We start from the raw sequence: 56,992 nt of genomic DNA, 5'->3' as shown, positions 1-56,992 counted from the left end.
GACAAAACCGACTTTCCCGTCAACGATGACGATCTTGCGGTGATTTCTGAAATTGAATTTTTGGTTGAAAAAACCGTATTTCAGCGGCAGAAACGGGACGATGTTCACACCCGCGCGTTTCAGTTTTTTAATATCTTTTCCGGCCAGCTTCAGACTGCCGGCCGCGTCGAACAAAAACCGCACTTCCACACCTTGACGCGCCTTTTCCATCATAATGTCCATCATCTTGTGCCCGAGCATGTCTGATTTGAACATGTAATACTCAATATGTATAAATGACGCGGCCTCCCGGAGCGCCTCAAACAGCTCCGGAAATGTTTCTTCCCCGTTTTTGAGCACCTTCAGCCTGCTTTTTGTATTGATATTCATATGGGACGCCTTGATTGAATATTGAAAGAAACGCTTCTGATTTCCTTTCAGCCCGGACAGATCGGGAGTTTGTTCCATATCAAATATCGTTCTCAGCTTTTCCCGATTGTATGTCCGTTTCGACCTGAACAGCTTGCCTTTTTCATAAAGCTGGCCGGAAAAAAGGTAAAATAAGTACCCGGCGATCGGAAAAAACACAAGAATATGAATCCATAACAGCGTGTGCTGCGAGGTGCGGTTTTCAAGAATTAACGAATAAATGCTGAACAAAATAATGCTTGCATAGCAAAGCACCCCTCCGTAAAACTCAAGCCTGGAAACCGGAAAAAACCATATGACATATGCTCCGATAAGCATCATATATAAAAAGCAAAATTCCAGTCTCCTTTTCAGCATCCCGACTCTCTCCCATCTGATCCGATATCTCTGTATACCCTCTGTTTTCCGGCTTGTAAACATATGAAAAAGCCTCTCCGCACGAGCGGAAAGGCTTATGATGACGCTTCCTGTGATTGGCCGGGTGTGATGTTTTGAAGCAATGCCGGATTGAGCGAGCAGCTGCCTTTGATTTTATTTTTGAAGATGCCGATGATCAGACCGGTGACCGCTATCGACACTAAGGAGAAGAGCCCTTTCAGCAACCCGACGGAAAAAATGCCGGCCAGCACGACGCCAAAATCGAAGAGAAAATTAACGGCACCCGGATTCCATCCGCAGCGCTTTTGCAGAAATAAAGCGAGGATATTGGCGCCGCCGAGCGATGCCTGATGATAAAACATGAGCGACAGGCCGAACCCGATCAGCGCCCCGCCGCAAATCGCCCCGGCAAGCGGTGAAACAGAGACCGGCGGCAGCCAGTGATCCGCGCCCGTAAACAGAGTCAGCACTGTGACTGCAAAAACGGTGGATAGAGTGAATTTGATTCCCATTCTGATGAGAGAAAATATATAAAACGGGATATTGATCAGAAAGAAGATCATCGCAAACGAGGAATGAAACACGTATGACAGGCTTAGTGACAGTCCCGCTGTACCGCCGGTTAATACATGAGAATGTCTGAGTGTCAGGACGCCGGCGCTTGTCATCAGACAGGCGGCTAAAATGAGGAAAATCCGCTTCATTCTTCACTCTCCTTTTGTTGATGTTATTTCCAAATAAAACATAACAGGAATTCCCGCCGCCCAGCCATTACCTTGGCAGAAAATATCTTATGTTTTTATTTTTTCACCATAAAAAATCCCCCTCTTCCAGGGGGGATTTTTACGTGCGTTTCCGATAGACAACATAGCTGCGGGTCAAATACTTGAGCGGCAGGCTGAACACATGAACCAATCTCGTAAACGGCCAGAGGATAAAAACGACGTAGCCTATCACAATATGAAACTTAAACCATAGCGGGACACTCTCCATCAAAGAGGCGTCAGGCCGGAACAAAACGATTTCCCTGAACCACGGCCCGACTGTTGCCCTGTAATCAAATCCTTTCGAGTCAATGTTGAGGAACGTGGCCGCAACGCCCGACAGCATCATGAACAGCAGCAGAATAAGCGTCAGGATATCGGATGGCGAGCTGGTTTTGCGGATCCTTTTGTCAAACAGCCTTCTGTACGTCAGGATGACAAGTCCGGTACATGCCGCAATCCCCGCCGGCAAGCCAGCGCCAATCGCCATTTTGTGATACATATGCTCTGAAATGCCAAGGGAAGCATACACGCCTTCCGGGATCAGAATCCCCATGACATGCCCGCCGACAACGCACAGCAGTCCCCAGTGAAAAAGTGTGCTGCCCGCGGCGAGTTTTTTCTTTTCTAACATCTCGCTTGATTTCGCCGTCCAGCCAAATTGGTCATGCTGATAGCGGTAAATATGGCCGCCGATAAAGATTGTCAATACAATGTATGGCATAATACCCCAGAGGATCTGCCCGCTCATGCCTGAACAGCCCCTTCTTCAATGCTTTCACGTACACCGATGTTTTCCAGTACGGCCTGCAGCACGTGCAGCAGCTCAGCATAGATGCTGTCATTTTTTTCGAGGCGGGAAGCCAGCTCTCTCACATTGGACAGGTATTTTTCAAACACGCTTCTCACCGCTTCAATCTCCGCAACTGCGGCGAATTCCAGCATCAGCGGCAGGTAATCAGGCAGTTCTTTCTCTGTCGGCAGGAAACCGGATTGCTGGTAGGTGTTTTTTAAATGCAGCAATTCGATGCCGCGCTCTCTCTGCTCGCCTGAGTTAAAGTAGGTGACGTACATATTCGTTTTTTTCCCGAAATCGAACGTATACACATAGTGTTCAATCAGCGCTTCCGGAGAAAAGCCGGCTGCCGCCTCTAAAAAGTGCAGCAATTTCTCCCGGATTTGCTGATTGGTGATGTCATGGATAAGAGCCTTCCAATCGGGAATCTCGGCTCTCCACTCTTCATCCGGATAAGAGAGAAGAGAGGAAAGAGCGGAGAACGTCATTTGCCGGTCTGTGGTGTTCATGTTATTACACCTCATTTATGAAAAATTAGAAACAAGAGCCCGGGCCGCCTGAAAATGATAAGCCGCAGCTCCCTTGTTCAGCATATAAATCAGACACTTCTTCACGATGGCTGCTCGGGATCACAAAGCGGTCATCATATTTGGCGATCGCCAGCAGCCGATACATGTGTTCAATTTGCTGTTCTGTTAAGCCGACACTGGAGACCAATGCCGGGTCGATGGATTTATTCGTCTGAACCGCCCTCATATACTGGCGCATGACAGACATTTTCTTTAACGTTGACCGAATATGATCCGTATCACCGGCCGTTAATAACTGCGCCAAATAGTCAATCGGAATTCTCATTTGGTCGATAGCCGGAAAAATCGCTTCCGCCGTTTGCCGGCTGCCTTTTCCTTCAAAGAGATTCATAATCGGGCTGAGCGGCGGAATGTACCACACCATCGGCAGCGTGCGGTACTCAGGATGAAGCGGCAGCGCAATCTTCCAGTCAATGATCATTTTATAGATCGGCGATTGCTGCGCAGCCTCTATCCATTCAGCCGGGATGCCTTGTTCTTTTGCCAGTTTGGCAATCTCAGGATCATTCGGATCAAGAAAAACGTCCAGTTGGGAATGATAGAGATCCTTTTCGTTTTCAACGGAAGCCGCTTCCTCCACTTTGTCCGCGTCATACAGCATGACGCCGAGATAGCGGATTCTGCCCACACACGTTTCAGAGCAAATAGTCGGCAGCCCCGCCTCCAAACGCGGAAAGCAGAGTGTGCATTTTTCCGCTTTGTTCGTTTGCCAGTTAAAATAGACTTTTTTATAAGGACAGGATGAGACGCAATATCTCCATGAACGGCATGCGTTTTGATCCACAAGCACAATGCCGTCCTCCTCGCGTTTGTACATAGCGCCGGACGGGCAGGAGGACACGCACGCCGGATTGATGCAGTGCTCGCAAATACGCGGCAGATACATCATAAAGACCTCATCGAATTCTGTTTTGATCGATTCCTCCATCTTTTGCACGTTTGGGTCCTCAAGCCCCGTAATGTGGCCGCCCGCGAGATCATCCTCCCAGTTCGGGCCCCATTCGATATTCATGAAATCCCCCGTTAAGGACGATTTCGGGCGCGCCACCGGCTGGTGTTTTTTCTGCGGGCTGTTTGTTAATGTTTCATAATCATAGTTCCAAGGTTCATAGTAGTCATCAATCGTCGGCTGGTTCGGGTTATAGAAAAGGCCTGCAAGCCGGTTTGTTTTCGGGCCTGATTTCAGTTCAAGCTTTCCTTTTTTCAACGTCCAGCCGCCTTTATATTTGTCCTGGTCCTCCCATTGCTTCGGGTAGCCGATGCCAGGCTTTGTTTCTACATTATTGAAGTACATATATTCCGCACCGGAACGGTTTGTCCATGTGTTTTTACAGGTGACGCTGCACGTGTGGCAGCCGATGCATTTATCCAAGTTCATGACCATCCCGATTTGCGCTTTAATCTTCAAGCCAATCGACCTCCTTCAGCTTGCGGATGACGACATTCAGATCGCGCTGATTCCCCGTCGGACCGTAATAGTTAAAGCCGTAGCTGAGCTGGGCATAGCCTCCGATCATCTGTGTCGGCTTGACGTGAATCCTTGTCGGGCTGTTATGGGTGCCTCCGCGGTTATTCGTCAGTTTTGTGCCGGGCACGTTGATGTGGCGGTCCTGGGCATGGTGCATAAACGCCATTCCTTTAGGAATCCGGTGAGACAAAACCGCTCTCGCGACGACAACGCCGTTTCGGTTGAAGCATTCAATCCAATCGTTGTCTTTGATATCCGTGTCCTCTGCGTCATCTTTATTCATCCACACGGTCGGCCCGCCGCGGAACAGCGTCAGCATCGGCAGAGAATCAAAATACATGCTGTGGACGGACCATTTATTATGCGGCGTCAAATAATTAAGGACGATTTCTTTGCCCTCTTGATCAGGCCGTTTGCTTAGGAACGGACGATGCTGAAGGATCGGTTTAAATGTCGCCATCGTTTCACCGAATTCCATCATCAGTTCATGATCGACATAATAGGATTGTCTGCCGGTCAGCGTCCGCCACGGAATTAATTTTTCCACATTCGTCGTAAACGGCGAATACCTGCGCCCTCCTTTTTCTGAACCGGTAAAAGCCGGAGAGGTGATGACCGTTTTCGGCTGGGCTGTAATTTGCTCGAACGTAAAGCATTCTTCCTCGCGCTCTTCCGCCAGGTCTTTCAGCTTCAGGTTTGTGATGTTTTCAAGTGATTCCCATGCTTTCACGGCGACTTTTCCATTTGAGGTGGACGACAGGGTTAAAATCGCTTCCGCCGCCTGCTTCGCTTCACTTATATTCGGGCATCCTTTGGCAACGCTGTTTGAATCGGTTTCTCCCAGTCTCTGTTTGAGTGATTCATATTCATCCGCAATCGACCAGCTCATCCCTTTTGTTCCGCTCGGTTTTAAAGCCGTATGAGGGCCGAGCGCGGTCATTTTATGAAAAATGTGTTTGTAATCCCGTTCAACGACTTGGATGTTCGGCATCGTTTTTCCCGGAATGGCTTCACATTCGCCTTTGCTCCAGTCATTGATTTTGCCGAACGGCTGGGCCAATTCCTGCATCGTGTCATGGAGGAGCGGCGTCGCAACCACTTCTTTCACCGGCTCCATCTCGACTTCTTCCGCCAGATCGGAAACGGCTTTTGACAGTGCCTTAAAAATATCCCAGTCTGACCTCGATTCCCACGGCGCCGAGATGGCCGGAGCGAAAGGATGAATGAACGGGTGCATATCCGTGCTGCTGAGATCGTGTTTTTCATACCATGTCGCCGCCGGCAGCACGATATCGGAATACAGCGCCGTACCCGCCATTCGAAAGTCGAGATTGATTAACAAGTCGAGCTTGCCTTCCGGTGCCTGCTCCCGCCATTTGATTTCTTCAGGGCGGATGCTGTCGCTGTCGTCATTCATCAAACCGTTCGTCGTCCCCAGCAGATGCTTGAGAAAGTATTCATGCCCTTTTCCTGAGCTTGAGATCAGATTTGCCCGCCATACGAAGAGATTTCTTGGGAAATTCACTTCATTGTCAGGGTCTTCAATCGCGAATTTCAGTTTTTTCTCTTGAAGCCGTGAGGCCACGTACGCACCTACGTCTTCAGGTGTCGCCGCCCCCGCCTTCTCAGCTTCTTTGTACAGATCAATGCCGTTTTGATTGAATGTCGGGTAAGACGGAAGCCACCCTAATCGCGCCGCCAGCACATTGTAATCGGCGTGATGCTTGTAGCGGGATGACACAGCAATCGGTGATGCCAAATCACTGATCGGCTGGTCCTCATAACGCCACTGATCTGTCGCAAAGTAGAAAAATGAGGTGCCGTTTTGCAGTTTAGGCACGCCTTCCCAGTCCTTTGCGGTTGCAATCGTCTGCCACCCTTCAGCCGGACGGAGCTTTTCCTGCCCCACGTAATGGGCCCAGCCTCCGCCGTTTACGCCTTGGGCGCCTACAAGTAAAACAAGATTTAACACCGCACGGTAAATCGTGTCGGAGTTGAACCAGTGGTTGATCCCCGCCCCTACGATAATCATGGATCTGCCGTCTGTATCGATCGCATTTTGGGCAAACTCCCTGGCAATCTGTATAACGGCTTCTCTTTTAATTCCCGTGATCTGTTCCTGCCAGGCAGGTGTGAACGGACGGGGATCATCGTAGGATGCGGCTGATTGTCTGCCGATGCCCCGGTTCACGCCGTAGTTGGCCAATATCAAGTCAAACACGGTCGTGACGTACGTTTCTTCACCATTCAGATCCAATTTTTTAATAGGAAGATTCCGCTCAAGCACTTTGTTTCCGTCATTTGAAAAATACGGAATGCGCACCATGCCGATTTCGTCCTCTATTCCGAGCACGGAGAGACGCGGTTCAATCGGTTCCCCGGTGTCTTCGTCGATCATATGCAGATTCCATTTCTGCTGCCCGTCCCAGCGGGAGCCCATTGTGCCTTGCGGTATGGCAAACGCACCTGTCTGTTCATTCCAGACCGCCGGCTTCCACTGATCATTTTTTGTCTGCCGCCCGATGTCTTTCGCATGCAGAAACCGCCCGGCTGTATACACGCCGTTCTCTTTTGACAGAGTGACGAAGAATGGAAAATCGGTGTATTGCTTCGCGTACTCAATAAAACGTTCAGTTTCTTGGTTCACGTAAAATTCCTGCAAAATGACGTGACCCATCGCCATCGCAAGCGCCCCGTCAGTCCCTTGGCGGATACTCAGCCAGTCATCTGCGAACTTTGAGGATTCCGCAAAATCCGGGCTGATTGAAATGACCTTGGCGCCTTTATAGCGGGCTTCCGCCAGAAAATGCGCATCAGGCGTTCTCGTTAACGGAACGTTGGAGCCCCATGTGATGATATAGCCTGAATTGTACCAATCACTGCTCTCCGGAACGTCCGTCTGGTCGCCCCAAATTTGCGGGGACGCCGGCGGAAGATCCGCATACCAGTCATAAAAACTGAGCATTGGGCCGCCGATTAAAGACATGAATCGCGAGCCTGACGCATGGCTGATCATGGACATCGCCGGGATCGGGGAAAAACCGACATTCCGGTCAGGCCCGTATTTCATCACCGTATACAGCAGAGAGGCTGAAATCAGCTTCAGCACCTCCGGCCATTCCGCGCGGACAAAACCGCCTTTCCCTCTTGCCTGTTTATAGGACTTCGCTTTTTCAGGGTTTTCAACGATCGATTTCCAGGCATCCAGCGGATTTTGATGCGCCTGCAATGCTTCCCGCCACAAATTGATCAGCACACCGCGCACATATGGATATTTCACACGGAGCGGGCTGTAGATGTACCAAGAAAAACTGGCCCCCCGCGGACAGCCTCTCGGTTCGAAATCAGGCATATCAGGGCCTGTTGATGGATAATTCAAGTTTTGTCCTTCCCACGTGACAATTCCGTTTTTCACATAAATATTCCAGCTGCAAGAACCCGTACAGTTGACGCCGTGGGTGGAGCGAACGACTTTGTCGTACTGCCATCTGTTTCTATATACATTCTCCCAATCACGATCTTCGCTTGTCGTTTGGCTATGGTTATTTGAATGATGTTCGATAGGAGAAAAATAGTTTAATCTCCTGAGCAACGGACTCATTTTCTTTTTCTTCATGATCGTTCACTCCTTCCGAGTCAGGTGATGCTATGTACACTATAAACAGAGACGGCGCATCACCTTGTGAACTATGTCACACACTCTGCTTTTTTCACAAAACGTTCACACAGAGCAGCAGGAAGGATTTTCAAACGATATGGGGACGCCCGGCGTCATCAAAAAAACCGGTTCTGTTTAAGAACCGGGTTCGGCGTTTTCATCCCGTGATGTATGCAGATACCGCAAAAACAACTGATAGGAACAGAAGACATTTTGCTGAAGCATCGCCAAAAAGTTCATTTGCAGCCGCGGATGGTAAGACATCATTTGCTTAAATACGGAATATGGAATATGGAGTACCAGAATATCCGGTGAGGCATTGACTGAGATAAAAGGCGATAAAGAGAGCCCGCCTTTTTCATCAATCGGAAACACATCGCCTTTTTCCCACAGCGCAACGGTTTGCGACCCTTCAGGGAGCCTGCTGTCCGTAAAACGGATATTGCCTTTTAATACAATATAAACGGATTGTGAATGAAGAAAGGATGGAGATTGGTCAGATGAGCCGCGGATAAACGTCCCGTTTTTCAGCAAGGTTTCGACAATGGACAGAGGCACTTCATTAAACATAGGAAGTTGTTTCAGAAATAATAAATAGTCACACTGATTCATAGGAAAGCCTCCTGTGCTAAGGATAGCTTTAGTGTAGCCCGATTGAGCCTGCACGGCAGTGATGTATTTCACAGCTTGTATGATAAAAGTCACTTATCAGGAGAGTGTTTGCACTTATAATGAAATAAAAAGGGGGGGTTCGATGAAGGCGATGATTCCGAAGCAGCACGGCGCATGGGCGATGCTGCTGATTCCATTTTTACTCGGCATGGTCAAGGGAGGCCCGGTTTTCTGGCATATTCCGCTTTTTTTGGGCTGGCTGTTCCTTTACTTGACGGTTTATCCCGTTTCGCTCGCTTTGAAAAAGAAACAGCTTCAGCCCTATCAAAAGTGGATATGGTATTACGGTTTTCCGGCCTGCTGCTTTTTGATCATTTCTGTCTTTCATAAGCCGCAGCTCGTCTGGATCGGCGTTTTTTTATTGCCGCTGTTTCTCATACATACGCATTATGCCCGCCGAAAAAACGAACGGGCGCTCACGAATGATATTGCGGGTGTTCTGTTCTTTTGTTCAGGCGGGCTTGCGAGCTGCTGGCTGGGAACGGGAACCCTTGACGGCTGGGCTTGGTTTCTATTCTTGCAGTCTGCTTTATTTTTTATCGGGAGTTCTTTTTATGTGAAATCGGTCATACGGGAGAGAAAAAACAGAACCTTTGCATACTGGTCGTGGGGATATCACCTCTTGCTCCCCTTTTTATCGGCTCTTCTCGGGGCAGGCTGGGCGTTTCTCGCTTTTATCCCAAGCAGTCTGCGGGCCTGGTTTTTTCACGGAAGAGACTGGCCCGTGAAAACGATCGGCATTCTGGAAATCGTAAATGCCGGCTTCTTTTTCGCCGTCATGTGTGTATGTATCACAAGCTGAAAAACAAGGACACCGGCTGCCCTTGTTTTTTCAGTCAATATTGCAGATCTCAAGCGGACAATTTTCACACTCGATCTCGCATCGTAAATAGTCCCGCTTGTGCAAAATAATTTTTCCGGTTTCGTCTATCGATATAACCCCTTGTTTGCGGAGGTCTCCCAGCATGCGGTTGACGCTCTCCCTTGCCGCCGCGCAAAACTTAGCCAAATCCTGATTTGTCAGCACAATGTTAATCAGAATCCCGTCGCTTCGTTCCACCCCGTAGCTGTTTGATAAGCGGATAAGGGTGGAATAGAGCGCCCCCTTTTTGCCGTGAAGAAGCAGGTCCCTGATCTTGGACTGGATTTTTCGAAGATGGGTGCTCATCCATTTCATAAATTCAAACGTCAAAACACCGTTTTGGATCAATTCCTTTTCCAGCTTGTTTTTATTAATGACGAGCACCTCGCCATCCTCTAACACTTTCGCACTTAGCATATATCTCGGCTCATCTGTGAATAGCGTCAATTCCCCGACAATATCGTGTTTTTGGCAGATTCTAAGCGTCAGGTCTTTTCCGTCAGACGTCAGCTTGCCGATTTCAATGAGTCCTGATTGAATCAGATAAAGCTCTTTTGCATCCATTCCTTCTTGAAACAAATAAGTGTGTTTTTTCATTTTCCTTTTCGTACTGATCGATTCCAGCAATTCATGCAGTTCGCGGGAAAGAAGTTCTTTATCAGATTTTCGGACAGAGAGAATATTCATGAGCTCACCTCGAAGAAAGTCACGTTGCGTATGTATATTGTAACGTGACTTGATTTGCACTCACCCAGAAAAAACTAACAATCTTGTGAATGGATCATTATGAATTGAGGCTCTGACTGTTTCTCTCCGTATGTGTTTTCATTCTTTCCTGCCAATACATCCAGATCACAAGAACAAAGCTGGCTAACGCGACCTCTGAAAGCGCCATAAACCCGATCGCGTATTGGCCTGTTGCCTGAAATACACTTGCCAGAATCAGCGGAGGGAAAAAACCGCCCAGTCCGCCCATAGCTGACACAATACCGTTGGCAATCCCCGCTTGCTTCGAAAAGTAGAAAGGCACCAGTTTAAATACCGTCCCGTTTCCAATCCCTGAGCAGACTGCCACTGTCAGCGATCCAAACGCATAAAGGCCGATCGTCGGGGAGAATGACAGCATGACGCCTGACAGCGTAAGCCCTGCGAAAACGAACATCAGAATACGGAGCGGACTCAATTTATCTGCAAGAAACCCTCCCACAGGCCTGAGCAGTGTAGAGACCGCAATAAAGCCGGCCGTCCGTAAACCGGCGTCCGCAGGGCTCAGCCCAAAATGCTCAACCAAAAAATTCGGAAGATAGATGGTAAAGGCGACAAAGGCGCCGAACGTAATAAAATAAAACAGGCTCAACATCCACAGCACATGATTTCGGTAAACGGCTTTCATTTGTGTCTTTATGGAAACTTTGACTTTCTTCTCATGCCGGTCGCCGAACAAAACGTGCAGTAATGCGAAAACAGCGAGCAAAACAAGATACATCTGCACGGTTGCTTTCCATCCCGCGGCTTGAGCGATAACCGGCGCCGCAAAGGTAGTAACGGCGGTCCCGATGTTTCCGGCACCGTAAATCCCATTGACGACACCGTGCTTTTCTTTCGGATAATATTTCGGGAGGGACGTCACTCCGATGGAGAATACCGCTCCTCCGATCCCTAAGAAAAAGCCGCCCGCGATTAAATCAAATAAAGAATCCGCGATACTGATCCAAAATACAGGAAACAAAAGCAGGATGAAGCTGATCATAAACATCAGCCGCGCGCCATACCTGTTCGTTAAATATCCTAAAGGAATACGGAGAAGCGATCCGAGAATAACGGGAATCGCCGTCACCAATGAAATCTCGCCTTTGCTTAAATGAATATCTGATGTCATTTGAGAAATGAGCGATGAAATCAGCACCCACACCATAAACCCTGCCACTAAGCTTAATGACTGCAACGATAATTGAATATGTTGACGATTGATCATTCGGCTTGCCCCTTTCACTGATTCAATATCAGTCTTATCATACAAAAACTCAGTGTGCAGGATTGTGAATTACATCACAGGCTTTATATACAAAAAAAAGAACAAAGCCCGAAGACTTTGTCCTTTGATCATCATTACATTTTTTCCGGAGCGGATACGCCGATCAGCTGAAGCGCATTGTTCAGCGTAATTTGCGTGGCCTTCATTAAAGCGAGACGCGCGCGGCTCTTCTCTTTATTTTCCGGATCGATGACTTTCTCCGCATTGTAGAAGCTGTGCAGAGCGGAAGCCAGATCATAAATATAGTTTGTGACACGGTGAGGAATGCGTTTTTCCGCCGCTTCTGCCACTGCCTCAGGGAAGCCGCCGATCGTTTTCAGCAGGTCATATTCTTTTTCTGATTGAATATGGCTGAAATCAAGATCTGCCGCCGGTTTAAGTCCCTGCTCTTCCCCTTGGCGAAGCATGCTGCAAATACGTGCATGTGCGTATTGCGCATAATACACAGGGTTTTCGTTAGATGTGGATACGGCAAGATCCAAGTCAAAATCCATGTGCGTATCAGCACTGCGCATCGCGAAGAAATAACGGACCGCGTCAAGGCCGACCTCTTCAATCAGATCGCGCATCGTTACGGCTTTCCCCGTACGTTTGCTCATCTTCATTTTTTCGCCGTTTTTGTATAAATGAACGAGCTGAATGATCTCAACTTCCAATGTGCCTTTCTTGTAACCGAGCGCTTCAATTGCCGCTTTCATACGCGGAATATACCCGTGGTGATCCGCGCCCCATACATTGATGAGCTTGTCGAATCCGCGGTCAAGTTTGTCTTTATGGTATGCGATATCCGGCAGCAAATAAGTGTATGAGCCGTCTTTTTTGATCAGCACACGGTCTTTATCGTCGCCGAACGTTGTGGAGCGGAACCATGTCGCGCCGTCCTCTTCGTATACATGGCCCTTTTCGCGAAGCGCCTCGAGCGCCTGATCAATTTTTCCGTTTTCGTACAGTGACGTTTCAGAATACCATACGTCAAACGGCACGCGGAAATTTTCCAGGTCGGAGCGAAGTTTATCAAGCTCGTACTTTAAGCCGTATTCACGGAAAAACGCCTGACGTTCGCTCTCCTCTTCATGTACGAAACGGTCTCCGAAATCTTCGGCAAGCTTTTTCCCGATGGCGATAATATCCTCGCCGCGGTAGCCGTCTTCCGGCATCGGTTTCTCGAGACCGAGCGCTTCAAAATAACGGACTTCAACGGAAAGCGCCAGGTTGTTAATCTGATTGCCCGCATCATTAATATAGTATTCGCGGCTCACATCATAGCCCGCTTTAGAAAGCACGCTGCACAGCGCGTCACCTACCGCCGCGCCGCGCGCATGGCCTAAGTGAAGATCTCCCGTCGGGTTGGCTGATACGAATTCGACCTGAATCTTTTCGCCTTGCCCGATGTTTGTCTCTCCGTAATGTTCACCCGCTTCAAGCACGGACGGAATCAGTTTTGTTAAGTAGCTGTTGTTCATGTAAAAGTTGATAAAGCCGGGCCCCGCAATATCCATCTTTTCAATGGAAGCTTTGCCTTTATCAAATGACGCCACGATCTCCTCAGCGATTTGTCGCGGCGCTTTTTTTGCGATTCTCGCCAGCTGCATCGCCATATTTGTGGAATAATCACCGTGTGTTTTTTCTTTCGGCGTTTCTAACAGTACGCTTGGAATCTGGCTTTCTTCCGCCAGGCCCGCTTTCAGAACGGCCGCTTTGATCTCTTCCTTCAGCACGTCCTTCATCTGTTCCGCAATATTCATGCCTTTGTTTCCTCCTTATATTGGATCGTCATGTTATGTACATGTTCTTGGTTTTCGCCTACAGTCATGTTATATGTCATTTTGACGGAGCCTTCCGAACCGCCGACATCAGCTTGTATGTTTTTTGTTTCCGTACGGAGCTCCATTTGTCCGAACGGCAGTTTATATTGAGTGAGTGTCGATGCCCCCGGAATGAACCGCTGTTTCATTTGGATGGCGCCCGATCTCATCACGAGAATCTCTTTTTCTGTAATCTTGACGACCGTTTTAATCTTGCCCAAATCATGCTCTTCGTGATAGGAAAGATACGTTTTGCCGTTTCTCACGTAATAGAATCCACTCGATGTAAATTCAACCGACTCTTCTTCTGAGCCGTTGTGTATGAATGATTGCACATGAATGGCTACTGGTGTCTCCTGTCTCATGCTGACACTTCCTTTTCATCATCCCGCTTAACCTGAATAGTATAAGTTTTCAAGGGAAAAAGTTCAACCGCTTCCTCCTATCTTACCATCTTTGCTGATTGGTTTTGAAGATAAACATGATTTTTAAGGAAAATGAAAAAACCGGAAATCCCGGGCTGCGGGAAAAATGCGGTTCCTTCGGCGGACGGCTTTGTCAAAGGGGAAAAGTTTGCGGTATTTTTGCGCTATCCTTCCGAATGAAAATGATAAAATATGTCATATACATAACGTGGAAGGGAGGGATTCGGAATAGTGGCGAGTGTTTTATCGTCTTCAGCGGTTGGAGAAAAAATCAACGAATGGTATATGTACATTCGAAGGTTCAGCATCCCGGACGCCGAGTACTTGCGGAGAGAAATCAAAGAAGAACTTGCAGGTCTGGAAGATGATCAGGATCTTCATCTATACTATTCTCTCATGGAATTCCGCCACAATCTGATGCTCGAATACCTCGAACCGCTGGAATCGCAGCGGATAGAAGAACAGCCAAGACTATCGGAGCTGCTCGCGGATATTGATAAAAAGCAGGCCCGGCTGACCGGACGTCTTGATTATTATTTTAATTTTTTCCGGGGGATGTATGAGCTGGAATGCCGTGAATATCTTTCAGCGATTCAGTTTTTTAAGAAAGCTGAATATAAGCTTGATTTTGTCAAAGATTGTATCGAGAAAGCTGAATTTTATTTTAAGATGTCAGAGTCCTACTATTATATGAAACAGACTTATTTTTCTATGGATTATGCCCGGCAGGCTTATAAAATTTATCATAAGCAGGAGGCATATAATATAAGGGTGCTTCAGTGCCATTCATTGTTCGCTACCAACTTTCTTGACTTAAAGCAATATGATGAAGCAATTCAGCATTTTAAAAAAGCTTATGCCATGGCAGAGGCAGAACAGCAGCCTCAATTAATGGGCCGGACTCTATATAATATCGGACTTTGTTTTAACAGCCAAGAAAATTACAAACCAGCCATTGACTACATAAAACGGGCAATAGCTGTTTTTGAAGATGGGAACATCATCACTTCTCTCCCGCAAGCCTATTTCTTAATCACACAAATACATTATAAAATCGGAAATACGGCCATAGCCAGACAATATCATGACAAAGGGGTATCTTATGCAGAGGAGGCAGAAGATTCCCTATATATAGTCGAGTATGAATTTTTAGAATCTTTATATGTCGGTGAGCCTGATGAAGAAGCAATCATGGAATGTTTTGACTTTCTCAGAGATAAATTGATGTATGCTGATCTTGAAGATTTTGCCTTAGATGTGGCAAAATATTATCATGAAAGAGAAAATTTCGAGAAGGCTTCCGCATATTTTTTAAAGGTGGAAGAAACAAGACAGCAGATTCAAGGAGGTGTGAAGTTGTATGAAATTGAAGTATAAATTAGCACTTACTTGCTTAGCGATAGGCACTATTTTTGTTTCAGCCGACATTGCAAGTGCACCGGAACATCAATTTGAAGTTGCTCAGCGCGGAATGATTTAAATAATGATTACTTTTAGGCTTGCAGGTTAAACTGCAAGCCGTTTTTTATATAAACAACTAATTTGCAAAAACAAAAAGTATCCCTTAAAATTCAAATGTGTAAAAAGTATTTGACACATATACATATATTATTTAAAATAAATATATATAAATTTGAAAATTTAAAATAAAGATAAAAATATTTAAGGAGGGTTTTAGTGGATAACAATATAAAAAAACTTAGAACAGCAGCTGATATTTCACAAAATGATCTGGCTAAGCTCTGCAATGTGACCAGACAAACCATCAATGCAATTGAAAATAATAAATATGACCCAACTTTAAGTCTGGCATTTTCGATAGCCCACGCATTAAATACGGGAATAGATAAAGTATTCAACTATAACGCCAAAAAAAATTAAGGGAGCGGTTCTTATGAAGAAAATGGATGAGATGCAAAAACACCAATCGGGTATAGCCGCCAGAATAGCATTTAGTTTTTATACTGTCGCTTTACTGATATGGTCATTAATAGATTATTTTAAAAACGGAAATACAGGATGGCAATTTCCAATACTTTTAATAGGCTGCGCACTCTATTTATGGATTCAAGTTTATCATAATCGAAAAACAAGGTAACAATTCCAATACACTTCCGGAGGATTATACAGCAATGTACGAATATAAGTTCATAAAAGTAGAAGTAAACCGATGGAAAGGAAAACCTAAAGAAGACTATAAAGAAATTATTGAAAAGTATTCGCAGCAAGGATGGAAGCTGGTTCAAATTTTTGCTCCTGCTATTTCAGGCTATGGGGCAGCCGATTATTTTGATATTATTTTTGAAAAAAAAGTATAATGTTTCAGTACCAAAGAAAGCCGGATCATACATATGGTCCGGCTTTCTTTGTACGAAATAAGTCAGCAGATACTTTTACGGATTTCACCTCTTAACTATAATTTTTCGGAAATCCGCAATTCAAATAGCTTCCAATATAATTTATTATTTAACTTGCTGGGGATATTGAAAAAATTGGAGGAAAAAATGAATCTACTTTTAAAATCACAAAATAGTAAAGCAATTTTTACATTAGTAGCATCAGGAATCATTGTTCTCGCACTTTTCAGTATGAAACATAATCATTTAAGCATGGATGTTATCGATATTTTAAACAGAGCTGGAATTATCGCTCCTAGTTGGCTTGTCAGTGCTATCACCGCAACGGGTTCAGTTCTGGCTATCATTACTGTTTTAGGATCTCTTGGTGCGGGCTTGCCATTGGCCGTTTTAGAACAATTGGCTGGAGCAAGTACAGCAGCAGCATAATATAAAACATTAAATTCAATATCCCTGGCAGTCCCTTTAACGAATGGATGAAAATACATTGTTTAAAAAGAATGTTTTAGTCAAATTGTACATACTCTGTCTGATCTTATTTTTAATTGCTTTATTTACAGCATATTTTTATACAGATCCCGCTTCAAATGTAAATAATCTAAATCGAAATATCCGTCCGGATTTTTTTCAGATTTTCTTTAATAATATTAAAGTAGCGAGTCTGCTTGTTTTTTTAGGACCGTTGACGCTGTCACTTGGCACGGTTGCTGTTTTAATTATAAATGGATTAATTTTAGGGAATGCCATAGGAAACATCAAAGACAATTTAAACCTTTTACTGCTTGTTATTCCCCATGGAATAATTGAAGTGCCGGTATTGCTTCTTGCAGCCTCTGTAGGAATGAAATTAACTTTAGATTTATTACTCCTCAAAATAAATTTGAAATTCACTTTTAAATATATTGGTATTATATTTATCGGTTTAATAATAGCAGCTATGTTAGAAACATTTATTACACCTATCTTTATAAAAGGAGTCTCTTAGGATTATGCAAATTGAATTATCTTCATTTAAGGAACGAAACATTAATTTTTTGTCCTCGTTTTTGTTTTATATTATCGGGTTAGCCTTTTATTTAAGTTCCCTTTTACCTTTTATGAAAAGTTTAATTCCCAAAAACATATCTATACAAGTTATTGATCACATAAAACATTTAGATTATATCATAGCAATTGTTGCTCTGTTTCTTTTAATGTTCGGGGTGATTTTTGAAGGATTCGTATTATTTCTCATTATAAATTTTCTTGGCGCTCAAATTAAGATCAAAACTTTTTATTCCCTATTTATGTTTTCTAACATCCCGGTCGCAATTAAGTTTTTTCTTATATCATTCAAAAACATTTTCGCAGAACATCCAAACACTAGTTTATTTTTCACAAGTAATCATTTGATTTTTTCTATCTTTGATTTGTTCAATATTGCATACTTATTTCTTTTGTTTATTCTTCTGAAATGGAGAACAAATTTGAACTACCTGACAATCTCAGTTTTTATTTTTACGGCATTCCTGTATAGAATGTTTTTTTAGCATATATAAATAAACCCCCTCAATAGGGGTTTTTCTTTCATTTCGTTCACTGTATACAATTCCTTTTATATGCTTCCGAAACAATACCCACTCTAGTACTCACATTCCACTTTTTACAGAGACCGGCTATGATATATTCGACATTACGCTGCGAGTAGTTTAATGACTTAGCGATCTCTTTATTAGGTTTTTCAGCAATTATCAGTTTAATTACAGAAATTTCAATCTTTTTTAATTCCAATTCATTTTCTACTGCTGTTTTCATTCTAACTTCCTTTCTAAAGATGTATTTACTAAATAATACCCTATTATATAATTTTTATCAATAACATCAATTATTAATGGTAAAATAATATGTTGCTTTTACTAACTTCTAAGTAGTTTATATACAATATAAAAATCCCCCGCCATGTTTCAAGCGGGGGAAATTCTTTTATTTCACAAACCCAAGCAGCATTTCACGAATCATCTTGCTTGCCGTGTTTGCGGTTTGTTCTGAGTGGTCATAGACCGGCGCGACTTCTACGAGGTCGGCGCCTTTTACGTTGACTTCTGAGCGTGCGATTTCATGGATGGACGCGAGCAATTCTTTAGACGTGATGCCTCCTGCGTCAACCGTGCCCGTTCCCGGCGCATGAGCGGGGTCAAGCACGTCGATATCGATCGTGACATAAACAGGGCGTCCCGCAAGCTGCGGCAGCACTTTTTTCAGCGGCTCAAGCACTTCAAACTTAGAAATGTGCATGCCGTTTTCTTTCGCCCATTCAAATTCTTCCTTCATTCCGGAACGGATGCCGAATGAAAATACGTTTTGCGGCCCGATGAGCTCGGCCGCTTTGCGGATCGGAGTAGAGTGGGAAAGCGGTTCGCCTTCATAATCCGTGCGCAGGTCGGTGTGCGCGTCAAAATGAATGATGGCAAGGTCCGGAAATTTCTTATACATGGCTTTTATGACAGGCCATGATACAAGGTGCTCCCCTCCCATGCCGAGCGGGAACTTTCCTTTTTCTAAAATGCTGTCCACGTATTCTTCAATCATATCAAGGCTTCTTTGCGGATTGCCGAACGGAAGCGGAATATCGCCGGCGTCAAAGAAATTCAAATCAGCCAAGTCACGGTCGAGATACGGGCTGTATTCTTCAAGACCGATAGACACCTCGCGGATTCTCCCCGGGCCGAAACGCGAACCCGGACGGTAGCTGACCGTCCAATCCATCGGCATGCCGTAAAGGATGGCGTCCGCCTCTTTCCAGTCGGGGCGGCTTGCGATAAATACTTTTCCTGAATATGCTTCATCAAACCTCATGATAAAACCCTCGCTTTCCTGTAAAAAAGCGCAAGATTCGCTCCTGCGCCGTACGTTTTTATTTGATTAAGTCGCTCACAAATTTCGGAAGAACAAATGCCGCTTTGTGAAGCTCTTTCGTGTAATATTTCGTGTCGATGTCAAAGAAACGGCTGTCCTCCACTTCAAGCGGATCGTACTTTTTAGAACCGATCGTAAATGTCCACAGGCCGCTCGGGTACGTCGGGATATTAGCCGTATACAGACGGGTGATCGGGAAGATTTCTTTCACGTCACGCTGTACGTTTGTAATCAGTTCCGGTGTAAACCACGGGTTGTCCGTCTGCGCGACGAAGATGCCGTCTTCTTTTAATGCCTTGGAAATTCCGGCATAGAAGCCTTTTGAGAACAGATTGACGGCCGGTCCGACCGGTTCTGTTGAATCAACCATGATGACGTCATACTCATTCTCTGATTTCGCGATGTGCATGAAACCGTCATCGACTCTCACGTCGACGCGCGGATCATCAAGCTTGCCCGCAATGGACGGAAGGAATTTTTTAGAGTATTCAATAACCTTGCCGTCAATGTCGACAAGCGTCGCTTTTTTTACGCTTGGGTGCTTCAGAATCTCTCTGATGACACCGCCGTCTCCGCCGCCGACAACGAGGACGTTTTCCGGATTCGGGTGCGTAAATAACGGGACGTGCGCAACCATTTCATGATAGACGAATTCGTCTTTTTCAGAAGTCATGACCATTCCGTCTAAGAACAGCATGTTGCCGAATTCTTCTGTCTCCACCATTTCCAGATGCTGAAATTCCGTCTGTTCCGTATGTAATGTTTGTTTCACCTTTAATGTAATGCCGAAATTCTTCGTCTGCTTCTCCGTATACCAAAGCTCGCTCAATTGTCATCTCCCTTTCAAGGCTTATTTCATTTATTGTAAGCGTCTGTATCGCTTTTATTCCGGTTAAAATCTCATTTTCACCTAAGGAAAAAGTATAGAGGATGGAGGGGAAAAAGTAAAGAAGTGTCCGGTTTGATATGTTTAAAAAACCCCCTTTTTTCACATAATAATAGAATCATGAAAAAGGGGGTTCCCAAAAGTGGATAAAGTATCTGGAAAACAGCTCAGAATCACGTTCAAAATCATCCGCGCCTGCATCTTTCTGACACTGATCGGCGGAATGCTGGCCGGCGTCTGCTTCACATCCGTTCTTCTTGCAGCGAAATGGCAGGGGGCCCCCTCCGTCCGGGTTCCTCAGTCTACGATTCTTTATGCAAATGACGGCTCAAAGCTAGGTGAGACCGATTTCGGGGAAAAGCGCTACTGGGTCCGGTTAAAAGATATCAATCCGATAGCGGTGCAGGCCGCCATTGCGGTGGAGGATCAAAACTTTTACAATCACCACGGTTTTGATTACCGGCGGATGGCTGCCGCCGCGCTGGCTGACATAAAGGCAATGGCCAAGGTTCAGGGCGCAAGCACCATCACCCAGCAATACGCGAGAAATCTCTACCTTGAGCATGATAAGACATGGAAACGAAAATGGAACGAAGCATTTTACACGATCCGCCTTGAACAGAACTATTCTAAAAACGAGATTTTAGAAGGTTATGTAAATACGATATATTACGGCCACGGCGCATACGGAATTGAAGCCGCCTCGCGCCTGTATTTCGGCAAACACGCCAAAGATCTGAACGATGCGGAAGCCGTGCTTTTGGCGGGCATACCGAAAGGCCCGTCCGGCTATTCGCCATATGTCAGCGAAAAGAAGGCCAAACAGCGCCAGGAAACCATTCTCCGACTGATGATCGGCCAAAAAATGATCTCAAAAGAAAAGGCGGAAAGGCTTAAGAAAACGCCGCTTGCCTATCAGCCGCTGAAAAACAGAACCGCGGCGAAAACGGCGCCTTATTTTTACGATGATGCGATGAAAGAACTCGGGAAAAAGCTCGGCATGACGCGCGAACAGCTGGCAACGAGCGGATTGCGTGTTTATACGACGCTTGATAAGCGCATGCAGCGGATTGCGGAAAACACTGTGGCACATACGATCCGTACCGGCTCTGACATTCAGGTCGGCTTTTCCGCGATTGATCCGGCAACAGGGCGCGTGCTTGCGCTTCTCGGCGGACGTGACTACGAAAAAAGCCCGTTTGACCGGGCGACACAGGCGAAACGGCAGCCGGCTTCCACGATCAAGCCGCTTTTGTACTACAAAGCGATTCAAAGCGGCTTTACACCGGTCACGCTGATGAAAAGCGAAGCCACAGAGTTCCAGATTGACGACAACGGAGATACCTATTCTCCAAGCAATTACAACGGCTACTACGCCAATAAACCGATTACGCTGCTTCAGGCGCTTGCGTTATCAGACAACATTTATGCCGTGAAGACCCACCTCTTTCTCGGCATGAATAAGCTCGTGTCGGCGGCAAAGGAATTCGGCATCAGCGAACATTTAAAGCCCCTTCCGTCTCTGGCGCTCGGAACTGAACCCGTGCGCCCGATTGAGATGGTTAATGCCTACGCGATGCTCGCAAACGGGGGAAAACAAATCACCCCTTCCTTTATCACAAAAGTGACGGATACCGCCGGCAACGTCTTGTATGAACAGCCGCGCGGACATCAGCAGACGCTTGATAAAAAAGCCGCTTTTGTGACGGCGAGCATGATGACGGGCATGTTTGATCAGGATTTAAACGGCTATACTTCCGTCACGGGACGCACCATTTCTGACCGGCTGACCCGAACCTATGGCGGTAAATCAGGCACGACGAGCGCAGACAGCTGGATGATCGGCTTTAACCCGGCTCTTGCCGCCGGTGTATGGACAGGCTATGACAAAAGCAGCACGATTGATTCAGTAGAAGAAAAAAGCTATGCGAAGACGATTTGGGCGGACTTTATGGAGAAGGCGCTCGAAGGAGAACCGGAAATAGCGCTTAAACCGCCGAAGGGCGTGACGGGCGTCTATATCGACCCCGCTTCCGGCTACACTTCGGGACCCGGCTGCGCCGCAAAGCATTATACGTATTTCATCGCAGGCACTGAGCCCGCGGATGTATGCTACGGACCGGAACCGTCTAAAAAAGAAAAGGAACACGCCCCCGCCCGCAAAGAAGCTCCGCGCAAAAAATGGTGGGATAAGTGGCTCGGCAAAAAAGACTGAGCCCGGTGCATTGCGCGCCGGGCTTTAATCCGCGTCTTCCTCAAGCACCCACGGGAGCAAGAGTGAAAAGTCGAGATGGATAATGGGGTCAGGAAAACCCTTCGGTATAAAAAATGTTGTACTCGCCAATGAAAACGAAAAGCGGATATCTCCCGCCCTCTCGATATGAAACTTCGGCCAGCCTTCCCTAAACCTGCCGACAATCGGATAGCTGCCCGCATAATGATGCAGGCCGTTTTCCTTTCCATGCTCCCCCAAATCGTGACAGACAGCCGGACGAATCCCAAACTGCGTAAACAGCCTTGTTTTCTCGGCGGGAAGGAGATTCACCGCCTCGGAAAAGTTCCGGCAGTGCCCGCAATCACAAGGATCAGGCCATGATTTTTCGTATTGTTTTCTCGTTGCCGCCGCATCTGCTTCAATGACCCAAGGCCCGATTTCAAAGACGGTGAACATGATGAAACCTCCGCGTAAACATGAAAAACCCCGAGTCTTGGTTCGGCTCGGGACTTTCCATGTCCTGATTCTGTATCAACAGTTTACTCAGTACAATTGCAAAATAGTGCAAATATTTATAAAGTTCACAAAAAGTTCACAAATTATTTTTCTTCCGGAAGCAGACCTGTTTTCAATTCATCGGATGAACGTTCCCAGAGCCCTTGGTCATGCTTCTGCAGAAATTCAGCAAGCACCTGCTTTGAGCTGGCGTCCATTTTATCCACGATAATGCAGCGCTTCATTGATTTATCCATTAAATTCACATGCTCCGGCAATGACTTATAGCCTCTGCGGATACTTCTGTCCACGGTCATTTCACAAGCCGTCACACCCGCGTAATAAGGGCCTTCTTCTTTTCTGTCGATGGTGACCCACACGAGCCAGTACGGTTTTCCGTTCGGCACTTCATCTTTGTTCGGCAGGAATTTGATGCCTTTTTCAACGACACTGCGGGCATGCATTGCGCCGATGTCAACGAAGGCTTCCTTCTCTTCCACATCGACAAATACCGGAGAAATATTGTCAAGGCTCAGCGCCCCGGCGCCAAAACCGCCATGTCCGTCGGTCGGATCACTTTTAATAATATTAAATCCGATTGTTTTCTTCTTTTTTTCTTCCATGAAAATACCCTCCTACAAAAGCGGTTGAAATATAATGGCAAATACCTTGAGAATCCAGTCTCTCCCCTCGCTTAACAGCGGCCACACGACATAGGAGCCGACCGGTGTCACAAACAGCACGAGAAACACGATAATCCCGTAACTCTCAAACTGAGTCATTTTGGCGCGCACCCGCGGCGGCACGAGATCCTCAATAATCCGGTAGCCGTCAAGCGGAGGAAGCGGCAGCAGGTTGAATAAACACAGCGCGAGATTCAGCTGAATCCAAATAGAGAAAAAGCGGTCAAGGCCCATGCTGAATGCTGAAAGCAGCTCCATTCCGTAAGCATGCATCAACACTAGCAAAAAGAAACCGATAAAGGCAAGAAGCAGGTTGCTTACAGGCCCGGCGACGGAAACCAGCACTCCCGCCAGCCGCGGTCTTTTAAAGGCGCGGCGGTTCACCGGCACCGGACGGGCCCAGCCGAAACCCGCGACCAAAATTAGAATCGTTCCGAAAACATCAAGATGTTTAATCGGATTGAGCGTTAATCTGCCCTGTCTCGCCGCGGTATCGTCTCCGAACCGATACGCAACATACGCGTGCGCCAGTTCATGCATCGTAAATGCCACAATCAGCGTAATCACGACATAGGGCATAAGCTCCAGCGGATAATATAAAAATCTGTCCAAATGTAAAAATCCCCTTTTTTAAAAAATGCAAGATTGTCCTTCATTCAGTATACTATAAGTGACCTCTCTTCCAAAGAGAGGAAACGATAAAGGAGGATCAGCACCATGCCGCTCGTAACCGTTAAAATGCTTGAAGGCCGCACAGATGAACAAAAACGGAATCTGGTTGAAAAAGTGACAGAAGCCGTAAAAGAAACGACAGGCGCAGCCGAAGAAAAGATCATTGTCATGATTGAAGAAATGAGAAAGGATCATTACGCCGTCGCCGGCAAACGGATCAGCGATACGGAGTAATCCTTGATAACGGCCGGCGCTGCTATGTCAGGCCGGCTTATTTCATTACTTTTTCAACGAGGCTGAAAAAGGTATTCTTTTCTTCCTCTGTCAATTTTTCAAACAGCTCGTCAATGAGCATCTGCCGGTTTTCAATCATTTGCATGGCCGCCATTTTTCCCGATTCGGAAAGCGTCATCCATACCGTGCGCCGGTCTTCGTTATTTCTCGACCTTTCCACGAAACCCTCTTTTTCTAAATGATTCAGAGCGGTTGTCGTGGCTGAAGGCGATAATGTGACTTCCTGCAATATATCTTTAATCGTGCACGTGCCGTGCCGGTAAATAATCCTGAGAATAAATCCTCTGATATTGTTTATACTCTTCGGAATTGTCGCCTCATCAAGCTTTTTCGTGCTCTTTAAATATTTCGTGAGCGCGTAATCCAGTACATTTGCTTGCAATATATCGTGCTCCATGCAGAAACTCCCCATTTCAAGATGCATCCATCATCATTTGATTGTTTTTTATTACATTTTACTGATACTTCGCGGGGAAAGTCAAAATTTCGGCCGGAAAGCCCGCAACTTTTATCCTGCCCTATACAGACTATTATCTCCTACTTTTTCACCCATCCCTTTTATGCAATGCTGGTTTTATAGACATGATTCAGGTAAAATCATTAAGGGTGACTGCGTTTGACGGAAAGGATAATCTGATCGGATGCGGCAGACAATATGACTGGAAAAGAAACGGAACAGACGGGGAAACAGAACACAGGATTGTCGATTACACAGAAGATGTGACACGGGTAAAAGCCAAAGAGCCCCTCTTGGCTTTTGCTTTTGGATGGAGGGATGCGTGTTGCGGAATATCCTACAAAAAAAAGACATCACCCAGCTGCTTGAACAAAGCAGAAACAGGCAGACTGCCAAAACGATGGGTGGATTTGATTTAACTTTACTGGGCATCGGCGCCGTCATCGGGACGGGCGTCATGGTTCTTACAGGCATTACGGCCGCGAAAAATGCCGGGCCTTCCGTAATCTTTTCTTTTATCATTGCAGCCGTTGTCTGCAGCCTTGCAGCATTATGTTACGCCGAAATCGCTTCTGTTCTCCCGGTTTACGGAAGCGCCTATATTTACTCTTATACCACCATGGGAGAAATTGTCGGCCATTTAATGGGCTGGACGCTCTTATCCGTTTATATGGTGACGGCGTCGGCGGTGGCAAGCGGCTGGTCAAGTTATTTTAATAATCTGTTAGCCGAAATCGGCATGCCTTTGCCGGACAGTCTGCTGCACGTGCCGAGCCAGGGGGGCATCGTCAACCTTCCTGCCATCATCATTACTCTATTAATTGCCGTCGTTCTGTCACGCGGCTCCAAGGAGAGCAAAACCTTTAATAATGTAATGGTTCTCGTAAAAATCGGAATTGTTTTGCTGTTTATCATCACAGGAAGCTTTTTTGTAAAGCCGGGCAATTGGCATCCTTTTATGCCTTTTGGAATCAAAGGCGTGATTACAGGGGCTTCTGCCGTCTTTTTTGCGTTTCTCGGGTTTGACGCGATTTCCGCTTCGGCTGAAGAAGTCAAAAAACCGCAGCGCAACCTGCCGATCGGTATTATCGGTTCCCTGGTGATCTGTACATTGGTATACGTCATCGTCTGTCTCGTCATGACGGGTATGGTTCCGTATTCACAGCTTAATGTGCCGGAAGCCATGTCTTATGTGTTACAGACTGTCGGACAAAACGCGGTGGCGGGCGTTATCGCTGCCGGTGCGGTGATCGGACTGATGGCCGTCGTTCTCGCCCATACCTATGCGGCGACCCGTATATCTTTTGCGATGGCAAGAGACGGAATGCTGCCGAAAGTCTTTACCATTGTCGGAAAGAAATCGGGAGCGCCGATCTTTAATACGTGGCTGATCGGACTGATCAGCGCCTGCATCGCGGGTTTTGTTGATCTGAAAGAGCTGTCGGATCTCTCAAACATCGGCGCGCTATTGACATTTGCCATGGTCAGTCTGTCCGTGCTGATTCTGCGCCGCACCCATAAGGATCTGCCGCGGGGATTTAAAGTGCCTTTTGTACCCGTACTGCCGATTTTGGCCATTATCTGCTGTTTGTTTTTAATGGTCAATCTGCCGCTGAAAACGTGGCTTTATTTTGCCGTCTGGCTGATCATCGGCGTCATCGTTTACTTTTTATATTCGTACAAGCACAGCAAATTGAGACAATAAACAAAACCAGGCCCGCTTTATCGCGGCCTGGTTTTTTCATCAAAAAAGACGAAAGCCATCGCCTTTAACAAATATGTTTCAGCTCTTCTATGTAGTGAAGCGCCTCATCATATTCTTCATCTGTATATTTCTGTTTGCTTTTTATCGTAAACACTTTCTCTTTCTTTTCCTCAGCTTCAAGGCCGTCAAAATACAAAATCGTAGACACCAGCTCCAGAAACCGGGATGAGCGGCTGTTGACGCTGTCGATGTACTTCTTCATATCCGGCATCGTAAGCTCCGCATGATGTAAAAACTCGGCTCCCGTCTCCGTCAGCGAGTACCGGTATTGAAAGTAGCCGCCCTTTTTTTCCTTCACCTCATCCAGAAACCCAAGATTGCACAGCTCTTCAATTCGAAGCGTCAGTTCTTCGGAATACGGGCCGTAAAAATGAAAATCATATTTTTCGTAGAAAGGATACTGCATTTTCTTCGCGATATAAATGATTTTCTGCAGCTTTTTCCGCCCGATGATTTCTCCAGAATCCGAGAACACCTTCATCAGTTTTGCATGTTCTTTCAACAAATTCCCGACATCTCCTTTTCCTTCTTTACCAAAATCCTTCTATGTCAGTCCCAGCAGCTGCCGGATTTTTAATTTTGCTTCAGGGTTTTCTGAATCGTCACAAATGAGGTCCATCGGATAGTAGAGCTTATGGTCCGTCCGGCGTTTGCCCGAAATGGATTCGACAATGGCGGACTGCCTGGACAGCTCTTTGATCTGGCCGTTCTGCGTTAACAGGTGAATCGGCAGACGCTCCTCCTCTTCACCCGGCCGGTAAAAATCATACGGCAGATCCGATGAAGAATCGACCACTAAATAATAATTGGGATCAATTCCCGCCTCTTTAAACAGAGCGGTCAGTTCAAAATAAGCCGACATTTCCTCATTGGGGTTAAATTCGGCATATTGAAACAGCTGGCGGTTAATGAAGCGGCGGCACAAGTCGGACAGAATCGGGTCCTCTTCTTCCTCCCAAGCCTGGAAATAATATAAAATGATGGCTTCATCAAGCTTCAGATAATCCGCAAGCGTCAGCTTCCCTTCAAAAATGGAATAAAAATGAACGGGAGCATGCGTGAATATATACCCTTCTTCATGGAGCTGCTTCGCACGGTGGAGAATTTTCGTCAAAATGACTTCAGCGCTTCTCGTCACTGGATGAAAATACACCTGCCAGTACATTTGATAGCGGCTCATAATATAGTCTTCGACGGCGTGCATGCCGCTTTGCTTAATGACGATCTGGTCCTCTCGCGGACGCATCACCCTTAAAATCCGTTCCATATCAAAATGTCCGTAGCTGACGCCCGTATAGTATGCGTCCCGCTGAAGGTAATCCATCCTGTCGGCGTCAATCTGGCTCGAAATCAGGCTGACCACCTGCTTGTTTTTGTATGTTTTGGCAATGACTTCAGCAACATCCTGCGGAAATCCCGGTCCCGCCTTTCTGAGAACCTGATTCACCTCGGTGTCGCCGAGAATGATTTCCCTCGTATAGTCTTCATGATCCAGATGAAAAACCTTTTCAAAGGAATGCGAAAACGGCCCATGTCCCAAATCGTGCAAAAGCGCGGCGCTGAGACAGAGTTCGCGTTCATTGTCATCCCATTCAGGACGCCCTTTAAAAACATCATCAACCATTCGTCTGACAATCTCATAGACGCCGAGAGAATGGTTAAAACGGCTGTGTTCCGCGCCGTGAAACGTCAAATACGTCGTACCGAGCTGTTTGATCCGGCGCAGCCGCTGAAATTCACGGGTGCCGATCAAATCCCAGATCAGCTTGTCCCGCACATGAACATAGCGGTGAACGGGATCTTTAAACACTTTTTCTTCTGATAATTTTCCGTTTGGATACGCCATCGTCATTCCCTCTTTTTTTTAGCCGTGATTCTATTATATCGGCTCTGTAATTTGAAAACATCCTTGAATTTGTCCGGCGTTTTGTTCCAGTTTTCCGTCATTGATTTTTTGAAGCAAAAAAGCCTGACCCATCGGGCGAGGCTGTCATAAAAATACACATTTACTTTTTGATCTTCTTTTTCACTTTCTCAATCAGCTCGTCCTCAGTCGGCGCCGACAGCGGGCGGTTGTTTACGAAAGCAAACGATTTTTTGCGTCCGGGCCCGCAATATGACTGACATCCGACCTCCACTTTTGCATCCGGGTCAGCTTCTTTCAAACGCGGCAGCAAAGTCTTAATATTGGTGGCCTGGCAATCATCACACACTCGGAATTCATTAGCCATGATGTACGCTTCCCTTCATTCAATGTTCCTCTATGTTAAATCTTAATTTTAAAAACGAAAAAAATCACATCACATCTCATTGTACAAGGATTCATCTTATCCTGCAAGGCTCTGCGTATCTCTCATTCTTTCAGCCAATTTGTATAAATATTTTCCAATCTGGACATTCTAATACCATCAAAGATATTGGGGGTTGAGAACATTGACAAAACAAAGACAGGACGCCTGGTCGGAGGAAAATGACCTGCTGCTTGCGGAAACCGTGCTCCGTCACGTTCGGGAAGGAAGCACGCAGCTGAATGCCTTTGAAGAGGTAGGCGATAAATTAAACAGAACGTCGGCAGCGTGCGGATTCAGGTGGAATGCTGTCGTCCGCCATCAATATGAAAAAGCGCTTCAGCTTGCCAAAAAACAGCGGAAACAGCGGATGCGCGCGCTCGGAAACGGCCAGCCGGCCAAGAAGAAACTATTATACCAGCCGCCTGCACCGGATGCGGACATCATGCAGGAAACCGCAGCCGAAGAGACGGTTCAAACGGAAGCGCCAAAAGAAGATCGGCAAGCCGTCATGTCCGGCGAACATATGCCTTATGTCGATGAAAGCTTCAAGGAAGAGTTAGCTAGTTTATCACATTTGCTGGCGCCTCAGCAGCCGAGCCAAAAGGCGGAGCTCACAATGGCAGACGTCATTCAATTTCTGCAGAGCTATGAAGGCAGCGGAAAGCAAACTTCCGCCCTGCAAATGGAAAATGACCGTTTAAAACGGGAAAACCAAGAACTTCAGTCTAAAACCGAGCAGCTGGAAGCGGCCGTCGAAAAGCTTGAAAAAGATCAAAAAACCATTCAGGAAGACTACGAAACCTTGGTGAAAATTATGAACAGAGCCAGAAAACTAGTTTTATTTGAAGACGACGAGCATGCCTCTCCGTCCTTTAAAATGGACCGGAACGGCAATTTAGAAAAAATGGCCGAATAACGGAAAAACCCCTTTCCTTGTCATGGAAAAAGGGGTTTTTGCCATTTGTCAATGACGCGCATCCTGATCTATATTAATGTAAACATTGTTCAGGAGGCCTTCTTCCCGCAAGGGCTGCGCATCTCGGTCCCCGCCCGCACATAAGCATAAAGATTCAATTCCTCATCCCAAATGGTTCTTGGGAATTATTGATCGATTAGCTACTGTGCAATACACTGTATAGAGAATACAATTATTAGATATGATGGGAATGATAGTAAATGAGTAGCCAATTACGAAAAGGAGCGTTGGAACTTTGTGTGTTGTCCCTGCTTCTTTATGAAGATTTATATGGTTATGAATTAATCAAGATCATAAGTGAAACGTTCCCTGTATCGGAGGGCACCATCTACCCCATATTACGAAGACTCACAAAAAATAACTGCCTAAAAACGTATACAGCAGCTTCCGATCAAGGCCCATCACGCAAATATTACAAAGTAACAGAAGAAGGCGCCTTTTATCATCAAACATTAAAATCGGAATGGCTTGACCTGTCCGAAAAAGTGAACAGCATCATTAAGGAGGGAAAATGAATGTGTAAAGACCAATATTTAAAACATCTCCGGCGGGAAATAAAAGATCTGCCGGAACTTGAGCAAAAAGAGATACTCGCCGATATCGGCGAAATATTCCAAATGGGCGGCGCTGAAGGAAAAAGCGATGAACAAATCGCCGGCAATTTAGGAAACCCCAAAACACTTGCGCGCGCCTTAAAAGCGGATATTTTCATCAATGATGCCGAGGAGCAGAAAACATGGCGCTCCTTTTTCAAAGCATTCGGCCTGATGCTGGGTATGGGCATGTTCAACTTCATGTTTTTGCTGACACCGTTTCTTTTTGCCTCTGTTGCGGTGTTAAGTTTGATGGCGATCGGCCTGATGCTGATGACCGGATCATTCTTTCTCCTTGTAAAAGTGCCGATTGTAACAGCCATTTTTAACGGATGTATGGTTCTTGGAGCGGGTATGGCGGTGTTTATGGCCGGATTTGATCTTTCGAAACTGATATTCCGCATCTTTTTGCGCTATTTCAAATGGAATGTCAGCGTTGTAAGGAGGGAAACCATTGAATCGAAAAATGTGGTATAGCATTGCTCTCATTTTAATCGCTGCCGGCCTGATCGGAAGCATGTTCTTCGGTTTTGACGGCTTTTACCCTAAATCATAAGGAAGGTGTGCAAATATCATGACTGAACCAGCCCTGATATTAAAAGATGTCTCTAAAACAATCAATCATACCCCTATTGTACAGTCAATTTCTTTCGATGTGAGAAAAGGCGAGATATTCGGCCTTTTAGGGCCGAACGGCTCAGGAAAAACCACTATTTTCAGAATGATCGTACAGCTTATTAAAAAAACAGAAGGAGCCATTTCATTCAGAGGCAGACCGGACAGCGACTTTGAATATTTTATGAGACATATCGGGGTTATCATTGAAGGCCCGGATATGTATCCGAATATGACCGCTTTGCAAAACCTGAAATATTTCACCAGACTGCGGAGCACCTCGCTGAAAACGGATGACCTTATGAATACCCTTGCAAAAGTCGGACTAGATCAGGCTGCCAGCAAAAAAGTGAAACATTTCTCATTAGGCATGAAACAGCGCTTGGGGCTCGCTTATTCTCTTCTTCACAATCCCGGGTTATTAATTCTGGATGAACCGATGAACGGCCTCGATCCTAAAGGTATGAAAGAATTGCGCACCATTCTTTCTGATTTAGCGAAGCAAGGGGTTTCTATTTTATTATCAAGCCATTTATTGTCGGAAATGGAAGAGATTTGCGATAGGGTTGCCTACATTAAAAAGGGACGGATTTTAGGAATTGAAGACATGAAGAACAGACATAATCTTGGTCAGAAAAAGCTGTTTACCGTCACGGTCGATCATCCGGCAAGGGCGAAAGAAATATTAGAGCGGGAAGGTATTCTTCAAGTACAGCAAAAAGACAGCCGCGTCATTGAATTGGAAGCGGAAGAAGATACCATCCCGTATGTCATTAAATCTTTGGCAGAGAAAGAGATTCTGATTTCCCGCGTTTCTGCAAGAACTTTGTCATTGGAAGAGAAATACATGATGATTACAGATCAGGAGGACGCGGTATGAGCATATTTCATCTGGCGCAGAACGAATTCATAAAAATAACCCGAAAAAAAGGCACACTTTTATCTCTTTTTTTCCTGTTTCTCATCGTTTTGCTGGCCGGCCTTATTATGAATCATGAGTTAGATGCTTCCTCGGATAACAATTGGAAAGAACGGCTTCTCGCCGAAAAAAAACAGGAAGAAATTGATAAACCGGCTGAAACGACAGGCGTTTATTATTCTGCTGATGTTAAGAATAAAGACTATTATTTGGAGCATAACATCAACCCTTATGAATGGAACGGCTGGAGGTTTTTCGGCACGGTTACTTCAAACGGGCTTGAGATTTTCGTAAGCTTAACCGCGATTTTAACCGTCAGCGGGGTTGTTTCTAAAGAGTTTGCCCTTGGGACGATTAAGTTTATCGCTACAAGCCCGAACCGAAGATGGCGGATTTTAACATCGAAATTTCTGGCCTCCCTTCTGTTTACCGGTATGATTTACTTATTTTACTGTGTGAGCTGTTTGCTGATCGGCGGCGTGTTATTCGGTTTTTCCAATGCTTCATATCCGCTCGTCTATACTCATTTAAATGACAGTCTGTATACCATCAGTTCAATCAAAGCATCCGGAATCATTCTGCTTTTGCGTTTCATATCAATTATAAGCATTGTCACCATTGCGTTCACTTTGTCAGTATTGTGCAAAAGCCAGGCGCTCTCCCTCTGCTTATCGATTTTACTGCTGTTTGCCGGCAGTATATTGGGCGGAACTGATTTGCTTGCCCAATTTACGTGGTATAAATTTACGCTCTTTCCGCATTTAAACCTCGTTGCTTATGTAAATAAAAGCGCGGGTGATGCGATTTCAACGTTAAACATCCCCTATTCCGTGACGGTTATAGCGATCTACTTTCTTATTTGTTTATTGATTTCTTTTTCCGTCTTTCAAAAGAGAGACATTACAGCATAGACAGAGAGGCGGCGGCATAATGAGCGGACGGCAGGAAATACTGCCGGTCCAGCAATTTGCCGCTGACCGCCCCTTGGTCCATCGCTAATGGATTCAAATAACCGAAGCTCCCGCTGCTTCGCTGCTGAAAGCGTAGAAATTCCCGCCCTTCCCGTATAAAAAGCGCCTCATCGAATTGGAGAAATTTCATAATGGCTGTGTATTTTGCAACGGCGTCAATGTGATACTTTCTGCACTCGGCTAACATTAAACCTGAAAAAGCAAAGTCTGATGTTTTGTACCATTCCGTGAGAAAAGGCTGCAATTCTTTCATTTGCAAATAAGTGACGGCATAAAGGGCATCCGCCTGTTCTTCCTGGATGCCGCCCGGTGCCATGAGCAAATCGGCCTCACGTTTCATTACGGTTTCTAAGAACACGATCAGTTCTTCCGGAGTCATCGCCCCAAAATAAGCCCCTAACACCATGAGGATCATAGAGGAAGGCTCTGATTTCAGTTCCTCTTGTAAACCGCGGACCATTTGTTCAAGTCCGTTATGAAAAAAGATGCTTTTTGCGGCATCCATCCTGCGGTATATATGATACGCATACGCGAACAGGACCGGATGGCATTCGTGCGTTTTTTCTCCAAAATAACGGTCTAAGAATAGAATGACTTCTTCTGTATCCTTTCTTTTTTCAAAGTGATGACATGCCGCTAAACCGCAAAACAGGTGCATGAGATCATCTGCTTCCATTTCTTCCGGCTGCAGCTGAATGTTCTTCCAAAAACCCAGCAGCCATTCTTCTGTTTTTTTTATATTAAAATGTTCCTTGACTATCCGCATGTTCCACACTCCAGATTCAGAATCTCAATCGCCGGCAGAAGAGCCGGAGCACAATGAATGGATGGATTCTCGTTATTTATATGATGAAGAGCCGCTTGACAGCCATAAAAAAATGGATCGATACACGATTGGATAAATAACATATTGCACAGCTGTTTCATTTTTCGGCTGCCGAGACAAAACACAAGCCATTTTTGAATGGACGCCTTCAAGCCGGGATGAAGCAGATGCTCTCCCTCATTCAAATGAAGAAGACAGTACTCGACAAACTCCAGCTCGTTTTCAGCTGTTCTTTTCCATGCGTCATGGAGCAAAGGCTGAAACATCGAATTCTTGTAAAAGCGCACTTTTTCATGGTCAGTTGACATTCCCAGCTCGCTCAGCAAACCAGCGAATTCGGCGTATTTAAAATAAGGCCATTCTTTTTTTATAAGATAGCCGTTTTGCAATCCGTGACGTATGACTTGATCATCCGAATCCATTCCCTGCTTCTTTTTATAAGCTTTTGCCGTTAAATAGATATGAATCAACTCATTGACAATGGCCGTGTTACAGTGAAACAGATCTTCCCAGCATGACTTATCAACGAAAGCGGAGGCAATCCTTTCAGTATGTTCTTTTACAGCGGAAGAATGGCTCGTCTTCCTGCAGTATTTGCAGAAGCCGGCAAACAGCTCAATGCTCTTTTGATCCGGAAGCGATTGTTCAGCAAAAGATAATAAAAATTGATCCGCCTCTTCAGCTAATCTGTTCAAGTTAATCGTTCCTTTCTGCTCTAAGACAGGCATGCGCGGCACCCGCGGCGACAAGTGTTGTATGATAGCAATGTTTGAACACATCTTCTCTTCGCTGTTCACCTTTCAAACCGGGTTTATGTTGATAGGTGATGCTCGGGACATTCCCCTCTTTCATTCGGCCCTGATAGATTTTATTCCAGGCTGCTTCATAGAGCGGTTTATGGTTGTCCTTATCCATGTCGATATGTAAAAAAGAGCTGCACATCAATAATTCACTGGTAATATCTAAATTCTCAAGACAGATATAGATCCCGAGAAATTTCAGGACCTTTTCTTTTAAGGACGGCAGATGATACTCTTTATCCGTAAGCGAAGAACATCCCATGTCTGTTATATAAAAAATCGTATGAGTGATGCTGTACGCATCATGATCCGTCATATATGTATTTGGGATATCCTGACCAGCTGCTGTGTAGTGATATAAGTCAGAAAAATCCGTTATTTCCGAGGTTACGCCTGCTCTTTGCAGACTGTACTTCAGATCCATTTTCCGAAAGGGAATTTTAGCAAGGCTGCGATCAAAACGCGCTGCCGTGAATTTTTCCAGCTCCCATATCACCGAAGCCCGTGACGGATGATCAGTCAAGGTAAGAAATTCACCCGCAATAGCCAATCCGGCGAGACCGTCCGGATCAAAATGAATAAATTCTTCAAGCTGATCATTACGGAGCCTTTCTGTAATAAACTCCGTTAAAACAGCAACTTCCTTATCATCTGCCTGATTTCTGATCAGGTAATTGGTAAGAAAAATGAGTTCTATAAATGTTTTAAGGCGCCACCTGAAATCATTCGCTACTTTATGATTCATATCAAAGTAATGGATATTTTTAACAATCCATGACAGTGCTCCCCGCTTAATTTCTCTTATATACTCTTGTGTCACACTCTCACCGCCTCGTCTCAGATGTGTAGGCTCCAAACAGTGATTATCCTACTTTTGAGCGGCTAAATCAGAGAAATTCAAATTCGGGTTTTGATTGTCTTCTTGGCTCGGCACTACAAGCACCCAGCCGCTCCAAGCGAAAGAATTGCCTGATTGTTCCGCATCTCCGGCTAACAAATGCGTCGGGATCGTGATTCTTTTTTCTTCTTTTATTTTTTTAAAGTTCATATCTCCATCTCCTTCATTTTATAGAATTATTTGGAACCTACATAAATATATTAATCAAATAAGGTATATAATGTAAACTAGTTTTCATATAACACTTCTTTTTCACTATAACTAAATAGTATATAATTACCAAAAACAAAAAAAGCCCGGACTTAGTCCAAGCTTTCCTGCGTGCCGAACACCTTCTCATTCCGTTCCAGCATTCGGGTCAGATTTTTTTCAAATACCTTCTCTTCTTCCGGCGATAATCCGGCTGCATACAGGCGGCCGCTGAGTTCCTTCAGTTCGGTCAAAAGCGCCAGCATTAAGTCTTGCACGGTAATGTCCGTTTGCAGCAATTCGCTTAATGAAGCCATCGTTTCGGGCCGGATATCGGGATATACGCCTTTTGTATCGTTGCTTTTGTCTTTTAAAGCGGCTTGATAGAAACGTCTGATCAGATCGGCGCGTTCGCTTCCGCTTTTATCGGCGCAGAGATAAATCTGAACCGCGGTTCCGCCCCGCAGGCGCCTTTGTGAGATTCCCGCGAATTTTCGGCCGCCGATGCTGAGATCGTAGCTGCCCGGACAGTACGATCCTTTAATTTCATATGCTTCAATTTCAGCATTGTGCGGACGCAGCATCCGCCGCACCAGCTCTGTCATCGCCTCGTAGCCTCTGTCGATGTCGATGCCTTTTTTCTCATCTTCAAAAATAAGCGAGATATTCAATACGCCTTCGTCCAGTACGACGGCGAGGCCTCCGGAATTGCGGACAATGACACTGTAGCCTTCGTCCTCCAGCAATTTCACGCCGTCCTCTAAAAACGGCAGACGCGTGTCCTGAATGCCGAGCACGATCGTCCGGTGGTGCACCCAGGAGCGTGCCGTCGCAGGCGATTCCCCTTTGCCTACGGAGGCGCACAGCGTATCATCCATTGCGAATGACTGCTTCGCATCAAAATAAGGGCCGAGGCTGGATTGGTCAATGATTCTCCAGCTCGGCTGCATCAGTAAATCAATCGGTTGCTTTCCCATCTATATTAAATCCCTTTCGTCATAGGCTTTCCATGCATTTATTATATCACTCCGCTTGAGATGATTGAAATTGGCTTTTCAAAAGTGCGATGAAGATTTCTTTGTTTTTTGTGTTCTCCATAATGGAAGATTGGATGATAGACAGCTTCCGTTTTAAGGAGAATCCTTTTATCTCAAGCACGGAAATGCTGCCGTGAAGCAGATCCTTTTGCAGCACGCTTTTTGACAGAACGGAAAGACCCATTCCGCTGATCACGGCTTCTTTGACGCCCTGGTTGCTGCTGATCGTCATCATGGATTTCGGCCGCAGTCCGTTTGATTGAAGGACGTGGTCTAAATATTCCCTCGTTCCCGAACCCTTCTCCCTCGTCACCCACGCTTGATTTTGCAATTCGGCAGCCGGGATGTTTTTTCTGCCGGCGAGCGGGTGTCCGTTCGGTGCGGCAATACACAATTCATCCTCCATAAACGGCTGAATGTCGAGCTCGTTTTTCCCCGTATGCCCTTCAATTAATCCGATATCGGCTTGAAGCATCCGAACCGCTTCGCTGACCTCCTCCGTGTTTCCGATCATGACGTCCAGGTTCAGCTCGGGATACTCGTTATGAAGCTTTGCGAGAAGCGGCGGCAGAATATATTCGCCGATGGTAAAGCTCGCGGCGATTTTGAGCTTCCCTTTGACATAATGATGATGGGCGTAAATTTCGGTTTTCGCCTGTTCGTACAAAAAGACCATCTGCTTGGCGCGCTGATAGAGGATGTCCCCCGTCGGCGTAGTCGTAAAGTGCTTCGGAGAGCGGTTCAGCAAGGCGGTTTGAAATTCTTTCTCCAGGTTTTTAATGTGAAGGCTGACGCTTGGCTGAGAAATCATCAGCTTCTGCGCCGCCTTTGTAAAGTTTTTTTCTTCCACGACGGCAATGAATGTTTTCAGTTCCCCATAATACAAAAAGCATCGCCCCTAATCATTATTTTTCCTAATCGTTTAGATCATATAAATATATTTTACTAATGATTAAGACCGCAGTAAAGTGGAGTTATCAAGATAATGGGAAGTGACTGAGATGAAGATGGTAAAAGGTGTTTCAGTTACCGCAGGAATTGCGTTTGCGGCTTTCTATGTCAGCCGCCTGCCGTTTTTGCATATGTTCGGAATGCTTGTCCTTGCAATGCTGATCGGCATGCTTTGGCGCGCCGTATTCGGACAGCGGGCGGCATTAGAGCCGGGGATCGCGTTCTCAAGCAAATACTTGCTGAAAGCAGGCATCATCCTGCTTGGTATGAGACTGAATCTGGCGGATATCTATCATGCGGGCTGGCACGTATTTGCAATTGCCGTCTGCTGTATGATGTTTGCGGGTGCCGTTGTATACGGACTGTCCCGGCTGTTCCGTATAGATCAGACACTCAGCACGCTGACAGCCTGCGGCACAGCGATCTGCGGAGCGGCTGCCATTGCCGCGATCGCGCCGCAGATCAGATCAAATGAAAATGCAGCCGCCATCAGCGCGGCCGCCGTTTCGTTATTAGGAACCGTTTTTACTGTTGTATATTCTCTTTCTTATCATGTATTGGGCTTTTCTCCTGCGGCTTACGGAGCCTTTTGCGGGGCAACGCTTCACGAGGTGGCGCATGCGGCGGCGGCCGGCAGCGCCGGAGGAAAAGCAGCCGTCGAGATGGCGGTGATCGTCAAACTGACCCGGGTCGCGCTGCTCGTCCCGGCCGCATTCATGCTCGGAATGCGGGCGCGCCGCAGCGGAAAGTCAAAGACGGCTTCTGCCGCTTCACTCCCCATCCCTTGGTTTATCTTCGGATTTCTCGGAATGAGCGCCATCCATACATCAGGCGTCATTTCAGCCGCGCATTCCGAATTTCTTGTTCAAGTGTCTTATGTTTTAATTGGCATGGCGATGGCGGGTCTCGGTTTGAAAGTCCATATATCGGCGTTTCGTCATAACGGCTGGCGGGCGCTCGCAGCAGGCTTGATTGGCTCTCTCTGTTTGTCCCTGTTCGGCTGGGCCGCAGTGACGTTTTTTCTATAAAAAATGCCGGCCCTCGTAAAGGCCGGCTTTTGCGGATTACAGCGCTTGAGCAGCCGTAATTAACGCAAGATTGTAGACGTCTTCCGCATTACATCCTCTGGAAAGATCGTTTACAGGCATATTCAATCCTTGCAGAATCGGTCCGACCGCTTCAAAGCCGCCTAAGCGCTGAGCGATTTTGTAGCCGATGTTTCCTGCTTCAAGGCTTGGGAATACAAATACATTCGCGTCTCCTTTAATGTCGGAGTCCGGCGCTTTTTTCTCCGCGACAGACGGCACAAATGCAGCGTCGAATTGGAATTCGCCGTCCAGCGTAAGCTCAGGCGCTTTTTCCTTCGCAATTTTCACGGCTTCAGCCACTTTGTCCGTCTCATCTGATTTCGCCGATCCTTTTGTAGAGAAGCTGAGCATGGCAACGCGCGGGTCAATGTCAAACATTTGAGCCGTATTGGCGCTTTCAATGGCAATTTCGGCAAGGTCCTGGCTGTCAGGGGCAATGTTGATCGCGCAATCAGCGAATACATATTGCTCGTCACCGCGGGCCATGATGAAGACGCCTGATGTTTTTTTCACGCCTTCTTTTGTTTTAATGATTTGAAGTGCAGGGCGCACCGTATCGGCTGTAGAATGTGCAGCTCCGCTGACAAGTCCGTCTGCGAGACCTTTGTACACAAGCATCGTGCCGAAATAGTTTTCGTCCAGCAAAGCTTTGCGGGCCTGTTGTTCCGTCGCTTTGCCTTTGCGGCGTTCTACGAAAGCCTGAACGAGTTCTTCCATGCCTTCATATGTATGCGGGTCAAAAATGTCCACGCCGTCAAGCGTAAGGTTTAATTCTTTCGCTTTTGCTTGAATGTCTTCTTTATTGCCGACTACGATCGGCTTTAATACCTTGTTGCCCGCCAAGTTGTTGACCGCAACCAGGATACGTTCGTCCAACCCTTCAGGAAATACGATTTTCACATCTTTTCCTGCGACTTTTTCTTGTACTTTTGTAAATAAATCTGCCACGATATACCCTCCTCTATGTTGACAAAAAACGCTTACTTTTACAGCATACTCTTCTTCCAGCTAAATTCAAATAACCAACTTCCATTATAGCGCTTTCAAAAAGAAATCTTATTTTTCTAACTAATTTAATTGACCGTTTGTTCACGGCATAGTTTCTGACACAAGGCTTCGGATTATTCAAGGTTTCTCCACAGCCGAAACGGTTAAACTGTGATATAGTGAAGGCATCAATGAAAAGATATAGGAGTGAAGATACATGAGTGAGCAGCAAAAAACGAACGAAGCCGCCCAAACGCTTGACGGTTGGTACGCGCTTCACGATTTCCGCACAATAGACTGGACGTCATGGAAGATGTTATCCAGCGATGAGCGCCTGTCGATTATTCACGAATTTACGGGACTGCTTGAAAAATGGGGCGTCGCCCAAAAAGAAGGCAAAGGCTCGCAAACCATCTACAGCATCGTCGGACAGAAAGCTGATTTTATGCTGATGATTCTTCGCCCGACAATGGAAGAGCTGAACGAAATCGAGCTTGAATTTAACAAATCAAAGCTTGCTGAATTTACAATCCCGGCTTATTCTTACGTGTCCGTGGTTGAGCTGAGCAACTACCTGGCAAGCGGAGAGGGCGATCCGTATGAAAATCCGCATGTCCGCGCCCGCCTGTATCCTGAGCTGCCTGAAGCGAAATACGTCTGCTTCTATCCGATGGATAAAAGAAGAAGCGGCAATGACAACTGGTACATGCTTTCTATGGATGAACGCAGAAATCTGATGAGAAGCCACGGCTTGATCGGACGGAGCTATGCCGGCAAAGTCAAACAGATTATCACGGGATCTGTCGGTTTTGACGATTACGAATGGGGCGTCACGCTCTTCAGCGATGATGTGCTTCAGTTCAAAAAACTTGTTTACGAAATGCGCTTTGATGAAGTCAGCGCGCGCTACGGCGAATTCGGTTCATTTTTTGTCGGAAACCGCTTGTCTCTCGACACGCTTCCGAAGTTTTTGCACGTGTAACACCCACCCGCCTGTCCGGCGGGTTTTTTCTTTGTCAGAATTTAAATAAAATTTGCTATTTTTATCATTTTTTTTTACGATGTAAAGGAGATTCCATTTTGGTAAAGGGGTGCAGACAGTTGTCAAAACGAACCGCATTTATTATGGGAGCCAGTCAGGGGATCGGCAAAGCAATCGCTCTGAAACTGGCGGACAATGGCTTTCATACCGTCATTAATTCACGAGTTCCCGAAAATATCGAATCGGTAAAAGAAGAGATCCTCGCCAAACATCCGGATGCGGGCGTCACCGTTCTGGCCGGCGATATGTCGGACCAGAAGACAAGAGCCGGCATTTTTGAAGAGATCAGATCACAATGCGGACGGCTTGATGTATTGATCAACAACATTCCGGGCGGCTCGCCGGATACCTTTGAAACCTGCGATATAGAGGATATGACAAATACCTTTACGAATAAAACAATCGCTTATATCGACTCTATGAAAACGGCCGCAGCAATCATGAAACAGCACGAATTCGGCAGAATCATTAATATCGTCGGAAACCTATGGAAAGAACCCGGCGCCAATATGTTTACCAACAGCATGATGAACGCCGCTTTAATTAATGCCAGCAAAAACATCGCCATTCAGCTTGCGCCTTTTCACATTACTGTCAACTGTCTGAATCCCGGATTTATCGCCACAGACCGTTATCACCAATTCGTGAAGAATGTCATGAAGCAAAACGGCATTTCTAAAGCGGAAGCGGAAGAACGGATTGCCTCAGGCGTCCCGATGAAGCGTGTCGGAACTGCGGAAGAAACCGCGGCGCTGGCTGCCTTTCTTGCCTCTGAAGAAGCCTCCTATATTACCGGGCAGCAAGTGTCAGCCGACGGCGGCAGCATGAAAAGCATATAATAAAAACATCCCGCTCTCAGCGGGATGTTTCTTGTAATGAAGGAAAGGACAAACCGAGCTTTTGAATCCGCAGCACGAATTCCCTCAAATCGCCCTGCTTGGCCACCATTGATATTCTGACATAACGCTTTCCGCCGCTGCCGAAAATCTCGCCGGGCGTCACGACAACATGGGCATGCTCCAGCAGATAGTCCGAAAACTGGTGTGAGGACTCGAATTCATTCGGAATTTCAGCCCAAACATAAAAAGTCCCTTTCGGTTTTTCAATGCTCCAGCCTAATTCCTTTTCACATAACGCCGTGAAAAAGTCAATCCGTTCTTTATATGTGCGCTTCAGACGCTCCGTATGCTCAGGATTTCCTGACAGCGCCGCCGCTGCCGCCTGCTGAAGACCGCCGAACATGCCGACGAAGACGTGATCCTGAAACTCATTGACCGCCTGAATGATTTTCTCATTGCCCACGGCAAATGCCATTCTCCAGCCTGCCATATTGAAGGTTTTCGAAAATGAATAAAGCTCCGCGCCGACCGTTTTCGCTTCTTTCGCCTGAAGAAAGCTGGCCGGGTTCTGATCAAATTCGAACGCGCCGTATGCAAAATCGTGAATAAGGTGGATGTCATGTTTTTTTGCAAACGCAGCCGCTTTTTCATAAAACGCCTGATCCGCAGTTGCGCCCGTCGGGTTATTCGGGTAATTCAAAAACATCAGCTTGGCTTTTTTCAGGACGGCGGGATCAATCCGCTCAAAATCCGGCAAATAGCCGTTTTCCGGATGAAGCGGCATCTCATGCAGCTCCGCTCTGGCCATTGTAATGCCCGATAAATACTCAGGGTAGCCGGGGTTCGGGACTAAGGCGATATCGCCGGGGTTCAGCAGGCATTGCGTCAAAACGTACAAACCAGCTTTCCCTCCGCCGAACAGCGCGACTTCTGTCTCCGGATTGACCGATACCCCGTACTCTCTCTCATAAAATTCCGCGATGGCTTCTTTCAGAAACGGATAGCCTCTGAACGGGCCGTATCCGTGGTACGAAGGATTCAGCGCAGCCTCCCGCAAAGTTTCAACGATATGCGGCGGAGTGGGGAGATCGGGATTCCCCTGGCCGAGATTAATGATCTGGGCTCCCGTTTTCTCCATCTCTTTTACCTTTTGAAAAACGAGCGAAAATTCCTGTTTCGGAAGTGTCTTGATGACGTCGGACGGTATGATTTCCATCTGAAAGGCTCCTTATAAATGAATTTCCTCTGATTCGTTATTCCGTTCTGAAAAGGATTTATTGACCAGTTTTGTATGCAGAAACAGTCCGCTGACCAAAAGGACGATAAACGCCATGATAACTGCCGCGTCTACAATGTTGATCAGCATGGAACCGACGGCGATGCACAATCCGATGGAGGCCTCCGCCACCGAAAAAATCCGGCCCTGAATCTGGTTCGCCGCGTTCTCCTGAACTTTGACCTTCGCCAGCACCTCACCGTATTCCATTGCGATAAAGAAAAGAATGGCGGCAATGACTGACACGGCGAAAATCGGGGTAAACAAAAACAGCGCAAGCGAGACGATCGATAACACTGTAAAATACATCAGCCCTTTATTGTTGTTAAAGCCCCATTTGCTGACAAGAGCGGCGCCGATAAAGCCGCCGAAGCCGATGCAGAACGTCAGGATGAAATTGCCGATTTCCCCGTCGCCTAAAAAGCGGCTGACAATCGGGAAATAGCTGTAGACGACACCCCACAAAAGCGCCATCGTAATCATCGTGAACATGGCGTTTAACACAAAAGCATTTGTTTTGATTTCCTTCAGGCCTTCTTTAAACGACTGAAAAGCTTCTCTCACGTTTTCTGACTGAATCGGCACGTATTGAATCTTAATGCGGCTGATGAAAAACGCGGAGACAAGATAGGTCACCCCGTTAAACGCGACGGCAAGCTCCACAGAACCGCCTAACAGAAAAAGTCCGCCGGCTGCAGCGCCGACAATAATCGAAATCGTCGTGGCTTTTGCAAACAAAGTGTTGATATTTTTAATATCAGCTTCTAAAGACGACATGACCGCGAGACGTGCCGGATTAAAAAACACGCCGCTTCCGTAAGAAACAAACAGCAGCGCCAGAAAAAGCAGCGGATATTCGCCTTTCGGGAGAAATGTCAGCCCCAAAAAGATGACACCTCTGATCACATCCGTCCACAGCATGATTTTCACCCTGTCGAGCCGGTCCACGAGCACGCCTAAAAACGGCTGAAACACCATCGGAATACTGCGGACCGCGATGACGCCGGACGTCACCCAGTAGTCGTGATAGTATGTAGACAAAATGAGCAGGGCCGGGAGAACGCAATAGTCTCCCATAAACGAAAGCGCCTGCCCGAAAAGCAAATACTTAGAGTTCGGTTTCAGCTGTTTCATACCGGTAACGCATACTTTGCAGTCAGCTTCGCCTGCTGCTGAATTTGTTTGATTGATTCGGCCACGTCACCCGAATTGCTTCCTTTCAGCTCGAACGCCGCAATGCTGTTGAACGCTTCGAACAGCCGCAGATCCACGGACGTACCCGCCTCGGCCGCCGAGAAAGAAACGATTTCGGTGTCTCCCTTTAAGACGCCGTCGGGAATGTCAATGCTTTCAATGACGAAATCGACAGCCGTCTCAGGCAGCTGGCCGTTCTCTTTGAAATGCTGAGGATACAAGTGGCAGTCGGCGACATAGCATGGCTCCTGCTCCAATAATCCTTTCGGCAGATCGGCTTCTTTTCCGAAACAGAGAACATCCAATAACAGCTGCGCCATATCGACGCCGAAGACCTTTTTAATATTCGGAATCATGTTCCAGCCCGCAAATCGTGCCGCTGATTCAATCAGTCCGGCTTCCCGGTTTTTCATTAATTTAATCTCTGTATGTGTTGCGCAGTTTTCGAGGCCTAGTCCTTCATTCGCCTTTTTGGCTGCTTCGACGATTTTTCGCTTCGCGTCATCATCCAGGATGGACGGCGTAATATGCGATGTCTCCGTGAATCCGATTTGCGGTGTTTTATCATGAATCGCGACAGGGAAGTATTCCCCGTCGGCCATGATGCCTTCTATGCTGATATAGTCGGAATAACCGCTTGTTTCGTACCAGTCGTCATACTCGCCCTGCAAAAATTCTTCCGCGATAAACGGCGCTTCAAACGTGACCGCTTTCGGTACGTTGATCGACTTCAGGTATTCATTGACTCTGTTAAATTCGGCTTCGGCCGTTTCCATCTCTTTGATAAGCGTCACGCCGATGGAGCTCGCCAGATATGTAGGCTTCAGAATGAGCGGCGTTCCGATTTCCTGAAGCGCGGCGCGGAAATCTTCCAGCGTCGTCACCCGTTTGTTTTTGATGGATTTGACGCCGGCCCGGTTGAAGGCGGCTCTCATTTTGTTTTTATCTCTGGCATTTTCAGCGGCCTGTACGCCCGCTCCCCGCAGGCCGAGACGTTCACACGCTTTTGCCATCGGAGCGATAAACAGTTCATTGTTGGTCGTAATGGCGTCAACCGCGAACATGCCGGCCACCTTGACGATTTCTTCGACTACTTCTTCCTCAGGTTTGTCATGATCTTCATGAGCCCAGTAAATCGAATCGGGATGCTCAAAATCAGCCAGACTCTTAAAATAGTCTTTATCTTTAATGACCGCGACCGAGTATTTTTCAATCAAAGCTGCATGAGAGGCTGTAATTGCAAAAGGCCTTGGAATAAAGCTGACCAGGTTATATTTTTCAGCAGCGCTTTTATAAAACATGTGCGGCGGGCAGCCTCCAAGATCAGCAATGACCAATACTGTTTTTCTCTCCATATGTAAACACTCCTTCTCTATTGTGCGGTGTATCCACCGTCTGCGGTGATCGCGCTTCCGGTCATATAGCTTGATAAATCCGACGCGAGAAACAGCATGACGTTCGCTATTTCTTCAGGCTTGCCGAGTCTCAGCAGCGGATTGACTTTCGCTTTTTCTTTTTTGATTTCTTCAAGCGTGCCTTCGTTGTTTTCAAGGAACGACTTTTCATTCAAAGGTGTGTCAATGATTCCCGGGCACACGCAATTGACGCGGATGTTGTGTTTGGCGTAATCGACGGCCATCGAACGCGTCAGCTGCAATACGCCGCCTTTAGAGGCGTTATATGCGGGAATGTCGGGCCATGCAACGACTCCTCCGACGGAGCACGTGTTAATGATATTGCCCTTGCCGCTTTTGAGCATATACTTGAGCGCGTGCTTGCTCATAAGAAACATGCCCGTCAGATTGACGTTGAGCACCTTGTTCCAATCGCTCAGCTCCATCTCATGAATCGGCGCGACAATTTCGATGCCGGCGTTATTGATTAACACATCCAATCCGCCGAACTTGTCTACCGCTGACCGGATGGCGTTTTGACATGCCGGTTCATCTGTAATATCCGTCTGCACAAAATGCAGCCTGTCATTGTTTTCTTTCCTGATCATCGCTTCTCCCTGCGCCTCATCAATATCCGCGACGACCACATTCGCCTGCTGATTCAGAAACGCCTGAACCGCGGCATAACCGATGCCTGATGCGCCCCCTGTGATGAGGACGGTTTTATCCGTCAGGTTCATGACTCTTTCGCCTCTAATTTTTTCGCTTTTGCTCTGTTATAGCGCGGAGGGAAAAAGATATTGACTGATTTTGAATCTTTTTCAAATCTGTTGATGGCGCCGTGATCTTCTCTCGGATCGCAGAAATAAGCTGTGCCGAATGTCATATCCACTTTGCAGCCTTCAATGGTCATATCATAGCCGCCGCCGATGCAGATGCCGATCTGTTCATTGCGGTGTTTATGAAACGGCATTTCTCCTCCATTGCCCGGAATGTTGGCAAGCATGATTTCCACCCAGTCTTCCACGAAGAACGTGACTTCCATCCCAGGCAATAAGTCTCTCGTTTTAAAAATATTCAAAAAATAGTCCTCGGGGCTTGTGTAGGTTTCACCGGCTTTCAGGCGTTTAATATCAATGGCGATCACTTCTTGATCCGTCTCATTTCTTGCGCCGTGAGGCACGTTAGGAGGCGCGATATAGGCTGATTCCAGCGCGGTCATCTTTCTTGTGACATCTCCGACAGTCATGGACAGCTCGCCGGAAACGACAAGGCCGATTTGGACTTCCTTATGCTGATGCGGTTCCACGTTTGTATGCGGCGGAACGTAAGAAAGCAGAACTTCCGTATCGCCTCTGACGGACGAATATTGTCTTACTCCGTTATCCCATTCTATTAATTTAGGCGTCGGGAAATAAAGTTCCTGCAAATCTTGTTCAGTTTTCATCATGAATCTCTCCTTTTCCGAATAATGACCAGCTCATGGGAATGCTTTTAAATGTTTTGACAAAGTGAAGGCCGTACTTTTGTCTGGCCAGCTCATTTGTCAGCGCGATGTCGGACAAACCTTCCTTCACTCTTTTCGCGGCTGCGCTCGTTGAGTTCACCAGATCAAACGTGACATCTTTACGGGTAAAATACTTAATCAAATTGATAGGAGACGGGTGGGATACGATGACAGCCTTATCAAGCATGTCATCCGTATATTCAAAACCGGGCCGGACAGCCAGGCCGTACATCGGGGTGTCGCACCTGAAAATTTGCAGAAGCTGCAGATCCGGTCTCATGTAGAAGTGCTTAATGCCGTCATACGCGTGAGGCACAATTGTGTATTCCAACGGACTTTGAAGCGTTTTTTCAATGCACGATTCAAATGTATCATGCAGTGATAATTTACTGTTCACCCCTTGGAGAAGGGTAAAATTGGTGATGAAGTTTTTTGCTGCGTACTCACTGCTTGTCCCTTCAGGACCGAGCGTGTTGATCGTAATCAGTTTAGATATTGAATAAGCCTTGCTTTTCGTTTGAATGCTATTATCCAATATAATCATGAGCACCAACCAATCTGTTAAATTTTAAGTAAATATTATCCATAGACGTTCAAGCTGTCAATATTATTTGAAAATATTGATAATTATTCCTATATATTAGAAAACACCCTATGAAATAGGGTGCTAAAAATTAACATTTACAAAATTATAGAAACTTTATTTTACCGATACAATGATTGGTCGGTCCGATGCTCATATTTCCCATACCTTCTGTATGCGAAAACGCTGAGGACAAAGCCGATGAGGGTGACGGCCGCACAGATAAATCCGACAGCTGCATATCCGTATCCGACATAGACCGGACCCATGACAGCAGAACCCAAGGTGACGGCCAAATTGGACGCCAGGCTGTAAAATGCCATGATTTTGCCCCGGCGGCTCTGTGAGCAATCACTTAAAATGGTGCTGAGCAAGGTCACCGTCAGGCTTTGCATCAATCCCCAGACGAATAACCCGATGACCAAAAACGGCATTGATGACGGCGCATAGGCGAGACAGGAAAGCCATATGCTGATCACGGCCAATGCCGCGATCAAAGAGCGCATTTTCCCCGCCTTATCTGCGATTTTTCCGGTGAACACGCTCATGGAAAAACCGATTCCGTACACCATGATCAGCAGCCCTGAAGCTGTATTTCCCCCCGGGAGCATGCGGTGAAGATAGGTGCCGAGAAAGGAATACATGCCGTAAAAACCGATCATGTTGCAAAAAGTGATCGTGAGGTATACAGGGACACGGGGCACCTTCAGCGCATCCCGGAAAGTGCCTGCCTGCCGTCCGTTTTCCTCTTCTGTTTTATCCCCATCCGCCGTACTGCGGCGCGCCTCAATGAAAATGAGCGAAGCAACGAGGACAGACATCAGGGCGAAAATCCAAAACGTCCACCGCCAATTCAAAACACCGCCGATAAAAGAGCCGATCGGAACGCCGAAAATCAAAGCGAGCGACCAGCTTGACACGATCAGACCCATCACCTTGCCGCGGTACGCATAAGGCACACGGTCGCCGACCACCGCATAAGCTGTCGGCACAAACGCACCCGCCGCAAGCCCGGAAAGCGCCCTGCCCAGAAAGAAGAAAAAGAGATTGTGCGCCAGCGCGCAGATCACCGTGCCGGCCGTAAATATAAGCAGCCCCGCCATCAGGCTGAGCTCCCGGGAATATTTATCTCCCAGCGGAACGAGAAGCGGCGCGCCGATAAAAATCATCACTCCGTAAATACTGATGGAAAGCGCCAGCACACTGACATCCGAGCTGAAAGCCCGCGCTAAATCCGGAAGCAGCGGAGAAATCACCAGCTCTTCAGAACCCGCGGCAAATACGCCTAATGTCAAAGCAAGCGCGAGACAGATCGGAAATCGGCGTTTCGTTTCGATGTGATCGGTTTGTTTGCTGTTCATGCTCTTTGAACACCTCTTCCGTAAAACTTTTCTACCTTTTGTTGTTTTATAGTTTAGCATCCTTATGTTTCATTTTACATTTCACATGAAAACCAATTCTGATTTTTTATTTACATTCAGATTTTAAATAAAATATTTAGTTTATATTCAACAAATAATATAAAATACGCCGTCCGGTTATGCTATAGTGATAGAATCATTTGTTAAGGTGGGGGTCATGGAATGAATAACGCTGATTCAAAGGCCGCCCGCGCAGGCCTCGGCATGGTACTGATTCTCGGGACGCTCGCTTCATTCGGGCCGCTTTCGCTCGATATGTATCTGCCCGCTTTGCCTGAAGTGGCGGCCGATCTTCATACGACAGCGTCACTTGCGCAGCTGAGCCTGACGTTTTGTCTTTTGGGGCTGGCGGTCGGGCAGATCGTTGTCGGGCCGCTCAGTGATATGATCGGGCGCCGGAAGCCGCTGATTCTGTCATTGCTGCTTTATACGCTGTCTTCTTTATTATGCGCCTTCAGCCCTTCTGTTTCGTTTTTAATTGTCATGAGGTTTATTCAAGGATTCACCGGGGCGGCCGGAATCGTCATCGCACGGGCTTCCGCACGCGATATGTATTCCGGAAAAGAATTGACGGCTTTTTTCTCATTACTGATGCTCGTCAATGGGGCGGCGCCGATTTTAGCGCCGATTACAGGGGGATTTATCCTTCAGTTCGCCGGCTGGAAAATCGTATTTATCGTGCTGGCGGTGATCGGCTGTATCATTTCTGCCGCCGTGCTTACGGCGTTGCCTGAATCACTTCCGCCGGAAAAGCGGACAAGCGGCGGACTCCGGGAGACGCTGATGACGTTTCGCGGCCTGCTTGGCGACCGGATGTTTATGGGATTTGCGCTCAGCCAGGCATTTGTGATGACCGGCATGTTCGCATATATTGCCGGGTCACCGTTTGTACTGCAAAACATCTACGGCGTATCAGCGCAAATGTTCAGCCTGCTGTTCGCCGTAAACGGTGCGGGAATCATATGCGCCACCCAAATCACCGGACGGATGGCCAAAACACATGATGAACGGAAGCTGTTTGTCTCCGGGCTGTTGATCGCCGTCATCGGAAGCATCGCTTTGCTTTTATCACTTGCGTTTGGTTTAGGCCTGACGGCGGTCTGCATTTCTTTATTCATCATTGTTTCTTCTGTCGGGATCGTCACGACGACGGGGTTTTCTCTGGCTATGCAGAAACAGGAGAAAGGCGCGGGAAGCGCTGCGGCTCTTCTCGGACTCCTGCCCTTTATCGGCGGTGCGGCTGCCGCTCCCCTTGTCGGTATTGCCGGAGAAGAAAATGCCTGGCCGATGGCCGTCAGCATTTTCGGTTTTGAGTTCTGTGCCGTTCTATCCTATGTGCTGTCGGCAAAACGGAAAACAAAGTAAAGCCCGCCGCTTTAAGCGGAGGGCTTTTTTTCTTATCCGGCAGCGCCTTTTTCCGAAGAAGCCGGCTCACGCTTCAGGCGTTTTTTGATACCGAAGTGATAATACGCGTAACAGATGATCATCAGCGGGACGCCGCAGTACAGACCGATACGCTGGTCGGGGATAAAAATGAGACTGATTAAGATAAGACCGTAAACCGAAAATCCGAGAATCGGCACGATCGGATAAAGAGGCGTTTTAAACGCCAGGTCTTTCAGATTTCCTCCTTCAGCGAGAAAGCGTCTCCGGAAAACGAATTGTGAAGCGCAGATTGACATCCACGCGACGACGGTAATCATACCGGAGATGGAAATGAGCCACACATACACCGTTTCAGCCGCGAATACACTTGTCAGCAGGGATAAACCGGAGATAGCGATGGTGATGGAAAGAGCTTTCAGAGGCACGCCTTTTTTCGTCAGTTTCGTTAAGGAAGCGGGGCCCATCTTAGTTTTTGACAGGGACCACATCATTCTGGACGAAGCGTACAGCCCGGAATTCGCCACCGACAGCATGGCGGTCAGAATGACAAAGTTCATGATATCAGCCGCATAGGGAACGCCGATTTTATCCAGCACAGCCACAAACGGGCTTTCGATGACACCTGCCGTTTGGTACGGCAAAATGGACACGAGAACAAACATCGCCAGCACGAAGAAAAACAGCGTCCGCCATATGACGTTTCGGATCGAGCGGGGAAGCGTCTTTTCCGGATTTTCGCTTTCTCCCGAGGCGATTCCGACCAGTTCGGTGCCCTGGAATGAAAAATTCACCATGACAAGGGTAAACAGCACGGCTTGGGCGCCGTTCGGGAAAAGCCCTTTGTCCGTCGTAAAGTTTGACAGATACGGAGCCGTCTGCCCGCCGTTAAAACCGACAAAGCCGAATACCGCAGCGCAGCCGAGAATAATAAACAATACAATGGCCATGACCTTAATGCTGGAAAACCAAAATTCCATTTCCGCAAAACTCCGCGCAGACAGCGCGTTAATGGAAAAAATGACGACGCCGAATACCAGGCACCACACCCAAATCGGAACGGCCGGAAACCACCGCTGCATTAAAATCCCCGCCGACGTCAGTTCAAGCCCCACTGTATTGGCCCAGCTGAATGCGTACATCCATCCGATCGTAAAACCCGTCGACGGCCCGAGAAACTTTGCGGCATACGCCTGAAATGATCCTGCAACCGGCATGGCGACCGCGAGCTCCCCCAAACAAAGCATCACCAGATACATTAAAAATCCGCCGATCACATAAGCCAATATCGCGCCGATCGGTCCCGCTTCACTGATCGTAAAACCGGAGCCCAGAAAAAGCCCCGTCCCGATCACGCCGCCGAGGGCGATCATAAACAAATGCCGGCCCTTCATCGTGCGCTGCAATTCAGTTTGATTGGTATCTCCCTGCATATACATCCCCCTTATTCCGTTATGTCAGCCATTTGTGCGTATGTCTAGTCGGTAGCTGTGCAAAAGGTGCATTGTCGTCTGCTGAATGAGCTCCGGCAGCACATGGAATGTGTACGGCTTGTACACGCGTTCCGTCCATTTATGGCCGTCCTTTCCGTATACCCCTATATTGACCGACGGAATATTCAATTCCCTGATTTCTTTAAAAGGAATCGTCCCGATGACATCCCATCCCGGAAAATTATCTGTAAAGGCGGAGACCTCCTCGTCTGTTTCATGCAGCGATAAAAAGCTTCCGTCCGCTAAATAAGGGAAAAACTTTTTAAAGACGAATGTTTCTCCGGTTGATGCAGCTGTTTTATCGACGGCTTCTTGAATGACATGCTGCAAAAGCCGGTCCCGTGTGCTTTCTTCCTTCAGATAATTGTGCGGAAGGTAAGGCGGCGCATAGAAAATAATGACCTTGGCTCCCTGCTCAGGATCGAGTTTTTGCAGTTCCTCGACGGCTTTAAAGCATCTCATCCGCAGTTCAAGATGTTCATATGTTTTAAATGCCTGCTCGATACACTGCGCCGGGTCTATCCCGCGGCTTCTCAGCCTTTTCAGATAATCTTCCAGACTGTACACTTGAACGTTCCATGACATCTCTTTTTTCGGCAGGCTCGTTCTCTCACAGTATTCATCGTAATAATCAGATAATTTTCGTTCTGTCTCTTTGCAGGCTTCGTCAGCCACCGCAGTCAGCTGATCCATGACTTCTTTGGCGGTTTTCTCGTAAATAAAATAATTAAAATAGACATAGCTGCTGACGGCGGTTTGCACGTTATACGCTTCCTTGTTGTCACGCAGGTAGAGGCAGGTCGGCGGAAGCACAAGCTCTCCCTCAATGTTTTCCGCCATATGAATATTGTTGTGAATTCTTCTGGTGATTTCTGACGCGATCAAATTCGGGTCGATGCCGGACAGCGTATCTCCGACATGCACCTCCCGCCCGTAAATCGCAAAGCAAGGCAAAAGCTTCCCTGCCGCGCCCGTGTAGATGTACCTTGTCGTGTCACCCTCATACAGCGGCGTGATGAAGTCGTTATTAATCGCTGCTAAATAACGAAGCTGCTTTTCTTGTTTCAGCCGTTTTAATTCAGAAATGCTGGTTAAAATGCCGGAATGCTGGCTTTCTTCATCCGGGTTTGCCATGAACAGAATATGGCCCGGCAGCTGATCGCGCCGCTCAGAAAAGTGAAGCAGATTGGCGAGATGAACGGCAATACCGCTCTGCATATCAACCGAACCCCTTCCGAACATCCACTCGCCTGAGCGGGCGTCCCGCTGCACATCACGATCAAATTCATAGTTTGAGAAATACTCCGCGAGACGGTCGGAATCAAAAGCGATATCTTTTAAAGGGCCGAAATCCTCGATGCCGACCGTATCAAGATGAGCGTGATAAATGACCGTATTCAGGCTGTCGCCGTTTCCCTCAATAAATGCGAAAATATTTTTGCGGCCGTAAGGGTCCTCTGGAATCGCCTGCTCCCACACATGTGACGGGTTCTCCTGAAAGTAGGGAAAGCTCTTGATCATATCTTTGATATAGTCGGCTTTTTTTCCTTCTCCCAATGTGCCGTTGATGCTGTTTAACGCCACCAGTGATTTCGTAATGGCTTCTATTTTCTCCTCCGGAAGCATTTTGCTGAGCTGCTGATACATGTTCCATCCTCCTTACCCTCATATAGAGAAAATAGCGCGACTCTCTTTTTCATCGCGCTATTTCCGAAAGATTAATAGGCTTCAGACGTTGTTTTTGCCTGCATATGAAGAATCAGATAGTCAGGTCCTCCGGCTTTTGAATCGGTTCCTGACATATTGAAGCCGCCGAACGGCTGGTATCCGACAATCGCTCCTGTACAGCCGCGGTTGAAGTATAGATTCCCGACGTGAAAATCTTCGCGGGCGCGTTCAATGTGCGCGCGGGTTTTTGATAACAGAGCGCCCGTCAGTCCGTAATCGGTATTATTGGCAATCTCAAGCATATGGTCGAAATCACGGGCTTTTGAGATCGCGACGACCGGCCCGAAAATTTCCTCCTGCATCAGGCGGGCGTTTTCATCAACATCCGCAAAAATGGTCGGCTGAATAAAGTATCCTTTTGAATCATCACCTTCGCCTCCCGTCAGGAGTTTTCCTTCTGATTTGCCGATTTCGATATACCTCATGACTTTATTATAAGATGCTTCGTGGATGACTGGCCCCATGTATGTATCAAAATCTTCCGGACTTCCGACGGTGAGTGATTTTGTTAAAGCGACGGCTTTTTCAACAACTTCATCATAGACGTCCTGATGAATGACCGCACGCGAACCGGCTGAACATTTTTGGCCTGAGAATCCGAAGGCGGAATACACGATTGAGGAAGCGGCAAGATCAAGATCAGCATCTCTGTCTACAAGCACCGTATCTTTCCCTCCCATTTCGGCAATGACCCGTTTCAGCCACTTTTGGCCCGGCTGTACTTTTGCGGCGCGTTCATAGATGCGGCATCCGACCGCGCGGGAACCTGTAAACGACACAAATCTCGTCTTCGGATGCTCAACCAGATAGTCGCCGATTTCTCCTCCGTCGCCCGGTATGAATTGGAGCACGCCGTCCGGCAGGCCCGCTTCTTTCATCACTTCAACAAATTTCGCCGCCACGACAGGCGCCGCATCCGCCGGTTTCAGCAGTATCGTGTTGCCTGTTACGATGGCTGCCGCCGCCGTTCCCGCCATGATCGCAAGCGGGAAGTTGAATGGAGAAATGACGATTCCCACCCCAAGCGGCTCATAGTGATACTGATTAAATTCTCCGTCACGGCTCTTTACAGGGGAACCGTCTTTCAGTTTCAGCATCTGACGGGCATAGTACTCTAAAAAGTCGATCGCTTCCGCCGTATCAGCATCCGCTTCCTTCCACGGTTTTCCCGCTTCTTTCACTAGATACGCGGAGAATTCGTGCTTTCTTCTGCGGATGATCGCCGCCGCTTTAAACAGCACATTCGCGCGGTGTTCCGGCCGTACTTTTTTCCATGTTTGAAATGCCTGCAGCGCAGCCAGCATGGCCTTTTCCGCAAGTTCTTTTCCGGCTGCCGATACAGAACCGATCACTTCTTTTTTATCTGCCGGATTGACGGAAATGATCTTTTTATCCGTTTCAATCGCTTCACCGTTGATGATAAGCGGATAATGCTTGCCGAGCTGTGAATTCACATAAGCCAGCGCTTCCTGAAACGATTGTTTATTTGTCTCTTCCTGAAAATTTGTAAATGGTTCGTGTGCGTATGAAACTGTCATTAGAATTCCTCCCCGTATTTTGTAATGTGTGCTCACGCTTTATGAAGATGCAAGAAGCATACCAGCATAGCAATTTGTGATAAAAATAAGAAAATCTTTGCCGAAAGCGGACGAAGCTTGTCCGAATCTGTCAGCTGCAATCTGAAAACGCAAAGAAATTTTGCGATCTGCTATATAACTGACGCAAAATCTCTTTGCGGGTAACACTTATACCCAGCCGCGGAACCGGGCCGCTTCAGCCGACTTTCTGATGCCCGTCATATAGGCGGCCAAACGCATATCGACTTTGTGGGTATGCGCTGTCTGATAAATGGATTCAAACGAATTCACCATGACGCTGCGCAGTTTTCCGGCGACTTCCTCCTCAGACCAGTAAAAGCCTTGATTATTTTGCACCCATTCAAAATAAGACACCGTCACGCCGCCGGCGCTTGCCAAAATATCCGGCACGAGAAGCACGCCTCTTTCATTCAGGATTTTCGTGGCGTCTATCGTTGTCGGCCCGTTCGCCGCCTCCACAATGATTGAGGCTTTAATGTGATGGGCGTTTTCAGCCGTAATCTGATTGGAGATTGCGGCAGGCACGAGAATATCACAGTCCTTTTCCAGCAGCTCCCGGTTCGTTATGACATCCGAGAAGAGATTCGTCACCGTGCCGAAGCTGTCCCGCTTATCCAGCAGGTAATCAATGTCAAGGCCGTCAGGGTCATACAAAGCGCCGTGGGCGTCTGAGATGCCGATCACCTTGGCGCCGGCGTCATGCATAAATTTAGCGAGAAAGCTCCCCGCATTTCCGAACCCCTGAATGATGATCCGCGCATTTTCCAATGGAATCCCTTTTTTCTTAACGGCTTCCTCAATACAAATCGTGACGCCTTGCGCGGTCGCCGTCTCCCGCCCCTGTGAACCGCCGAGAACGATCGGTTTGCCCGTAATGAATCCCGGTGAATCAAATTCTCTCAGGCGGCTGTATTCGTCCATCATCCATGCCATAATCTGCGAGTTGGTATATACGTCGGGAGCCGGAATATCCTTTGTCGGACCGACGATCTGGCTGATCGCGCGCACATATCCGCGGCTCAGCCGTTCCAGCTCTCCGAATGACATCGTCCGCGGATCACAGATGATGCCGCCTTTTCCGCCCCCGTAAGGAAGATTTGTGATGCCGCATTTTAAAGTCATCCAGACCGAAAGCGCCTTAACCTCTTCTTCACTGACTTCCGGATGAAACCGCACGCCTCCTTTTGTCGGGCCGACTGCGTCATTATGCTGTGAGCGGTAGCCCGTGAAAACCTGTACTGAGCCATTGTCCATTTTGACGGGAATGCGTACGGTCAAAAGCCGCATCGGCTCTTTCATCAGTTCATACATATTGTCAGGATAGCCCAGTTTGCGCAGGGCCTCTTTTATGATCGATTGTGTGGACAAGAACAAATTAAGAACTTCTTTTTCTTCATCTTTCTGATTGCTTTTAGAAAGCGGGTTGGCTGACATGTTTTATCACCTCATCGTATTTTACGTGTAAGCTTCAATTACCGGCAGAACAAAATGTAAGCGCTTTTACACCAAAACCCATCAATCCCTTTCACATTGTCGTTACGCCCCTTTTTATATGCAAGATTCATGCCAGGTTTTTGTGTGTAAAAAAAGAGGCTGTTGTCAGCCTCTCAGATTAAAGAGAAAGGGGATTTGAAGACGTATACAGAAGAAACCTTACTGCATTTATTAAAATTTAATACGTCTTAAACGTACAGAAAACGTTGTTTCTTTGAAGGGGACACTATTTAGAGATATACTTCCTTCCATTTGCTCTACTAATCTCTTAGTAATCGTCAGCCCCAATCCGCTTCCCTGATAATTGGTATTTCTCGAG

At 46.8% G+C, this 56,992-nt stretch carries 60 protein-coding genes (2 of these 60 only partly in view); 20 read left to right on the top strand and 40 right to left on the bottom strand.

The window, feature by feature from the left end:
- The 7 genes from cls to CXL14_RS05320 all read right to left on the bottom strand — a co-directional run.
- Positions 1-765, bottom strand: the 5' portion of a protein-coding gene (cls, locus tag CXL14_RS05350) for a cardiolipin synthase (RefSeq protein WP_101287717.1). It extends 738 nt beyond the left edge of the window; 765 of the gene's 1,503 nt are visible here — the first part of the coding sequence; it begins with the start codon at positions 763-765; its stop codon lies off the left edge, out of view.
- 95 nt (positions 766-860) lie between these two features.
- Positions 861-1,490, bottom strand: a complete 630-nt coding sequence (locus CXL14_RS05345) for a YitT family protein (protein WP_061861627.1) — start codon at positions 1,488-1,490, stop codon at positions 861-863.
- A gap of 139 nt (positions 1,491-1,629) precedes the next feature.
- On the bottom strand, positions 1,630-2,301 hold the full coding sequence (narI, locus tag CXL14_RS05340; protein ID WP_101287715.1) for a respiratory nitrate reductase subunit gamma: 672 nt from the start codon (positions 2,299-2,301) through the stop codon (positions 1,630-1,632).
- Complete coding sequence (gene narJ, locus CXL14_RS05335) at positions 2,298-2,855, bottom strand: nitrate reductase molybdenum cofactor assembly chaperone (RefSeq protein WP_101287713.1); 558 nt, start codon at positions 2,853-2,855, stop codon at positions 2,298-2,300. The genes narI and narJ overlap by 4 nt, the downstream gene beginning before the upstream one ends.
- A 25-nt stretch (positions 2,856-2,880) precedes the next feature.
- The gene (gene narH, locus CXL14_RS05330; RefSeq protein ID WP_101287711.1) at positions 2,881-4,344 is read right to left on the bottom strand and encodes a nitrate reductase subunit beta; all 1,464 of its coding nucleotides are present in this window, start codon (positions 4,342-4,344) and stop codon (positions 2,881-2,883) included.
- Complete coding sequence (locus tag CXL14_RS05325) at positions 4,334-8,020, bottom strand: nitrate reductase subunit alpha (RefSeq protein ID WP_101287709.1); 3,687 nt, start codon at positions 8,018-8,020, stop codon at positions 4,334-4,336. The genes narH and CXL14_RS05325 overlap by 11 nt, the downstream gene beginning before the upstream one ends.
- 177 nt (positions 8,021-8,197) lie before the next feature.
- Positions 8,198-8,674, bottom strand: coding sequence for a cyclic nucleotide-binding domain-containing protein (locus CXL14_RS05320; protein WP_007407629.1), 477 nt, complete (start codon positions 8,672-8,674; stop codon positions 8,198-8,200).
- A gap of 142 nt (positions 8,675-8,816) precedes the next feature.
- On the opposite strand from CXL14_RS05320, the gene CXL14_RS05315 reads away from it, so the two are divergent.
- Positions 8,817-9,536, top strand: a complete 720-nt coding sequence (locus CXL14_RS05315) for a YwiC-like family protein (protein ID WP_014419125.1) — start codon at positions 8,817-8,819, stop codon at positions 9,534-9,536.
- Positions 9,537-9,566: 30 nt separating this feature from the next.
- Here the strand turns inward: CXL14_RS05315 and CXL14_RS05310 are convergent, their stop codons facing one another.
- The 4 genes from CXL14_RS05310 to CXL14_RS05295 all read right to left on the bottom strand — a co-directional run bounded on the left by CXL14_RS05310 (position 9,567) and on the right by CXL14_RS05295 (position 13,801).
- Positions 9,567-10,283, bottom strand: coding sequence for a fumarate/nitrate reduction transcriptional regulator Fnr (locus CXL14_RS05310; RefSeq protein WP_014419126.1), 717 nt, complete (start codon positions 10,281-10,283; stop codon positions 9,567-9,569).
- A 97-nt stretch (positions 10,284-10,380) separates the two neighbouring features.
- The gene (gene narK / locus CXL14_RS05305) at positions 10,381-11,571 is read right to left on the bottom strand and encodes a nitrate transporter NarK (protein WP_007407632.1); all 1,191 of its coding nucleotides are present in this window, start codon (positions 11,569-11,571) and stop codon (positions 10,381-10,383) included.
- Between the two features lie 134 nt (positions 11,572-11,705).
- The gene (gene argS / locus CXL14_RS05300) at positions 11,706-13,376 is read right to left on the bottom strand and encodes an arginine--tRNA ligase (RefSeq protein WP_014419127.1); all 1,671 of its coding nucleotides are present in this window, start codon (positions 13,374-13,376) and stop codon (positions 11,706-11,708) included.
- Positions 13,373-13,801 carry a YwiB family protein gene (locus tag CXL14_RS05295; protein ID WP_014419128.1) on the bottom strand — a complete coding sequence of 143 codons (429 nt, stop codon included), beginning with the start codon at positions 13,799-13,801 and terminating at the stop codon, positions 13,373-13,375. Before CXL14_RS05295 ends, argS begins: the two co-directional genes overlap by 4 nt.
- A 291-nt stretch (positions 13,802-14,092) precedes the next feature.
- Between CXL14_RS05295 and CXL14_RS05290 the strand changes: the two genes are divergently transcribed.
- From CXL14_RS05290 to CXL14_RS05260, 7 genes are all read left to right on the top strand, one after another.
- Complete coding sequence (locus CXL14_RS05290) at positions 14,093-15,238, top strand: response regulator aspartate phosphatase (RefSeq protein ID WP_014419129.1); 1,146 nt, start codon at positions 14,093-14,095, stop codon at positions 15,236-15,238.
- The gene (locus CXL14_RS05285) at positions 15,222-15,341 is read left to right on the top strand and encodes a PhrC/PhrF family phosphatase-inhibitory pheromone (protein ID WP_021494790.1); all 120 of its coding nucleotides are present in this window, start codon (positions 15,222-15,224) and stop codon (positions 15,339-15,341) included. The genes CXL14_RS05290 and CXL14_RS05285 overlap by 17 nt, the downstream gene beginning before the upstream one ends.
- 197 nt (positions 15,342-15,538) lie before the next feature.
- Positions 15,539-15,742, top strand: coding sequence for a helix-turn-helix transcriptional regulator (locus tag CXL14_RS05280; protein WP_003151064.1), 204 nt, complete (start codon positions 15,539-15,541; stop codon positions 15,740-15,742).
- 13 nt (positions 15,743-15,755) lie between these two features.
- The gene (locus CXL14_RS05275) at positions 15,756-15,959 is read left to right on the top strand and encodes a hypothetical protein (protein ID WP_007407641.1); all 204 of its coding nucleotides are present in this window, start codon (positions 15,756-15,758) and stop codon (positions 15,957-15,959) included.
- A 34-nt stretch (positions 15,960-15,993) separates the two neighbouring features.
- Positions 15,994-16,179: a DUF4177 domain-containing protein gene (locus tag CXL14_RS05270; RefSeq protein ID WP_014419130.1), complete on the top strand. Its 186-nt coding sequence runs from the start codon at positions 15,994-15,996 to the stop codon at positions 16,177-16,179.
- A gap of 186 nt (positions 16,180-16,365) precedes the next feature.
- Complete coding sequence (locus CXL14_RS05265; protein ID WP_014419131.1) at positions 16,366-16,647, top strand: hypothetical protein; 282 nt, start codon at positions 16,366-16,368, stop codon at positions 16,645-16,647.
- 43 nt (positions 16,648-16,690) lie between these two features.
- Positions 16,691-17,203, top strand: coding sequence for a stage II sporulation protein M (locus tag CXL14_RS05260; RefSeq protein ID WP_014419132.1), 513 nt, complete (start codon positions 16,691-16,693; stop codon positions 17,201-17,203).
- Positions 17,204-17,793: 590 nt separating this feature from the next.
- Here CXL14_RS05260 and CXL14_RS05250 read toward each other — a convergent pair.
- From CXL14_RS05250 to speE, 3 genes are all read right to left on the bottom strand, one after another.
- Positions 17,794-18,012, bottom strand: coding sequence for a helix-turn-helix transcriptional regulator (locus CXL14_RS05250; RefSeq protein ID WP_003151056.1), 219 nt, complete (start codon positions 18,010-18,012; stop codon positions 17,794-17,796).
- Positions 18,013-18,180: 168 nt separating this feature from the next.
- The gene (gene speB, locus CXL14_RS05245; protein WP_007614448.1) at positions 18,181-19,053 is read right to left on the bottom strand and encodes an agmatinase; all 873 of its coding nucleotides are present in this window, start codon (positions 19,051-19,053) and stop codon (positions 18,181-18,183) included.
- Between the two features lie 58 nt (positions 19,054-19,111).
- Positions 19,112-19,942 (bottom strand): spermidine synthase, encoded by an 831-nt coding sequence (gene speE, locus CXL14_RS05240; protein WP_003151052.1) that lies wholly within the window; start codon positions 19,940-19,942, stop codon positions 19,112-19,114.
- A 199-nt stretch (positions 19,943-20,141) separates the two neighbouring features.
- On the opposite strand from speE, the gene CXL14_RS05235 reads away from it, so the two are divergent.
- On the top strand, positions 20,142-22,214 hold the full coding sequence (locus CXL14_RS05235; protein WP_014419133.1) for a transglycosylase domain-containing protein: 2,073 nt from the start codon (positions 20,142-20,144) through the stop codon (positions 22,212-22,214).
- Positions 22,215-22,238: 24 nt separating this feature from the next.
- Here the strand turns inward: CXL14_RS05235 and CXL14_RS05230 are convergent, their stop codons facing one another.
- The 3 genes from CXL14_RS05230 to CXL14_RS05220 all read right to left on the bottom strand — a co-directional run bounded on the left by CXL14_RS05230 (position 22,239) and on the right by CXL14_RS05220 (position 24,004).
- A complete protein-coding gene (locus CXL14_RS05230; RefSeq protein WP_014419134.1) occupies positions 22,239-22,670 on the bottom strand; it encodes a hypothetical protein in 432 nt (143 codons plus the stop codon).
- Between the two features lie 143 nt (positions 22,671-22,813).
- Positions 22,814-23,332 carry a YwhD family protein gene (locus CXL14_RS05225; protein WP_007407649.1) on the bottom strand — a complete coding sequence of 173 codons (519 nt, stop codon included), beginning with the start codon at positions 23,330-23,332 and terminating at the stop codon, positions 22,814-22,816.
- 12 nt (positions 23,333-23,344) lie between these two features.
- Positions 23,345-24,004, bottom strand: a complete 660-nt coding sequence (locus CXL14_RS05220; protein ID WP_003151043.1) for a site-2 protease family protein — start codon at positions 24,002-24,004, stop codon at positions 23,345-23,347.
- A 105-nt stretch (positions 24,005-24,109) separates the two neighbouring features.
- On the opposite strand from CXL14_RS05220, the gene CXL14_RS05215 reads away from it, so the two are divergent.
- Positions 24,110-24,298: a 2-hydroxymuconate tautomerase gene (locus CXL14_RS05215; protein ID WP_003151042.1), complete on the top strand. Its 189-nt coding sequence runs from the start codon at positions 24,110-24,112 to the stop codon at positions 24,296-24,298.
- A gap of 37 nt (positions 24,299-24,335) precedes the next feature.
- Here the strand turns inward: CXL14_RS05215 and CXL14_RS05210 are convergent, their stop codons facing one another.
- Positions 24,336-24,755: a MarR family transcriptional regulator gene (locus CXL14_RS05210; RefSeq protein ID WP_029972881.1), complete on the bottom strand. Its 420-nt coding sequence runs from the start codon at positions 24,753-24,755 to the stop codon at positions 24,336-24,338.
- 385 nt (positions 24,756-25,140) lie between these two features.
- On the opposite strand from CXL14_RS05210, the gene CXL14_RS05200 reads away from it, so the two are divergent.
- On the top strand, positions 25,141-26,520 hold the full coding sequence (locus CXL14_RS05200) for an amino acid permease (protein WP_015240784.1): 1,380 nt from the start codon (positions 25,141-25,143) through the stop codon (positions 26,518-26,520).
- Between the two features lie 64 nt (positions 26,521-26,584).
- Here CXL14_RS05200 and CXL14_RS05195 read toward each other — a convergent pair whose 3' ends face one another.
- The 3 genes from CXL14_RS05195 to CXL14_RS05185 all read right to left on the bottom strand — a co-directional run bounded on the left by CXL14_RS05195 (position 26,585) and on the right by CXL14_RS05185 (position 28,811).
- Positions 26,585-27,085: a YwgA family protein gene (locus CXL14_RS05195; protein WP_007407653.1), complete on the bottom strand. Its 501-nt coding sequence runs from the start codon at positions 27,083-27,085 to the stop codon at positions 26,585-26,587.
- Between the two features lie 39 nt (positions 27,086-27,124).
- Positions 27,125-28,426, bottom strand: a complete 1,302-nt coding sequence (locus CXL14_RS05190) for an HD domain-containing protein (protein WP_003151035.1) — start codon at positions 28,424-28,426, stop codon at positions 27,125-27,127.
- Positions 28,427-28,586: 160 nt separating this feature from the next.
- Positions 28,587-28,811, bottom strand: coding sequence for a YuzB family protein (locus tag CXL14_RS05185; RefSeq protein ID WP_003151034.1), 225 nt, complete (start codon positions 28,809-28,811; stop codon positions 28,587-28,589).
- A gap of 202 nt (positions 28,812-29,013) precedes the next feature.
- Here CXL14_RS05185 and CXL14_RS05180 point away from each other — a divergent pair, with 202 nt between their 5' ends.
- From CXL14_RS05180 to CXL14_RS05160, 5 genes are all read left to right on the top strand, one after another.
- The gene (locus CXL14_RS05180; RefSeq protein ID WP_012118695.1) at positions 29,014-29,787 is read left to right on the top strand and encodes an RsfA family transcriptional regulator; all 774 of its coding nucleotides are present in this window, start codon (positions 29,014-29,016) and stop codon (positions 29,785-29,787) included.
- A 260-nt stretch (positions 29,788-30,047) separates the two neighbouring features.
- On the top strand, positions 30,048-30,362 hold the full coding sequence (locus CXL14_RS05175; protein ID WP_026092292.1) for a PadR family transcriptional regulator: 315 nt from the start codon (positions 30,048-30,050) through the stop codon (positions 30,360-30,362).
- On the top strand, positions 30,363-30,917 hold the full coding sequence (locus CXL14_RS05170) for an HAAS signaling domain-containing protein (protein WP_014419136.1): 555 nt from the start codon (positions 30,363-30,365) through the stop codon (positions 30,915-30,917).
- Positions 30,918-31,014: 97 nt separating this feature from the next.
- Positions 31,015-31,935, top strand: a complete 921-nt coding sequence (locus tag CXL14_RS05165; protein WP_014419137.1) for an ATP-binding cassette domain-containing protein — start codon at positions 31,015-31,017, stop codon at positions 31,933-31,935.
- Positions 31,932-32,885 carry an ABC transporter permease gene (locus CXL14_RS05160; RefSeq protein ID WP_014419138.1) on the top strand — a complete coding sequence of 318 codons (954 nt, stop codon included), beginning with the start codon at positions 31,932-31,934 and terminating at the stop codon, positions 32,883-32,885. Before CXL14_RS05165 ends, CXL14_RS05160 begins: the two co-directional genes overlap by 4 nt.
- Here CXL14_RS05160 and CXL14_RS05155 read toward each other — a convergent pair.
- The 6 genes from CXL14_RS05155 to CXL14_RS05130 form a co-directional block, all read right to left on the bottom strand.
- Positions 32,875-33,711 carry a hypothetical protein gene (locus CXL14_RS05155; protein WP_014419139.1) on the bottom strand — a complete coding sequence of 279 codons (837 nt, stop codon included), beginning with the start codon at positions 33,709-33,711 and terminating at the stop codon, positions 32,875-32,877. The two genes, CXL14_RS05160 and CXL14_RS05155, sit on opposite strands and share 11 nt — an antisense overlap.
- The gene (locus CXL14_RS05150) at positions 33,702-34,499 is read right to left on the bottom strand and encodes a hypothetical protein (protein ID WP_014419140.1); all 798 of its coding nucleotides are present in this window, start codon (positions 34,497-34,499) and stop codon (positions 33,702-33,704) included. Before CXL14_RS05150 ends, CXL14_RS05155 begins: the two co-directional genes overlap by 10 nt.
- Positions 34,468-35,391, bottom strand: a complete 924-nt coding sequence (locus tag CXL14_RS05145; RefSeq protein ID WP_014721963.1) for a DUF6895 family protein — start codon at positions 35,389-35,391, stop codon at positions 34,468-34,470. The genes CXL14_RS05150 and CXL14_RS05145 overlap by 32 nt, the downstream gene beginning before the upstream one ends.
- A 48-nt stretch (positions 35,392-35,439) precedes the next feature.
- On the bottom strand, positions 35,440-35,619 hold the full coding sequence (locus CXL14_RS05140; RefSeq protein ID WP_003151018.1) for a hypothetical protein: 180 nt from the start codon (positions 35,617-35,619) through the stop codon (positions 35,440-35,442).
- Between the two features lie 152 nt (positions 35,620-35,771).
- Positions 35,772-36,635, bottom strand: a complete 864-nt coding sequence (locus CXL14_RS05135) for an octanoyl-[GcvH]:protein N-octanoyltransferase (protein ID WP_014419142.1) — start codon at positions 36,633-36,635, stop codon at positions 35,772-35,774.
- A gap of 46 nt (positions 36,636-36,681) precedes the next feature.
- Positions 36,682-37,581, bottom strand: a complete 900-nt coding sequence (locus CXL14_RS05130; protein ID WP_014419143.1) for a cysJI operon transcriptional regulator CysL — start codon at positions 37,579-37,581, stop codon at positions 36,682-36,684.
- A gap of 115 nt (positions 37,582-37,696) precedes the next feature.
- Here CXL14_RS05130 and CXL14_RS05125 point away from each other — a divergent pair, with 115 nt between their 5' ends.
- Positions 37,697-38,674 carry a YeiH family protein gene (locus CXL14_RS05125; protein ID WP_014419144.1) on the top strand — a complete coding sequence of 326 codons (978 nt, stop codon included), beginning with the start codon at positions 37,697-37,699 and terminating at the stop codon, positions 38,672-38,674.
- A 36-nt stretch (positions 38,675-38,710) separates the two neighbouring features.
- Here CXL14_RS05125 and pta read toward each other — a convergent pair whose 3' ends face one another.
- Positions 38,711-39,682 (bottom strand): phosphate acetyltransferase, encoded by a 972-nt coding sequence (pta, locus tag CXL14_RS05120; RefSeq protein ID WP_101287707.1) that lies wholly within the window; start codon positions 39,680-39,682, stop codon positions 38,711-38,713.
- Positions 39,683-39,938: 256 nt separating this feature from the next.
- Here pta and hemQ point away from each other — a divergent pair, with 256 nt between their 5' ends.
- Positions 39,939-40,703: a hydrogen peroxide-dependent heme synthase gene (gene hemQ, locus CXL14_RS05115; RefSeq protein WP_014419145.1), complete on the top strand. Its 765-nt coding sequence runs from the start codon at positions 39,939-39,941 to the stop codon at positions 40,701-40,703.
- A 119-nt stretch (positions 40,704-40,822) separates the two neighbouring features.
- The gene (locus CXL14_RS05110) at positions 40,823-41,602 is read left to right on the top strand and encodes an NADPH-dependent reductase BacG (protein ID WP_021494773.1); all 780 of its coding nucleotides are present in this window, start codon (positions 40,823-40,825) and stop codon (positions 41,600-41,602) included.
- Positions 41,603-41,618: 16 nt separating this feature from the next.
- On the opposite strand, the gene CXL14_RS05105 is transcribed toward CXL14_RS05110, so the two are convergent.
- The 7 genes from CXL14_RS05105 to CXL14_RS05075 all read right to left on the bottom strand — a co-directional run bounded on the left by CXL14_RS05105 (position 41,619) and on the right by CXL14_RS05075 (position 48,917).
- Positions 41,619-42,818 (bottom strand): transaminase BacF, encoded by a 1,200-nt coding sequence (locus tag CXL14_RS05105; RefSeq protein WP_021494772.1) that lies wholly within the window; start codon positions 42,816-42,818, stop codon positions 41,619-41,621.
- A gap of 12 nt (positions 42,819-42,830) precedes the next feature.
- Positions 42,831-44,012, bottom strand: coding sequence for a bacilysin exporter BacE (locus CXL14_RS05100; protein WP_089072468.1), 1,182 nt, complete (start codon positions 44,010-44,012; stop codon positions 42,831-42,833).
- A complete protein-coding gene (locus CXL14_RS05095) occupies positions 44,009-45,427 on the bottom strand; it encodes an alanine--anticapsin ligase (RefSeq protein WP_014419149.1) in 1,419 nt (472 codons plus the stop codon). The genes CXL14_RS05100 and CXL14_RS05095 overlap by 4 nt, the downstream gene beginning before the upstream one ends.
- Before the next feature lie 17 nt (positions 45,428-45,444).
- Positions 45,445-46,206 carry a dihydroanticapsin 7-dehydrogenase gene (gene bacC, locus CXL14_RS05090; RefSeq protein ID WP_014419150.1) on the bottom strand — a complete coding sequence of 254 codons (762 nt, stop codon included), beginning with the start codon at positions 46,204-46,206 and terminating at the stop codon, positions 45,445-45,447.
- Positions 46,203-46,913, bottom strand: a complete 711-nt coding sequence (locus CXL14_RS05085; RefSeq protein WP_003151000.1) for a 3-((4R)-4-hydroxycyclohexa-1,5-dien-1-yl)-2-oxopropanoate isomerase — start codon at positions 46,911-46,913, stop codon at positions 46,203-46,205. The genes bacC and CXL14_RS05085 overlap by 4 nt, the downstream gene beginning before the upstream one ends.
- Entirely contained in the window at positions 46,903-47,517 is a 615-nt protein-coding gene (locus CXL14_RS05080) for a bacilysin biosynthesis protein BacA (protein ID WP_014721966.1), read from the bottom strand. The genes CXL14_RS05085 and CXL14_RS05080 overlap by 11 nt, the downstream gene beginning before the upstream one ends.
- A 161-nt stretch (positions 47,518-47,678) precedes the next feature.
- On the bottom strand, positions 47,679-48,917 hold the full coding sequence (locus tag CXL14_RS05075; RefSeq protein WP_014419152.1) for an MFS transporter: 1,239 nt from the start codon (positions 48,915-48,917) through the stop codon (positions 47,679-47,681).
- Between the two features lie 222 nt (positions 48,918-49,139).
- Here CXL14_RS05075 and CXL14_RS05070 point away from each other — a divergent pair, with 222 nt between their 5' ends.
- Entirely contained in the window at positions 49,140-50,342 is a 1,203-nt protein-coding gene (locus CXL14_RS05070; RefSeq protein WP_014419153.1) for a multidrug effflux MFS transporter, read from the top strand.
- 32 nt (positions 50,343-50,374) lie between these two features.
- Here the strand turns inward: CXL14_RS05070 and CXL14_RS05065 are convergent, their stop codons facing one another.
- From CXL14_RS05065 to CXL14_RS05045, 5 genes are all read right to left on the bottom strand, one after another.
- Positions 50,375-51,793 carry an amino acid permease gene (locus CXL14_RS05065; RefSeq protein WP_012118711.1) on the bottom strand — a complete coding sequence of 473 codons (1,419 nt, stop codon included), beginning with the start codon at positions 51,791-51,793 and terminating at the stop codon, positions 50,375-50,377.
- A 24-nt stretch (positions 51,794-51,817) separates the two neighbouring features.
- Positions 51,818-53,500 carry a M20 family metallopeptidase gene (locus tag CXL14_RS05060; RefSeq protein ID WP_014419154.1) on the bottom strand — a complete coding sequence of 561 codons (1,683 nt, stop codon included), beginning with the start codon at positions 53,498-53,500 and terminating at the stop codon, positions 51,818-51,820.
- A gap of 71 nt (positions 53,501-53,571) precedes the next feature.
- Positions 53,572-55,119: an L-glutamate gamma-semialdehyde dehydrogenase gene (gene pruA, locus CXL14_RS05055; RefSeq protein WP_014419155.1), complete on the bottom strand. Its 1,548-nt coding sequence runs from the start codon at positions 55,117-55,119 to the stop codon at positions 53,572-53,574.
- 207 nt (positions 55,120-55,326) lie between these two features.
- Positions 55,327-56,613, bottom strand: a complete 1,287-nt coding sequence (locus CXL14_RS05050; RefSeq protein WP_014419156.1) for a Glu/Leu/Phe/Val family dehydrogenase — start codon at positions 56,611-56,613, stop codon at positions 55,327-55,329.
- Positions 56,614-56,844: 231 nt separating this feature from the next.
- Positions 56,845-56,992 carry the 3' end of a sensor histidine kinase gene (locus CXL14_RS05045; RefSeq protein WP_014419157.1) on the bottom strand. It continues 788 nt past the right edge of the window, so 148 of the gene's 936 nt are visible here — the last part of the coding sequence; its start codon lies off the right edge, out of view — the gene reads right to left on this strand; the stop codon is at positions 56,845-56,847.

Origin of the sequence: Bacillus sp. SJ-10 (assembly GCF_002843505.1) — a bacterium.
GTDB classification, from domain to species: domain Bacteria; phylum Bacillota; class Bacilli; order Bacillales; family Bacillaceae; genus Bacillus; species Bacillus velezensis.
Note: the sequence above shows the minus strand (reverse complement) of the source record. Positions and strands in the feature narration are given on the sequence as shown.

Excerpts from the sequence above, each read along its gene's own strand:
- CXL14_RS05070 (WP_014419153.1), top strand. The coding sequence starts at position 49,140 with ATGAATAACGCTGATTCAAAGGCCGCCCGCGCAGGCCTCGGCATGGTA.
- CXL14_RS05260 (WP_014419132.1), top strand. The coding sequence starts at position 16,691 with ATGGATGAAAATACATTGTTTAAAAAGAATGTTTTAGTCAAATTGTAC.
- CXL14_RS05065 (WP_012118711.1), bottom strand. The coding sequence starts at position 51,793 with ATGCAGGGAGATACCAATCAAACTGAATTGCAGCGCACGATGAAGGGC.
- CXL14_RS05100 (WP_089072468.1), bottom strand. The coding sequence starts at position 44,012 with ATGAAACAGCTGAAACCGAACTCTAAGTATTTGCTTTTCGGGCAGGCG.
- CXL14_RS05215 (WP_003151042.1), top strand. The coding sequence starts at position 24,110 with ATGCCGCTCGTAACCGTTAAAATGCTTGAAGGCCGCACAGATGAACAA.
- CXL14_RS05185 (WP_003151034.1), bottom strand. The coding sequence starts at position 28,811 with ATGGCTAATGAATTCCGAGTGTGTGATGATTGCCAGGCCACCAATATT.
- CXL14_RS05050 (WP_014419156.1), bottom strand. The coding sequence starts at position 56,613 with ATGTCAGCCAACCCGCTTTCTAAAAGCAATCAGAAAGATGAAGAAAAA.
- CXL14_RS05295 (WP_014419128.1), bottom strand. The coding sequence starts at position 13,801 with ATGAGACAGGAGACACCAGTAGCCATTCATGTGCAATCATTCATACAC.
- CXL14_RS05310 (WP_014419126.1), bottom strand. The coding sequence starts at position 10,283 with ATGAATATTCTCTCTGTCCGAAAATCTGATAAAGAACTTCTTTCCCGC.
- CXL14_RS05150 (WP_014419140.1), bottom strand. The coding sequence starts at position 34,499 with ATGCCTGTCTTAGAGCAGAAAGGAACGATTAACTTGAACAGATTAGCT.
- narI (WP_101287715.1), bottom strand. The coding sequence starts at position 2,301 with ATGAGCGGGCAGATCCTCTGGGGTATTATGCCATACATTGTATTGACA.
- CXL14_RS05265 (WP_014419131.1), top strand. The coding sequence starts at position 16,366 with ATGAATCTACTTTTAAAATCACAAAATAGTAAAGCAATTTTTACATTA.
- CXL14_RS05135 (WP_014419142.1), bottom strand. The coding sequence starts at position 36,635 with ATGGGAAAGCAACCGATTGATTTACTGATGCAGCCGAGCTGGAGAATC.
- pruA (WP_014419155.1), bottom strand. The coding sequence starts at position 55,119 with ATGACAGTTTCATACGCACACGAACCATTTACAAATTTTCAGGAAGAG.
- hemQ (WP_014419145.1), top strand. The coding sequence starts at position 39,939 with ATGAGTGAGCAGCAAAAAACGAACGAAGCCGCCCAAACGCTTGACGGT.
- CXL14_RS05325 (WP_101287709.1), bottom strand. The coding sequence starts at position 8,020 with ATGAAGAAAAAGAAAATGAGTCCGTTGCTCAGGAGATTAAACTATTTT.
- CXL14_RS05270 (WP_014419130.1), top strand. The coding sequence starts at position 15,994 with ATGTACGAATATAAGTTCATAAAAGTAGAAGTAAACCGATGGAAAGGA.
- CXL14_RS05320 (WP_007407629.1), bottom strand. The coding sequence starts at position 8,674 with ATGAATCAGTGTGACTATTTATTATTTCTGAAACAACTTCCTATGTTT.
- speB (WP_007614448.1), bottom strand. The coding sequence starts at position 19,053 with ATGAGGTTTGATGAAGCATATTCAGGAAAAGTATTTATCGCAAGCCGC.
- CXL14_RS05170 (WP_014419136.1), top strand. The coding sequence starts at position 30,363 with ATGTGTAAAGACCAATATTTAAAACATCTCCGGCGGGAAATAAAAGAT.
- CXL14_RS05345 (WP_061861627.1), bottom strand. The coding sequence starts at position 1,490 with ATGAAGCGGATTTTCCTCATTTTAGCCGCCTGTCTGATGACAAGCGCC.
- CXL14_RS05075 (WP_014419152.1), bottom strand. The coding sequence starts at position 48,917 with ATGAACAGCAAACAAACCGATCACATCGAAACGAAACGCCGATTTCCG.
- argS (WP_014419127.1), bottom strand. The coding sequence starts at position 13,376 with ATGAATATTGCGGAACAGATGAAGGACGTGCTGAAGGAAGAGATCAAA.
- CXL14_RS05250 (WP_003151056.1), bottom strand. The coding sequence starts at position 18,012 with ATGAAAACAGCAGTAGAAAATGAATTGGAATTAAAAAAGATTGAAATT.
- CXL14_RS05190 (WP_003151035.1), bottom strand. The coding sequence starts at position 28,426 with ATGGCGTATCCAAACGGAAAATTATCAGAAGAAAAAGTGTTTAAAGAT.
- CXL14_RS05155 (WP_014419139.1), bottom strand. The coding sequence starts at position 33,711 with ATGCGGATAGTCAAGGAACATTTTAATATAAAAAAAACAGAAGAATGG.
- narJ (WP_101287713.1), bottom strand. The coding sequence starts at position 2,855 with ATGAACACCACAGACCGGCAAATGACGTTCTCCGCTCTTTCCTCTCTT.
- CXL14_RS05140 (WP_003151018.1), bottom strand. The coding sequence starts at position 35,619 with ATGAACTTTAAAAAAATAAAAGAAGAAAAAAGAATCACGATCCCGACG.
- CXL14_RS05285 (WP_021494790.1), top strand. The coding sequence starts at position 15,222 with ATGAAATTGAAGTATAAATTAGCACTTACTTGCTTAGCGATAGGCACT.
- CXL14_RS05225 (WP_007407649.1), bottom strand. The coding sequence starts at position 23,332 with ATGGAAGAAAAAAAGAAGAAAACAATCGGATTTAATATTATTAAAAGT.
- CXL14_RS05080 (WP_014721966.1), bottom strand. The coding sequence starts at position 47,517 with ATGATTATATTGGATAATAGCATTCAAACGAAAAGCAAGGCTTATTCA.
- CXL14_RS05210 (WP_029972881.1), bottom strand. The coding sequence starts at position 24,755 with ATGGAGCACGATATATTGCAAGCAAATGTACTGGATTACGCGCTCACG.
- narK (WP_007407632.1), bottom strand. The coding sequence starts at position 11,571 with ATGATCAATCGTCAACATATTCAATTATCGTTGCAGTCATTAAGCTTA.
- CXL14_RS05275 (WP_007407641.1), top strand. The coding sequence starts at position 15,756 with ATGAAGAAAATGGATGAGATGCAAAAACACCAATCGGGTATAGCCGCC.
- CXL14_RS05105 (WP_021494772.1), bottom strand. The coding sequence starts at position 42,818 with ATGGAAATCATACCGTCCGACGTCATCAAGACACTTCCGAAACAGGAA.
- CXL14_RS05125 (WP_014419144.1), top strand. The coding sequence starts at position 37,697 with ATGAAGATGGTAAAAGGTGTTTCAGTTACCGCAGGAATTGCGTTTGCG.
- bacC (WP_014419150.1), bottom strand. The coding sequence starts at position 46,206 with ATGAACCTGACGGATAAAACCGTCCTCATCACAGGGGGCGCATCAGGC.
- CXL14_RS05085 (WP_003151000.1), bottom strand. The coding sequence starts at position 46,913 with ATGAAAACTGAACAAGATTTGCAGGAACTTTATTTCCCGACGCCTAAA.
- CXL14_RS05095 (WP_014419149.1), bottom strand. The coding sequence starts at position 45,427 with ATGGAGAGAAAAACAGTATTGGTCATTGCTGATCTTGGAGGCTGCCCG.
- CXL14_RS05315 (WP_014419125.1), top strand. The coding sequence starts at position 8,817 with ATGAAGGCGATGATTCCGAAGCAGCACGGCGCATGGGCGATGCTGCTG.
- CXL14_RS05160 (WP_014419138.1), top strand. The coding sequence starts at position 31,932 with ATGAGCATATTTCATCTGGCGCAGAACGAATTCATAAAAATAACCCGA.
- CXL14_RS05165 (WP_014419137.1), top strand. The coding sequence starts at position 31,015 with ATGACTGAACCAGCCCTGATATTAAAAGATGTCTCTAAAACAATCAAT.
- CXL14_RS05175 (WP_026092292.1), top strand. The coding sequence starts at position 30,048 with ATGAGTAGCCAATTACGAAAAGGAGCGTTGGAACTTTGTGTGTTGTCC.
- CXL14_RS05230 (WP_014419134.1), bottom strand. The coding sequence starts at position 22,670 with ATGTTCACCGTCTTTGAAATCGGGCCTTGGGTCATTGAAGCAGATGCG.
- CXL14_RS05060 (WP_014419154.1), bottom strand. The coding sequence starts at position 53,500 with ATGTATCAGCAGCTCAGCAAAATGCTTCCGGAGGAGAAAATAGAAGCC.